At 69.9% G+C, this 55,246-nt stretch carries 56 protein-coding genes, 2 tRNA genes and 1 pseudogene (1 of these 59 cut by a window edge); 19 read left to right on the top strand and 40 right to left on the bottom strand.

The window, feature by feature from the left end; genetic code table 11:
- Positions 1-555, bottom strand: the 5' portion of a protein-coding gene (locus U2P90_RS00595; RefSeq protein WP_322473333.1) for an AAA family ATPase. Its footprint begins 345 nt before the window's first position; 555 of the gene's 900 nt are visible here — the first part of the coding sequence; its start codon is at positions 553-555; its stop codon lies off the left edge, out of view.
- Positions 556-776: 221 nt separating this feature from the next.
- Between U2P90_RS00595 and U2P90_RS00590 the strand changes: the two genes are divergently transcribed.
- Together U2P90_RS00590 and U2P90_RS00585 are read left to right on the top strand one after the other, a co-directional pair.
- Positions 777-1,103, top strand: coding sequence for a hypothetical protein (locus U2P90_RS00590; RefSeq protein WP_295816308.1), 327 nt, complete (start codon positions 777-779; stop codon positions 1,101-1,103).
- Positions 1,104-1,262: 159 nt separating this feature from the next.
- Complete coding sequence (locus tag U2P90_RS00585; protein WP_322473332.1) at positions 1,263-1,889, top strand: hypothetical protein; 627 nt, start codon at positions 1,263-1,265, stop codon at positions 1,887-1,889.
- Positions 1,890-1,918: 29 nt separating this feature from the next.
- On the opposite strand, the gene U2P90_RS00580 is transcribed toward U2P90_RS00585, so the two are convergent.
- A complete protein-coding gene (locus U2P90_RS00580) occupies positions 1,919-2,383 on the bottom strand; it encodes an SRPBCC family protein (protein ID WP_295816305.1) in 465 nt (154 codons plus the stop codon).
- Between the two features lie 283 nt (positions 2,384-2,666).
- Here U2P90_RS00580 and U2P90_RS00575 point away from each other — a divergent pair, with 283 nt between their 5' ends.
- The gene (locus tag U2P90_RS00575) at positions 2,667-3,296 is read left to right on the top strand and encodes a nucleotidyltransferase family protein (RefSeq protein ID WP_322473331.1); all 630 of its coding nucleotides are present in this window, start codon (positions 2,667-2,669) and stop codon (positions 3,294-3,296) included.
- A gap of 54 nt (positions 3,297-3,350) precedes the next feature.
- A complete protein-coding gene (locus U2P90_RS00570) occupies positions 3,351-5,120 on the top strand; it encodes a hypothetical protein (RefSeq protein WP_322473330.1) in 1,770 nt (589 codons plus the stop codon).
- Between the two features lie 156 nt (positions 5,121-5,276).
- On the opposite strand, the gene U2P90_RS00565 is transcribed toward U2P90_RS00570, so the two are convergent.
- On the bottom strand, positions 5,277-6,179 hold the full coding sequence (locus U2P90_RS00565) for a homocysteine S-methyltransferase family protein (RefSeq protein ID WP_322473329.1): 903 nt from the start codon (positions 6,177-6,179) through the stop codon (positions 5,277-5,279).
- Positions 6,180-6,507: 328 nt separating this feature from the next.
- Here U2P90_RS00565 and carA point away from each other — a divergent pair, with 328 nt between their 5' ends.
- The 5 genes from carA (at position 6,508) to U2P90_RS00540 (ending at position 12,307) form a co-directional block, all read left to right on the top strand.
- On the top strand, positions 6,508-7,692 hold the full coding sequence (gene carA / locus U2P90_RS00560; protein ID WP_295816298.1) for a glutamine-hydrolyzing carbamoyl-phosphate synthase small subunit: 1,185 nt from the start codon (positions 6,508-6,510) through the stop codon (positions 7,690-7,692).
- 66 nt (positions 7,693-7,758) lie between these two features.
- Positions 7,759-8,283 (top strand): hypothetical protein, encoded by a 525-nt coding sequence (locus U2P90_RS00555; protein WP_322473328.1) that lies wholly within the window; start codon positions 7,759-7,761, stop codon positions 8,281-8,283.
- A gap of 73 nt (positions 8,284-8,356) precedes the next feature.
- Complete coding sequence (gene ung / locus U2P90_RS00550; protein WP_322473327.1) at positions 8,357-10,645, top strand: uracil-DNA glycosylase; 2,289 nt, start codon at positions 8,357-8,359, stop codon at positions 10,643-10,645.
- A gap of 124 nt (positions 10,646-10,769) precedes the next feature.
- Positions 10,770-11,807 carry a DNA topoisomerase IB gene (locus U2P90_RS00545; protein ID WP_322473326.1) on the top strand — a complete coding sequence of 346 codons (1,038 nt, stop codon included), beginning with the start codon at positions 10,770-10,772 and terminating at the stop codon, positions 11,805-11,807.
- The gene (locus tag U2P90_RS00540; RefSeq protein ID WP_295816291.1) at positions 11,804-12,307 is read left to right on the top strand and encodes a DUF2716 domain-containing protein; all 504 of its coding nucleotides are present in this window, start codon (positions 11,804-11,806) and stop codon (positions 12,305-12,307) included. The genes U2P90_RS00545 and U2P90_RS00540 overlap by 4 nt, the downstream gene beginning before the upstream one ends.
- A gap of 7 nt (positions 12,308-12,314) precedes the next feature.
- Here the strand turns inward: U2P90_RS00540 and U2P90_RS00535 are convergent, their stop codons facing one another.
- From U2P90_RS00535 to U2P90_RS00485, 11 genes are all read right to left on the bottom strand, one after another.
- Positions 12,315-12,788 carry a GNAT family N-acetyltransferase gene (locus tag U2P90_RS00535; RefSeq protein WP_322473325.1) on the bottom strand — a complete coding sequence of 158 codons (474 nt, stop codon included), beginning with the start codon at positions 12,786-12,788 and terminating at the stop codon, positions 12,315-12,317.
- A gap of 110 nt (positions 12,789-12,898) precedes the next feature.
- A complete protein-coding gene (locus U2P90_RS00530) occupies positions 12,899-14,212 on the bottom strand; it encodes an ammonium transporter (RefSeq protein ID WP_322473324.1) in 1,314 nt (437 codons plus the stop codon).
- Positions 14,209-14,589 (bottom strand): P-II family nitrogen regulator, encoded by a 381-nt coding sequence (locus U2P90_RS00525; RefSeq protein ID WP_322473323.1) that lies wholly within the window; start codon positions 14,587-14,589, stop codon positions 14,209-14,211. Before U2P90_RS00525 ends, U2P90_RS00530 begins: the two co-directional genes overlap by 4 nt.
- Before the next feature lie 227 nt (positions 14,590-14,816).
- Positions 14,817-16,136 carry an ammonium transporter gene (locus tag U2P90_RS00520; protein WP_322473322.1) on the bottom strand — a complete coding sequence of 440 codons (1,320 nt, stop codon included), beginning with the start codon at positions 16,134-16,136 and terminating at the stop codon, positions 14,817-14,819.
- Between the two features lie 23 nt (positions 16,137-16,159).
- Positions 16,160-16,531, bottom strand: a complete 372-nt coding sequence (locus U2P90_RS00515; protein ID WP_322473321.1) for a P-II family nitrogen regulator — start codon at positions 16,529-16,531, stop codon at positions 16,160-16,162.
- Between the two features lie 298 nt (positions 16,532-16,829).
- Complete coding sequence (locus U2P90_RS00510) at positions 16,830-17,390, bottom strand: DUF4126 domain-containing protein (protein WP_322473320.1); 561 nt, start codon at positions 17,388-17,390, stop codon at positions 16,830-16,832.
- A 57-nt stretch (positions 17,391-17,447) separates the two neighbouring features.
- Positions 17,448-18,503, bottom strand: coding sequence for a M42 family metallopeptidase (locus U2P90_RS00505; RefSeq protein ID WP_322473319.1), 1,056 nt, complete (start codon positions 18,501-18,503; stop codon positions 17,448-17,450).
- Between the two features lie 5 nt (positions 18,504-18,508).
- Complete coding sequence (gene pth / locus U2P90_RS00500; protein WP_322473318.1) at positions 18,509-19,147, bottom strand: aminoacyl-tRNA hydrolase; 639 nt, start codon at positions 19,145-19,147, stop codon at positions 18,509-18,511.
- Positions 19,148-19,555 carry a hypothetical protein gene (locus U2P90_RS00495; protein WP_322473317.1) on the bottom strand — a complete coding sequence of 136 codons (408 nt, stop codon included), beginning with the start codon at positions 19,553-19,555 and terminating at the stop codon, positions 19,148-19,150.
- Between the two features lie 171 nt (positions 19,556-19,726).
- Positions 19,727-20,230, bottom strand: a complete 504-nt coding sequence (locus U2P90_RS00490) for a DUF427 domain-containing protein (RefSeq protein ID WP_322473316.1) — start codon at positions 20,228-20,230, stop codon at positions 19,727-19,729.
- A 63-nt stretch (positions 20,231-20,293) separates the two neighbouring features.
- Complete coding sequence (locus U2P90_RS00485; RefSeq protein ID WP_322473315.1) at positions 20,294-20,719, bottom strand: hypothetical protein; 426 nt, start codon at positions 20,717-20,719, stop codon at positions 20,294-20,296.
- 104 nt (positions 20,720-20,823) lie between these two features.
- Here U2P90_RS00485 and U2P90_RS00480 point away from each other — a divergent pair, with 104 nt between their 5' ends.
- Entirely contained in the window at positions 20,824-21,057 is a 234-nt protein-coding gene (locus U2P90_RS00480; RefSeq protein WP_322473314.1) for an indolepyruvate ferredoxin oxidoreductase subunit alpha, read from the top strand.
- A gap of 38 nt (positions 21,058-21,095) precedes the next feature.
- A complete protein-coding gene (locus tag U2P90_RS00475) occupies positions 21,096-21,902 on the top strand; it encodes a Crp/Fnr family transcriptional regulator (protein ID WP_380101603.1) in 807 nt (268 codons plus the stop codon).
- Here U2P90_RS00475 and U2P90_RS00470 read toward each other — a convergent pair.
- From U2P90_RS00470 to U2P90_RS00435, 8 genes and pseudogenes are all read right to left on the bottom strand, one after another.
- Positions 21,842-22,000, bottom strand: a pseudogene (locus U2P90_RS00470) (VOC family protein); the annotation flags it as partial. The gene U2P90_RS00475 and the pseudogene U2P90_RS00470 overlap by 61 nt on opposite strands.
- Before the next feature lie 90 nt (positions 22,001-22,090).
- Complete coding sequence (locus U2P90_RS00465; protein ID WP_322473312.1) at positions 22,091-23,002, bottom strand: aminoglycoside phosphotransferase family protein; 912 nt, start codon at positions 23,000-23,002, stop codon at positions 22,091-22,093.
- A gap of 165 nt (positions 23,003-23,167) precedes the next feature.
- The gene (locus U2P90_RS00460) at positions 23,168-24,256 is read right to left on the bottom strand and encodes a PP2C family protein-serine/threonine phosphatase (protein ID WP_295816268.1); all 1,089 of its coding nucleotides are present in this window, start codon (positions 24,254-24,256) and stop codon (positions 23,168-23,170) included.
- Positions 24,257-24,555: 299 nt separating this feature from the next.
- Positions 24,556-25,104: a DUF1684 domain-containing protein gene (locus U2P90_RS00455; RefSeq protein WP_295816351.1), complete on the bottom strand. Its 549-nt coding sequence runs from the start codon at positions 25,102-25,104 to the stop codon at positions 24,556-24,558.
- A complete protein-coding gene (locus tag U2P90_RS00450; RefSeq protein WP_295816267.1) occupies positions 25,098-25,301 on the bottom strand; it encodes an RNA-binding S4 domain-containing protein in 204 nt (67 codons plus the stop codon). Before U2P90_RS00450 ends, U2P90_RS00455 begins: the two co-directional genes overlap by 7 nt.
- A gap of 45 nt (positions 25,302-25,346) precedes the next feature.
- Positions 25,347-26,030 (bottom strand): hypothetical protein, encoded by a 684-nt coding sequence (locus tag U2P90_RS00445; protein ID WP_322473311.1) that lies wholly within the window; start codon positions 26,028-26,030, stop codon positions 25,347-25,349.
- A complete protein-coding gene (locus U2P90_RS00440) occupies positions 26,027-26,506 on the bottom strand; it encodes a hypothetical protein (RefSeq protein ID WP_322473310.1) in 480 nt (159 codons plus the stop codon). Before U2P90_RS00440 ends, U2P90_RS00445 begins: the two co-directional genes overlap by 4 nt.
- A complete protein-coding gene (locus U2P90_RS00435; RefSeq protein ID WP_322473309.1) occupies positions 26,503-27,450 on the bottom strand; it encodes an Ig domain-containing protein in 948 nt (315 codons plus the stop codon). Before U2P90_RS00435 ends, U2P90_RS00440 begins: the two co-directional genes overlap by 4 nt.
- Positions 27,451-27,570: 120 nt before the next feature.
- Here U2P90_RS00435 and U2P90_RS00430 point away from each other — a divergent pair, with 120 nt between their 5' ends.
- Positions 27,571-30,486 (top strand): insulinase family protein, encoded by a 2,916-nt coding sequence (locus U2P90_RS00430; RefSeq protein WP_322473308.1) that lies wholly within the window; start codon positions 27,571-27,573, stop codon positions 30,484-30,486.
- 105 nt (positions 30,487-30,591) lie between these two features.
- Here the strand turns inward: U2P90_RS00430 and U2P90_RS00425 are convergent, their stop codons facing one another.
- The 5 genes from U2P90_RS00425 to lon form a co-directional block, all read right to left on the bottom strand.
- The gene (locus tag U2P90_RS00425) at positions 30,592-31,590 is read right to left on the bottom strand and encodes an MBL fold metallo-hydrolase (protein WP_322473307.1); all 999 of its coding nucleotides are present in this window, start codon (positions 31,588-31,590) and stop codon (positions 30,592-30,594) included.
- A 351-nt stretch (positions 31,591-31,941) separates the two neighbouring features.
- Positions 31,942-32,016 (bottom strand) — tRNA-Asn (locus tag U2P90_RS00420).
- Positions 32,017-32,098: 82 nt separating this feature from the next.
- Positions 32,099-32,626, bottom strand: a complete 528-nt coding sequence (locus U2P90_RS00415) for a YqgE/AlgH family protein (protein ID WP_295822242.1) — start codon at positions 32,624-32,626, stop codon at positions 32,099-32,101.
- Positions 32,627-32,666: 40 nt separating this feature from the next.
- Complete coding sequence (locus U2P90_RS00410; RefSeq protein ID WP_322473306.1) at positions 32,667-33,092, bottom strand: hypothetical protein; 426 nt, start codon at positions 33,090-33,092, stop codon at positions 32,667-32,669.
- 116 nt (positions 33,093-33,208) lie between these two features.
- Entirely contained in the window at positions 33,209-35,665 is a 2,457-nt protein-coding gene (gene lon, locus U2P90_RS00405; protein WP_322473305.1) for an endopeptidase La, read from the bottom strand.
- Positions 35,666-35,935: 270 nt separating this feature from the next.
- On the opposite strand from lon, the gene U2P90_RS00400 reads away from it, so the two are divergent.
- Positions 35,936-37,018: an alpha/beta hydrolase gene (locus U2P90_RS00400; protein ID WP_322473304.1), complete on the top strand. Its 1,083-nt coding sequence runs from the start codon at positions 35,936-35,938 to the stop codon at positions 37,016-37,018.
- A gap of 74 nt (positions 37,019-37,092) precedes the next feature.
- Here the strand turns inward: U2P90_RS00400 and U2P90_RS00395 are convergent, their stop codons facing one another.
- The gene (locus U2P90_RS00395) at positions 37,093-38,319 is read right to left on the bottom strand and encodes a cytochrome P450 (RefSeq protein ID WP_322473303.1); all 1,227 of its coding nucleotides are present in this window, start codon (positions 38,317-38,319) and stop codon (positions 37,093-37,095) included.
- 62 nt (positions 38,320-38,381) lie between these two features.
- On the opposite strand from U2P90_RS00395, the gene U2P90_RS00390 reads away from it, so the two are divergent.
- Positions 38,382-39,029 (top strand): hypothetical protein, encoded by a 648-nt coding sequence (locus tag U2P90_RS00390; protein ID WP_322473302.1) that lies wholly within the window; start codon positions 38,382-38,384, stop codon positions 39,027-39,029.
- Between the two features lie 355 nt (positions 39,030-39,384).
- On the opposite strand, the gene hemW is transcribed toward U2P90_RS00390, so the two are convergent.
- Together hemW and U2P90_RS00380 are read right to left on the bottom strand one after the other, a co-directional pair.
- Positions 39,385-40,602, bottom strand: a complete 1,218-nt coding sequence (gene hemW, locus U2P90_RS00385) for a radical SAM family heme chaperone HemW (protein ID WP_322473301.1) — start codon at positions 40,600-40,602, stop codon at positions 39,385-39,387.
- A gap of 52 nt (positions 40,603-40,654) precedes the next feature.
- On the bottom strand, positions 40,655-41,143 hold the full coding sequence (locus tag U2P90_RS00380) for a hypothetical protein (protein WP_322473300.1): 489 nt from the start codon (positions 41,141-41,143) through the stop codon (positions 40,655-40,657).
- A 115-nt stretch (positions 41,144-41,258) separates the two neighbouring features.
- Between U2P90_RS00380 and U2P90_RS00375 the strand changes: the two genes are divergently transcribed.
- Positions 41,259-41,729 carry a hypothetical protein gene (locus U2P90_RS00375; protein ID WP_322473299.1) on the top strand — a complete coding sequence of 157 codons (471 nt, stop codon included), beginning with the start codon at positions 41,259-41,261 and terminating at the stop codon, positions 41,727-41,729.
- A 3-nt stretch (positions 41,730-41,732) separates the two neighbouring features.
- Here the strand turns inward: U2P90_RS00375 and U2P90_RS00370 are convergent, their stop codons facing one another.
- A complete protein-coding gene (locus tag U2P90_RS00370; protein ID WP_322473298.1) occupies positions 41,733-42,152 on the bottom strand; it encodes a bleomycin resistance protein in 420 nt (139 codons plus the stop codon).
- A gap of 253 nt (positions 42,153-42,405) precedes the next feature.
- Here U2P90_RS00370 and U2P90_RS00365 point away from each other — a divergent pair, with 253 nt between their 5' ends.
- On the top strand, positions 42,406-44,820 hold the full coding sequence (locus tag U2P90_RS00365) for an ATP-binding protein (RefSeq protein ID WP_322473297.1): 2,415 nt from the start codon (positions 42,406-42,408) through the stop codon (positions 44,818-44,820).
- A gap of 1 nt (position 44,821) precedes the next feature.
- Here U2P90_RS00365 and U2P90_RS00360 read toward each other — a convergent pair whose 3' ends face one another.
- The 6 genes from U2P90_RS00360 to U2P90_RS00335 form a co-directional block, all read right to left on the bottom strand.
- The gene (locus U2P90_RS00360; protein ID WP_322473296.1) at positions 44,822-45,286 is read right to left on the bottom strand and encodes a hypothetical protein; all 465 of its coding nucleotides are present in this window, start codon (positions 45,284-45,286) and stop codon (positions 44,822-44,824) included.
- A 116-nt stretch (positions 45,287-45,402) separates the two neighbouring features.
- Positions 45,403-46,521, bottom strand: coding sequence for a DNA cytosine methyltransferase (locus tag U2P90_RS00355; RefSeq protein ID WP_322473295.1), 1,119 nt, complete (start codon positions 46,519-46,521; stop codon positions 45,403-45,405).
- A 10-nt stretch (positions 46,522-46,531) separates the two neighbouring features.
- Positions 46,532-47,077, bottom strand: coding sequence for a hypothetical protein (locus tag U2P90_RS00350; RefSeq protein WP_295820273.1), 546 nt, complete (start codon positions 47,075-47,077; stop codon positions 46,532-46,534).
- A 51-nt stretch (positions 47,078-47,128) separates the two neighbouring features.
- Entirely contained in the window at positions 47,129-48,055 is a 927-nt protein-coding gene (locus tag U2P90_RS00345) for an AEC family transporter (RefSeq protein WP_322473294.1), read from the bottom strand.
- Between the two features lie 273 nt (positions 48,056-48,328).
- Positions 48,329-49,669 carry a BCS1 and AAA domain-containing protein gene (locus U2P90_RS00340; protein WP_322473293.1) on the bottom strand — a complete coding sequence of 447 codons (1,341 nt, stop codon included), beginning with the start codon at positions 49,667-49,669 and terminating at the stop codon, positions 48,329-48,331.
- Positions 49,670-49,959: 290 nt separating this feature from the next.
- Positions 49,960-50,742 (bottom strand): AIM24 family protein, encoded by a 783-nt coding sequence (locus tag U2P90_RS00335; protein ID WP_295820266.1) that lies wholly within the window; start codon positions 50,740-50,742, stop codon positions 49,960-49,962.
- Between the two features lie 84 nt (positions 50,743-50,826).
- Here U2P90_RS00335 and U2P90_RS00330 point away from each other — a divergent pair.
- Positions 50,827-50,903 (top strand) — tRNA-Pro (locus U2P90_RS00330).
- 483 nt (positions 50,904-51,386) lie between these two features.
- On the opposite strand, the gene U2P90_RS00325 is transcribed toward U2P90_RS00330, so the two are convergent.
- On the bottom strand, positions 51,387-51,653 hold the full coding sequence (locus tag U2P90_RS00325; RefSeq protein WP_295820263.1) for a hypothetical protein: 267 nt from the start codon (positions 51,651-51,653) through the stop codon (positions 51,387-51,389).
- A 150-nt stretch (positions 51,654-51,803) separates the two neighbouring features.
- On the opposite strand from U2P90_RS00325, the gene U2P90_RS00320 reads away from it, so the two are divergent.
- Positions 51,804-52,466: a GNAT family N-acetyltransferase gene (locus U2P90_RS00320; RefSeq protein ID WP_322473292.1), complete on the top strand. Its 663-nt coding sequence runs from the start codon at positions 51,804-51,806 to the stop codon at positions 52,464-52,466.
- Here the strand turns inward: U2P90_RS00320 and U2P90_RS00315 are convergent.
- Positions 52,414-53,403, bottom strand: coding sequence for a PIG-L deacetylase family protein (locus tag U2P90_RS00315; protein ID WP_322473291.1), 990 nt, complete (start codon positions 53,401-53,403; stop codon positions 52,414-52,416). The two genes, U2P90_RS00320 and U2P90_RS00315, sit on opposite strands and share 53 nt — an antisense overlap.
- A gap of 42 nt (positions 53,404-53,445) precedes the next feature.
- The gene (thrB, locus tag U2P90_RS00310; protein ID WP_295820257.1) at positions 53,446-54,351 is read right to left on the bottom strand and encodes a homoserine kinase; all 906 of its coding nucleotides are present in this window, start codon (positions 54,349-54,351) and stop codon (positions 53,446-53,448) included.
- A 426-nt stretch (positions 54,352-54,777) separates the two neighbouring features.
- Between thrB and U2P90_RS00305 the strand changes: the two genes are divergently transcribed.
- The gene (locus U2P90_RS00305) at positions 54,778-55,047 is read left to right on the top strand and encodes a GlsB/YeaQ/YmgE family stress response membrane protein (protein WP_295820254.1); all 270 of its coding nucleotides are present in this window, start codon (positions 54,778-54,780) and stop codon (positions 55,045-55,047) included.
- Positions 55,048-55,246 lie beyond the last annotated feature (199 nt).

Genomic DNA, 55,246 nt, shown 5'->3' with positions numbered 1-55,246 from the left:
GCGGCGCAGCGCGTCGCTCAGCTCGCGGGAGCGGTTGCTGGTCAGGATCACGTGCGGGCGGCTGCGGGCACTGAGAGTCCCCAGTTCCGGCACCGTGATCTGCCATTCGGCCAGCAGTTCCAGCAAGAAGGCCTCGAAGGCGTCGTCGGCGCGGTCGACCTCGTCGATCAGCAGCACCGGGGCACGCTCCTCGCGGATCGCCTGGAGGAGCGGCCGGGCCAGCAGGAACTTCTCGCCGTACAGCTCGTCGTCACCCACGCCCTGGCCGCCCAGTTCGGCGGCCCGCAGGTGCAGCAGCTGCCGGGCGTAGTTCCACTCGTACAGCGCGGCCTGTGCGTCCAGACCCTCGTAGCACTGCAGGCGGATCAGCTTCGTGCCCAGCGCCAGCGCCAGGGTCTTGGCAGCCTCGGTCTTGCCGACCCCGGCGGGGCCCTCCAGCAGCAGGGGCTTGTCCAGCGCCACGACCAGGCGCAGCGCGGTCGCCAGCGCCTCACCGGTCACGTACCCGCGTGCCCGGAACAGGGCCTGCAGGTCGGCGGGGGTGGGCACGCTCATGGCGTTGCCCGGTGCCGTGGTGTGGTGGGCAGGTGGGGGAACATACGCCCCCAGTATCCCGGCTGGAACCACCGGCTGGACGTTGTCTTACAAACCATCATTCTGGCCCTCCTGGCGGGCATGCGTGTGGTGATCGGGGCCATGGACGGCCGTCTCTTCATGTCCGCCGGGTCTGCCCCGCTGTGAGGCTCGCGTGAGACCCCGCCGCGTACGCTGCGCCCATGACCGTCCCCGTCCTTCTGTGCACGCTGATCGCGTTGATCTCCGGCCTTCATGCCGGTCGCAGCTTCTTCACGGCCCACGTGCGGGGCGGCAACCTGATGATCCCCGCCCTGGCCCACATGGCCGTGTCGGCCGCCCTGATGGTGCTCAGCGTGCTGCTGGACACCACTGCCAGCAACATGATGTGGATGGTCGTGGCGACCGCCAGCATGGCCGGTCTGGGGCTGGGCGCCCTGATGCCGGTGCGCCACGCTCCGGTGGCGGCAGCCCCGGTTCAGGTGGAGCCGGAGCTGGCCGCTCCCCTGCCCGCCGCCCACGCCGCCTGATCGGCGGAGTTCTGCAGCGCCGCCCGGCTGCTCTGGCCGGGCGGCGCTGTCCACGGACATGAGGACAGCCGCGCGGTGCCCTTCACTTCCGGTGGATGCATCCGCAGGGCCGCTTCGGGTATAAGGACGGCAGGGCACGTTCTGCCCGGAGGTCACCGCATGGCGCCCGAGAACAAGACGATCCGTACCCTTGGCACCCTGATCCGCGTCGGTCGGGCGCTGCGCGACCCCGAGCCGGCCACGCCTGATCCCGCGGCCCGCGTGGCGGGGCTGGGCGACGCGGCGCGCCGCCTGGGCAGCCGCGCCCTGGACAGCGCCCGCGTGCAGGAGCTGGGCACCCAGGTGCAGGAACTGCGGGCCAGTGCGGCGGCCCGCGCTGATCAGCGGCTGGAGGCCCTGATCAGTGACGCCCGTGCCCGGCGTGGTCAGACCCCCCCGGACGAGGTGGCCGCGCTGCTGGCCCGCCGCCGGCACGAACGCGAGGAGCAGCAGCAGCGGGTTCGCGCCCGTGCGGAGCTGCTGGCCCACGCGGGGACACCGGATGAACGCCGTGTCCTGACACGCGTGGCCGCCGCGACCCCCTGGGCCGGCGGCGAGGCCACCACGCTGCGCTACACGCAACTCCTCGACGACCTGGCGCCACAGGGCGGAGCGGTGGCCGAGATGGCCGTACACCGGGCCCTGTGGGGCCTCGCAGAGCGGCGTGTGCTGGCGGTGTCGCCGCACGGCGTGGTGACCGCCGTCCCCACCCTGACGGCGCAGCCGGACGCCCTGCCCGGCCGCTGACGCCACGGGAGCCCGGCGGCCCGTCACGCTCAGGCCAGGGTGCCGGACGACGCGCCGATGTTGGCGCTCATGTTCTCGAAGGTCTTCGAGATCAGCTTCTGCGCCTGGACGTCCAGCATCCGGCCGCCCACCGTGGCGACCGGGCCGCGCATGCTCGCCTCGCCGTCCCAGTCCAGCAGGGTCGTGCCGTCACCGTTGTCCACGACGTTCGCCCCGGCCGTGAGGTCCACGACGCTGCCCAGCCCGCCGCCCTGCACCTTCACGTTCACGCGTCCGGCCGCCTCGTCGGGCAGCACCTCGATCTTGAACTTGAATTTGCCGCGCACCATGCCCACACCCACCTGCACGGTCGCGTCCATGTGCGTCTGGTCATGCACGACCACTTCCTGCACGTCAGGCAGGCAACGGGCCACCCGCTCGGGATCCTGCACGAAGGCCCACACGACAGCAGGCGGGGCCTGCACCTTCTCCTGGCCGGAGTAATTCAGTTTCATACGGTCACCTCGGGAACGCTGGATTTCACGACGCCTTCATTGTAGGCCCGGTGGGGTTTGGGAAAGATTGGGCGGGCTCCCGGTGTCAGCGGTCGTGCCGTCCATCCGGGACGGCACCGAAGGGTGAACCGGGGTCGATCATGCCCCCTGGCTGACCTCGGCTCCCTCCGTGACGGCACCGTGGCGTGCCTGCGCGTCTCCGGCGATGACCGGGTGCCCGTGGCAGCGCTGGCAGCGGACGGCGCAGCGCTGCGGATCCGGGCCGACGTCCTACCATGCGGCCGTGACTTCCACCTCCCTTCCCGTGGCCGGCGTGCTGCTCGCGGCCGGCCTGAGCACCCGCATGGGACAGCCCAAACAGCTGGCCGACCTGCACGGCCGCCCGCTGTGTACCTACGCGGCCCGCGCGCTGGCAGATGCCGGCCATGACCACCTGCTGGCCGTCGTACCACCGGGAGAGGTGGGTGACCGCATCCGGGCGGCGCTGTCCGGACTGGGCTTCGCGTTCGTGGTGAATCCGGAGCCGGGGCGCGGGCTGGCCTCATCGTTCCGGGCGGCCGTGCACGCCCTGCCTCCGGGACTTGCGGGCGCGAACTTCGCACTGGCCGACATGCCGCTGGTCACGGCCGGAGTGCACCGGGCGCTGCTCGGGGCCTTCCGCGACTCCGGAGCGCCGGTCGTCCTGGCGGTGTACGGCGATGGGGACGGCGCGGTGCGGGCCCCGCCGCACGTGTTCCGTGCCGACCTGCTGGACGCCGTGAAGGCCACACCAGATGCGGATCACGGGCCGCGCAGCCTGATCGCGCTGCACCGTGCCCACGCCGTCACCGTGTCCGTCCCGGCCGGGCTGCTGCTGGATGTGGACACCCCGGACGCGCTGCTGGCCGCCCAGGTGGCGCTGCCTGCCGGATGAGCCCCCGGCAGATCTGTGCCCCTGAACGTAATGCCTGTCACTTAAGATGAGACGGTGAAACGTTCCCTGCTGCTCACCCTGGGCCTGGCCACCCTGTTGCCGGCGGCCCGCGCTGCCACGCTCACTGAACTGCTGCCGGCGGGGGCCCTGGTGACCCTGGAGACGCGCGACGCCTCCGGGGCCATCGGCCGCATGGCCGGGCTGCTGGGCCGCACCATGGACGCCACCGTCGGGCCGGACGACGATATGACGAAGACCCTGGACGGCGTTCAGGAACTCCTGAAGGGCTCCATCGGGCAGGAGGCCGCCGTGGGCGTGTTCACCGTCGGCCGCCCCGGACAGCCCTACACGCCCCACCTGCTGGCCGTGTCGCGGGTCGACGAGCTGTCCTCGGAGTTCTTCGGCAGCACCATGAAGGCCCGGCCCGGTGCGCGGGTGGGGGCCTACACCTTCGCGCGGCAGGGGCAGGTCTACGCGGGCATGGCGGGCGGGCTGGTCTACATCTCCACCGACAAATCCCTGCTGATGACCTACCTGGGCCGCCTGAGCGGCAAGGCCGCGCCCAGACTGCTGGATTCGGCGGCGTACACGGCGGCGCGGCGTCCGGTGGGGGCGCAGGAACTGTCGCTGTATCTGAACTTCTCGGCGACCGCGAAGGTCATCCGGGGGCACCTGGGCCGCTCCGGGCTGCCGCGCCTGTTCGCGCCGGTCGTGGACGCCATCGACACGCTGGGCCAGTACGCGGCAGGGTTCACCACCACCGCTACCGGTCTCACGGCCGCCTCGGCGCACGCGGCCAACGCGCAGGGCAAGGATCAGCCGCTGTACCGCCTGCTGACCCACAGCACCGATTTCCACGTGCAGGACATCATCCCCGCCAGTGCTGAGGCCGCGCAGGTGCGGGCGTGTGCGCCGGAATCCGGGGCCTACGCGGCCCGCTGGCTCAGCCGCGTGGATCTGTTCGAGCCGCTGGGCTTCCTGAGCGACTCGCAGCTCGCCAGCCATCTGGAGCGGGCCGGGCAGTACCTGGGAGACGAGTGCGCCCAGGTCACCCTGGCCGGCGGCTTCCGGGCCGGCCTCGACACCGCCAGTCCACAGGCCGGGCTGGCCCACAGCGTGACCTACCAGTCCGTGCGTGATCTGGACGCCGCGAAGAAGCATGTGCCCGAGTACGCCGCGAGCCTGAACGCTGCTATTGCCGGCCTGGGCGGTTCCCTGAAGCCCCTGCTGGAACTGAGCAGCTCCCCGCTGGCAAGATCGCTGCCCGGTGGCCTGACGGGCACGGGCGGGATGGATGGGGCCGCGCTGGACAGCGGCGTGAAGCAGCTGGAAGACCTGCTGGGCGGTCTGAAACTCGTCTACGCCTTCCGGGGCGACTACCTGATCACCGCGTGGAGCGACGAGGCCCTGCAGGCGGCGCTGGACGAGACGGCCGCGCCCCTGGCACAGGATGCAGCCTTCCAGGCGGCCGGTCTGGGTATGAGCGGCGCAGGCTGGCGGTATCAGCCGGATCTGCCGGAGATCAGTGCCGGGGAGTTCAGCGCGATTCTTGAGGACGCCGTCCAGCAGGCCGGCGGCCCCGCTGACCCGGATCAGGACGATCAGGACGCCGACCTGACCGAGGAGGAGCGGGCCATGCAGGCGGCCATTGCGAAGCTCGGGACGCGGAAGGCGGGCGACGCCACCACACCGGACGGCATGCTGGCCGGGGTCAGCGAGGCGATCACGGGGATCATCAACCGCTTCGACGGCATGACCGCTCAAAGCCGCGTCCAAGGCAACGTCATCCTGGGCAAGAGCAGCGTGACGTACCGCTGGGAGTGAACCGGACTTCGACCCCATCCCGCAGCAGTGCGGGTGGGGGACGATCAGGCTTGCAGAGTGCGCAGCCGTAGGAGCAGGAGACAGGGCAGACTTCGGGAAATGGGCGCCCCTGACCACAGCACAGAGCTGTCGCCGGGGGCGTGCAACGGACTGCGCTCAGGCGTGGTTCAGGCAGGCGCGGGCGACAGCGGTCACGTGCCTCAGGTCGGTGCCGCAGCACCCACCGAGCACCGTGAGCTGTGGCTGGGTCGCCAGGAGTGCGCGGTAGAGCTGCCCGAGTTCGGTGGGGTCGCCCGCGTCGAGTTCTGTCATGGCGTTCAGCTCCTCGTGGCTGCAGCGCGAGGCATTGGCGCGGATGCCACGGAGGCGCTGTGTCCACGCGGCCCCCTGATCCAGCACCGCCGCGAAGTGGTCGGGATGGGCGCAGTTGACCATGAAATACGCGGCGTGGCCGCCTGTGGCCGCGTCCACCGCCGTCACCGCGTCCATCAGGGTATCGCCCGTCGGCAGCCGGCCGTCCGTCTCCACGGTGAATGAAATCACCACGGGCACGTCAACCTGCCGGGCCGCGTGCACGATGCCGGTCGCCTCGGCCACGTTCGTCATGGTCAGGGCCGAGACCATGTCGGCCCCCGCCGACGCGAGCACGCGCACCTGGCGGGCATGGTAGTCGGTCGCCTCGGCGGCGCCCATGAGCTTGCCGGGCACGTAGCCGTCGCCGCGTGGCCCGATGCAGCCGCTGATCACGATCTGGGGAAGGTCGGCCGCATATTCGGCGCACAGACCGCGCATCAGGTCGATGGCGGCGACATTCAGCTGATCGAGCTCCGTCTGGTCGAGCCCCAGCGGTGCCGCCCAGTCGGGACTGGCCCGCCACGTGGGACTTTCAAGGATGAACCCTGTCCCGAGGTCGCGCGCCAGATCCAGGTAGGGGCGGTAATACTCCCCCAGCGCCGCCCGTCCCTCCGGCGTGCGCAGCAGCACGATCGCGGCGAAGCAGGGCAGGTCGATGCCCCGGTTGTACAGAAGGTCGGTCTCCAACCCGCCGTCGGTGAGCATGAAGCGTCCAGACTGAAGCAGCCGTCCTGTCATCTGATCCCCCCCGTAGAGTGACCCGGTCAACGCGACGATGTGCGCCGTCCAGCGTACCACCGCAGGCCCCCGTACCGACCTGCCACGCCGCAGGGAGACTGGAGACAGGACGTATAGCTATTCAACATCACGCATAACCATGCAGCCTGTGCCGGGCGGCTCGCCTGACCGGACGACCTCCCATTGTGCGGCCCGCACGTCGGCTATTGTGGGTGCCGGGAGGTCGCCCGAGTGGGCGGCCCCGCACATGCCATGAATGACGTCCCGTGAGGCGACAATGGTTGGAGGTGGTCTCATGATCAGGAAGGAACGCGCGATCCTGGCGCTGGAAGACGGCACGGTCTACCGGGGGTACGCCTTCGGGCACCGGGGCGAGACGGTCGGCGAGGTCGTGTTCAACACGTCCATGACCGGGTATCAGGAGATCATGACCGATCCCTCGTACAACGGGCAGATCGTGACCATCACGTACCCGCACGTCGGCAACTACGGCGTGGCGATCTACGACATGGAGAGCAACAAGCCGTATGTGCGCGGTTTCATCTCCCGCGAGTTCAGTGGGGACTACTCCAACCACCGTGCCCAGCAGTCGCTTGAGGCGTTCATGCAGCAGTACGGCGTGGTGAGCATCCAGGGCATCGACACCCGCGCCCTGGTGCGCCGCCTGCGCACGGGGGGCGTGGTCAAGGGCGTGATTGCCCACCGCTCGTACACGCACCCCACCGATCCCTACGGCGAATTCACGCCCGAAGAAGAACAGGTGTACGTCGTGCGTGCCCGTGACCATCAGGACATCGACGGGCACGACATGACCCGCGAGGTCACCACGCCGCTGCCGTATGCCTTCCCGACCCTGCGGCACGGCAAGCGCGTGGTGCTCATGGACTTCGGGATCAAGCACACCATCATCGAGCGGCTGGCCGAGGTCGGCATCGAACCTATCGTGGTGCCGGCGCACACCACCCCGGCGCAGATCATGGCGCTGCAACCGCACGGCCTGTTCCTCTCGAACGGCCCCGGCGACCCGGCCCCGCTGGAATACGCCCACAAGACCGCGTGGGAGATGATGGGCCTGCTGCCCACCTTCGGCATCTGCCTGGGTCACCAGATCCTGGGACTGGCCGCCGGCGGGAAGACCTTCAAGATGAAGTTCGGGCACCGGGGCGGCAACCAGCCGGTCAAGAACCTGCTGACCGGCAACGTCGAGATCACGTCCCAGAACCACGGGTACGCGGTGGACATCGACTCGATCCCCAACGACGCCTTCGTCGCCACGCACGTGAACCTGAACGACGGCACCCTGGAGGGCATGGCGCACAGCCGCTACCCGGTCTTCAGCGTGCAGTACCACCCCGAGGCCAGCCCCGGCCCCCACGACAGCCGCTACCTGTTCGACCGCTTCATCGAGGAGATCGACGCCTTCGACGGTGGCAACGGCTCCCCGGTGCAGAAGGCCGCGGCCGGACGTCTGGGCATCTGAGCTGCCGGAGTGCAGGGCGGCCCGGCGGATTTGCCCCGCCGGGCCGCCCTGCGCTACGTTCCGGACATGACCCGTGTCCTGCTGACGGCCCTGCTCCTGACCGCCACGCTGACCGGGCCGATGGCCAGCGCACAGCCGGCCCCTGCCCCGGCCGTGACCCAGAACGTGAAGTACACGGCCGTGCAGAAACTCGTGAAGATCGCCACCGTGAACGGCCGGCGCACCGAGACCCTGGTCGCCAGCCCCCTGACGGTCGTGCGGGGCGACGTGCTGGTCGAGGCCGTGAGTGTGCAGAACGTCGGCACCACGGCGCTGCCGCAGGTCACGGTCACCATGCCCATGCCCGGCGGCACGTCCTTCACAGGCATGGCAAGCCCTGGCACGGCCCGGATCACGCTCTCGTACAGCACCGACGGAGGCCGTAACTTCACGGCCACACCGCAGCGCATCAGCAGCGTCACCGAGAACGGCAAGACCGTCCTGAAGAAGGCGGCGGCGACCATGGCCGAGGTCACCAACGTGCGCTGGGTGATCCGCAACGTCGCCCGGAACGAGGTCGTGAACCTGAGCTACCGGGTCAAGGTGGACTGACGGCGTTCACGGTTTCTTGAGTGGGCGGGACTTCCCACCGTCCTGAGGGCAGGGCCGCGACACACTCGGGGCCGTGTCTGTCCAGCTGGTGTGGTTCAAGAAAGACCTGCGCGTGCGCGACCACGCCCCGCTGCATCATGCGGCGCGGCGGGGGCCGGTGCTGCCGGTGTACATCTACGAACCCGAACAGCTGACCCACGAGGAATTCGCCGGGCACCACCTGAGCTATTTGAACGATTGCCTGAACGAACTCAATCTGCGCCTTCGCGCCCTGGGGACGCCGCTGGTCATCCGGCACGGCGAGGCGGTGGCTGCGCTGGAGGAACTGCGCGAGGAATTCGGCGTCGCGGCCGTGTGGGCGCACGAGGAGACGGGCAATGGCGTGAGCTACGCGCGGGATCGCCGCGTGCGGGCGTGGGCACGGGCGCGGGGCCTGCCCCTGACCGAGCTGCCCCAGAACGGCGTGATCCGCCGCATGACGAACCGCGACGGCTGGGCCGCCACGTGGGAGGAACGCATGGCCGAACCGCAGACGCCGGTGCCGGAGCGGTTGTCCGGCGTCGGGGCGGAGTCCGGCGGTGTCCGCAGCCACGCGGAACTGGGCGTGCCGGCCAGCGACCGGCGAATCCCACCCGGCGGGCAGGCCGAGGCCCACGCCCTGCTGGACTCGTTCCTGACCGTGCGCGGCGTGAACTACATGCGTGAGATGAGCAGCCCCGTGACCGCCGAGGAGAGCTGCTCGCGCCTGAGTGCGCCGCTGGCGTTTGGCACCATCTCGCTGCGGGAGGTCGTCCACGCGACCCGGCAGCGGCTGGCCGAGGTGAAGGGCGACCCCCACGCCGATCCGCGCTGGGTGCGCTCGCTGCGGTCGTACGAGTCGAGATTGCACTGGCACTGCCATTTCATGCAGCGCCTGGAATCCGAGCCGCAGATGGAGTTCCGGAACCTGAACCGGGCGCTGGATGGCCTGCGCGAGCCGCACTGGAATCAGGAGCACTTCGACCGCTGGGCACACGGCCAGACGGGGTATCCCATGATCGATGCCTGCATGCGGATGCTGCGCGAGACCGGCTGGCTCAACTTCCGGATGCGGGCGCTGCTGGTCAGTTTCGCCACGCAGCACCTGTGGCTGCACTGGCGAGACCCCGGTCTGTTCCTGGCCCGCGAGTGGCTCGATAACGAACCCGGCATCCACTGGTCGCAGATGCAGATGCAGAGCAGTACGGTCGGCATCAACCGCGTCCGCATCTACTCGCCCACCCGGCAGGCCCGCGAGCAGGACAGCGGGGGAGAGTTCATCCGGCGCTGGCTGCCGGAACTCGCGGACGTGCCGGGCGACTTCCTCCACACGCCGTGGGAGTGGACGGGGGCCGGTCGCCTGGACTATCCGCCCCCGATCGTGAACGAGCAGGAGGCCGGACGGCTGGCCCGTGCCCGCATCTCGGCCGCCCGCGCGGCCCCAGCCTTCGAGGCCGAAGCGCGGCGGCTGTACGAGAAACACGGCAGCCGCAAGAAGGCCGACCGGCGGGCCGAAAGAAAAGCTCTGGGTTTGCCCGAGACCTCTGCCCGCCCGCTGCGGCAGACTTCAGCAGCACACCCTGCAGGGAAAAGGAGATCCCCCATGTCCGACCAGCCCGACCTCTTTGGCCTGACCCCAGAGCCCCCGAAGGCGATCCTGCCCGCCGGCCTGCCGGAAAGCTGGCAGCGGGCGCTGGAGCCGGAATTCGCCGCGCCGTACTTCCACGACCTCAAGGATTTTCTGGTGCAGGAACGCCGCGAGCAGACCATCTTCCCGCCAGCCGCCGACGTCTTCAACGCCCTGCGCTTCACGCCGCTAGAGGACGTAAGGGTGCTGATCCTGGGGCAGGATCCCTACCACCGCCCCGGTCAGGCACACGGCCTGAGCTTTTCCGTGCGCCCCGGCGTGACGGTGCCGCCCAGCCTGCGCAACATCTACAAGGAACTCGTGGCCGACATCCCCGGCTTCACGCCGCCACGCCACGGCTATCTGAAACCCTGGGCCGAGCAAGGCATCCTGCTTCTGAATGCCGTGCTGACCGTGCGCGAGGGGCAGGCGAACAGCCACGCGAACAAGGGCTGGGAGCACTTCACCGACGCCGTGATCCGCGCCGTGAACGACAGACCCGAACGGGTGGTGTTCGTGCTGTGGGGCGCGTATGCCCGCAAGAAAAAGAAACTCATCACCGGGCCGCAGCACGTGGTCATCGAGTCGGCCCACCCCAGCCCGCTCAGTGAGGCGAAGTTCTTCGGCTCCCGCCCCTTCAGTCAGGTGAATGCCGCGCTGGAAGAGGCTGGCCGGGGGGCGATTGACTGGCAGTTGCCGATGAAGGCGGAGGAATGAAAAGGAACTGTACGGAACGCCCCGCGTTCTGGCGAGCGGAGCGAGTGGCAGGAGAACGGTTCGGCGCAGGTGGAGGGGATGGTGGGTGCGCTTCCCACCGTCCCTGGAACCGGAGGCGAACCGTATGACCTCCCGCACCGAGATCCTGGCCGAGGAATACCTGCGCCGCGAGGGCAGCGACCCGAAGAAGTTCAAGTATTTCTGGCCCGACGGCACGCCGTACAGGGACAAGACCGGCATCGAGCGCATCGGCAAGCTGGCCGTGCCGCCCGCCTACGAGGGCGTCTACGTCTCGCCCGACGCCGACGCGGAACTCCAGGCCTTCGGACGCGACGCCGCCGGACGGCTCCAGTACCGCTACCACCCGGACTTCGTGCAGGCGGGTGCCCTGAAGAAATGGCAGCGCCTGACGCGCTTTGCCGGGGCACTGGGCACCCTCAAGACCGTCACGGGGGCTGACCTGCGGTCTGGCGGGCTGCCGCCCCGCAAGGTCGCGGCGCTGATGACAAGACTGCTGCACGTAGCCCGCTTCCGTGTGGGCAGCGACATCTACGAGAAGCAGCACAAGACCTATGGCCTGAGCACCCTGCGCCAGCGGCACGTGAAGGTCGAGGGCAGCACTGTGACCTTCCATTTCAAGGGCAAGCACGGAATCACGCAGCACAAGGCCACGACCGACCGCACGCTGGCAGGCAACATCGGCAAGCTGCTGGAGCTGCCTGGCCCGTGGCTGTTCCAGACTGTGGACGAGGGCGGAAGCCGCCGCCGCGTCCGCTCGGGCGAGCTGAACGCCTACCTGAAAGAGGTCATCGGCCCCTTCACCGCCAAGGATTTCCGCACGTGGGGCGGAACCCTCCTGGCCGCCGAATTTCTGGCCGAGACGGGTATCGCCGAGAACGAACGCGCGGCCCGGAAGGCGCTGGTCGAGTGCGTGAAGTACGTCGCCGCCGACCTGGGCAACACGCCCGCCGTCACGCGCAGTTCCTACATCTGCCCGGTCATCTTCGACCGCTATCTGGAGGGCAAGGTGCTCGACGACTACGAACCCCGGGCGGGCAGGGGAGAGGCCGACCTCGACGGCCTGAGCCGCAGCGAGGCGGCGCTGAAACGCCTGCTGGAGAGCGAGAAGACGTTGCGGGTACGGGGGAAGAAGGGGGCGTGAGCGGCTGGCGAAAACTGGAGGAACCTGAATACACCCACATCTGGGATTACGTGTACGACGGTCTGGGATTTCATCCCAGTACAGCATTCAGCCACTGGCCGGGATTTCGGGAGCCTACGCCCTCGGTGACGTTTAAGCTGTCCAGTCCGTCGGTGCCCGAAGAGGAAGAAGAGTTCTATGAAGTGATGTGGGAGGCACTGAAGAGCTGCTCTCCTCCGGGCAAGGAGATCTATTCACTGGATTGGCATCACGAGTGCTTTACTTACGATCCGCACGCCTTCCCCCCTCCGCCACAGGAGCTTCAGTTCACCAGGGGTCTGTACCCCAATGGGGACTACGGGATCACGCTCAGCCATGATCTGAACTGGGGCGTGCTCGGACATCCCTGGGAATTCACGATTTGTATCTTCGGACAGCCGCTTTTGAACGTCATCGAGAAGAACCCCCCCAAACTTTTTCGTCACATCATCCGCAGAGATGGTTGGGGCACGACGTCCTGAATACCGTTTAGCCCAGCTCCTTGCGCATGATCACGTTCGTCGTCTGGAAGCCCAGGCCTTCGTAGAGTGCCCGTGCGCCCGTGTTGTGGCCGAACACGTGCAGCTGGATGTTCGTGGCTCCGTGCGCGGCGGCGTCGTGCTCCAGCAGGGTGAAGGCCTGGGTGGCGTACCCGCGCCGCCGGTAGGGTTCGTAGACCTCGATCTCGTACACGAAGGCGCAGACGGTTCCGGCCCGCTGCTGGAGGGCGTACCACAGCACGCCCACGTCGGCCCCCTCCTGCGGATCGTGCAGGTGGTACAGGACGTTGTCGGGTGTATCCGGCCCCTGGGGCAGCAGTTGCCGGAATTCGCGTTCGCCGCGCTCCGGGGCCTCCTCGGGTGTCCACTCGCCGCTGGCGACCTTCTCGGCGGCGTACTGCGGGGCAGAGTGCGCGACGAAGCGCTCGAAGGCGGCAGCGTTCATGGGGCGGAGTTCGAGCATGTGGTCAGTGTAGGTATGCCGGTCTGGCGGGTCGATACGCACTGTGGCGCAGCACAGCACGAGGCCCGGTCAGCGCAGGGAGCGACCGGGCCTCGCTGGTTGTCTTGCGTTCAGTCGCCGCCGACGAAGACAGGCGCGGCCAGGGGGCTCTCGGCCTCCTGATAGCCCTCTTCCTGGTGGGCGGTCAGGTCGATGCCCTGGGTCTCCTGGCGCTCGGTCATGCGCAGGGGCGTGATCAGCGCCGTGAGTTTGAGCAGGGCGAAGGTGCCCACGCCGGCCAGGGCGGCGGCGGCCAGTACGCCGATGAGCTGCGTGCCGAGCTGACCGGCGTTCCCGGCGAGCAGACCGGTGCCGGCGGGGTTGATGGCGGGGCTGGCGAGCACCCCGGTGAGCAGCGTGCCGATCACGCCCGCCGTGCCGTGGCACGCGAAGACGTCCAGCGCGTCGTCGGGCAGCAGGCGGTGCTTGTTGGCGACCAGCACGTAGCTGACGCTGCTGGCGACCATGCCGATCACGATGGCAGCCAGTGGCGTGACGAAGCCGCACGCGGGCGTGATGGCGACCAGACCGACGACCGCGCCGGTCGCGGCCCCGACGGCGGTGGGGCGACCTCCCCGGCGGCTGTCCCACAGCATCCACGTGATCAGCGCGGCGGCGGCGGCGGTGTTGGTGTTCAGCAGGGCGTAGGCGGCGGTCTGGTTGGCGGCCAGGGCGCTGCCGGCGTTGAAGCCCAGCCACCCGAACCACAGCAGGCCGGTGCCCAGCAGCACGAAGGGCACGTTGTGCGGAATGCTGGCAAAGCGCGGGTAGCCCAGGCGTGGCCCGAGCACCACGGCCGCGACCAGACCGCTGACGCCGCTGGCGACCTCGACGACCGTGCCGCCCGCGAAGTCCAGCAGACCCAGCTTGAACAGCCAGCCGTCCGGACTCCAGACCCAGTGGGCCAGCGGCGCGTACACGACCAGCACCCACAGCCCCCCGAACAGCAGGAAGGCCGGGAAGCGCATCCGCTCGACCACGCTGCCGCTCACCACGGCCAGGGTGATGACCGCGAACAGGATCTGGAAGATGGCGAACAGTGGCGTGGGAATGCTGCCGGTGACGGTGCCGGCCATGTTCCCCAGGCCCAGCTGCGACAGCCCGCCGATCACGGCGTTGCCCCCCGGCCCGAACGCGAGGCTGTACCCGATGGCGACCCACGCGATCGAGGCCACTCCCATGGCCGCCACGCTCATCATCATGGTGTTCAGCACGGATCCGGCCCGCACCAGACCGCCGTAGAACAGGGCGAGGCCCGGTGTCATCAGCAGCACCAGGGCGGCGCACAGCAGCACGAAGGCCGTGTCGGCCCCGTTGACCTCGGGGGCGGTGCCCTGGGCCACGGCGGTGCTGCTCGTCAGCAGCGCGATCAGCACGCGGCTCATGGCGTGCCGTCCGGGCTGAGTCTGGTCTCGGTGACGGGGGTCAGGGCAGCGGTGTCCTGTTCGCCGGTGCGGATCCGGATGACCCGTTCCAGCGGCTGGACGAAGATCTTGCCGTCGCCGACCTCGCCGGTGCGGGCCCCGCGCACGATCGCGTCGATGGCGGCCTGCACGAAGGGCTCGCTGACGGCCATGCGCACCTCGATCTTGTCATGGAACTCGACCATGACGCGGGTACCCCGGTAGTGCTCGACGACTTCCTGTTCCCCGCCGTGGCCGCTGACCCGCGACAGGGTGATCCCGCTGATCCCAGCGCGGAACAGCGCTTCTTTCACCTGCTGGATCCGTTCCGGCCGAATCACTGCTGTGATGAGTTTCATGACCGTACCTTAACGAACTGTCAAGGCCAAACTGGAGATTTGTCCAGAATCTGCCAGACAACCTGCACAGTCATGACGGTCTGAGCGGTGCAGATGGAGAAGAACACGCCGTATGTCGTGTGCCCGACAGACGAACATCCTGCCCCCGGGGATGCGGTCGGGGGCAGGTGGACGTGGAGGTTCTGGAGTTCAGGTGATGCAGGGCCAGGCCGGATGCAGGCGCAGCCTCAATCGCCGCCGACGAAGACGGGGGCGCCGAGGCCGGTCTCGCTGTCGGAGTAGCCCTGCTCGCTGTGGGCGCTGACGTCGATGCCCACGATTTCCTGGTTGGCCGGGACGCGCAGCGGCATGACCAGCCCCACCAGCTTGAGCAGGATGAACGTGCCCAGGCCCGTGAAGGCGACGCTCGCGAGCACACCGGCCAGCTGGATGAGCATCTGCTCGCCCCAGGGCTTGCCACTGCCGGTGGTGAAGGCCAGGGCGCCGGTCAGCAGGGCCCCCACGATGCCGGCCACGCCGTGGCAAGCGAAGACGTCCAGCGAGTCGTCGGCCTTCATGCGGGACTTGAACTGCACGGCGGCGAAGCTCGCGGCCGCACCCAGCGCGCCGACCAGCACGGAGGCCAGCGGCGTGACGAAGGCGCAGGCGGGCGTGATGGCGACCAGACCGACGACCAGACCGGTGGCCGCGCCGACGGCGGTAGGCTTGCCGGTGCGCAGGCTCTCCAGGCCCAGCCACGTGAGCATGGCGGCGGCGGGGGCGACCAGGGTGGTCATGAACGCCAGCGCGGCGGTCTGGTTGGCAGCCAGGGCACTGCCGGCATTGAAGCCCATCCAGCCGAACCACAGCAGGCCCGCACCCAGCAGCACGAAGGGCACGTTGTGGGGGATGTGCGCGGTCTTGGGGAAGCCGATCCGTGCCCCCAGGACACTCGCGGCGACCAGGCCCGATACCCCGGCGGCGATATGGATCACGGTGCCGCCCGCAAAGTCCAGCGCTCCCAGCTTGAACAGCCAGCCGTCCGCGTTCCAGACCCAGTGGGCCAGCGGGGCGTAGATCAGCAGGCTCCACAGTCCACCGAACAGCACGAAGGCCCCGAAGCGCATGCGCTCGATGACCGCGCCGCTGATCAGGGCCAGCGCGATGATCGCGAACATCGCCTGGAAGGCCGCGAACACGTAGCTGGGGATGGTGCCGCTGAGCTGTCCGCTCAGGCCGTTGAAGCCGGCGTTGGCGAGGCCGCCGAAGAAGGGGTTTCCACCGCTGCTGAACGCGATCGAGTAGCCGCCGAGCATCCACAGCACGCCGACCAGGCCGATCGACACGACGCTCATCATCATGGTGTTCAGGACGCTCTGGGTACGGCTCAGGCCGCCGTAGAAGAAGGCCAGCCCTGGCGTCATGAGCAGCACCAGCGCGGACGCGACGATCATCCACGCGGTGTCGCCGGTGTCAAGCGTGGGCGCCTCGGTCTGCGCGAACGCCGCGCCGCCGAGCATGAGGGCCAGGGGAAGGAGGGGACGGGCACGGGACATCAGGGAGGTCATCAGGTCACTGCTCCTTTGTGCCCTCAGGCGGGCGTGAGTTTCTTCTCGGTGACGGGGGTCAGGGCGGCGGCGTCCTGTTCGCCGGTGCGGATCCGGATGACCCGTTCCAGCGGCTGGACGAAGATCTTGCCGTCGCCGACCTCGCCGGTGCGGGCCCCGCGCACGATCGCGTCGATGGCGGCCTGCACGAAGGGCTCGCTGACGGCCATGCGCACCTCGACCTTGTCATGGAACTCGACCATGACGCGGGTACCCCGGTAGTGCTCGACGACTTCCTGTTCCCCGCCGTGGCCGCTGACCCGCGACAGGGTGATTCCGCTGATCCCGGCCTGGAAGAGTGCTTCCTTGACGTGCTGCACACGTTCGGGCCTGATGACTGCCGTGACGAGTTTCATGGCGTCTCCTTCGTTGCGCTCAATTTGCAGTGGTCGCATCCCTGCATACTCCGAGCTTAGGGGCAGATGAACGCGATGTCAAAATTCTGATGACCATCTGGCTAGATTGGCCAGAACAGATTGCAGAATCTTGAGCCTCTGATGCGATCCGTTGCAGAAAAAGTGGTCGTCGTGCCACAGGTGGTGTGGCGGATGGATACCGGCGCGGGGACGGAAGCGGGAGCGGTGCACCGTGGCTCCGCTCCCGCTTCTGTCGGCCGACTGACCGCCGTGTGGCCCCTGTCCTGCGGAGTGCTGCCTACAGGGCCGGGCGGCGGCCGCCCCGGCGCGACCACAGGCGGTAGCCCCCGACCGCCACGGCCGCCAGCACCGCCACCGCGAGGATCGGTGCGAACACGGCCAGCACGCTGAGCAGCAGACTCGTCCCGTCCTCGGCGGCGCTGACCACCGGGTTGCCCAGGCCGCCGGTCGTGGCGGTCGCCACCGGCCGCACCGCCGTGCGGGTGGCATGGACGCCGCCCGCCACGATCACGCCCAGCGCCATGCTGAGCGCCGGGGGCACGTCGGCCACGCCGGTCTGGGCGGCAAAGAGCACTGCGCCCGCCGCCGTGTTCACCACGCCGCCCAGCAGGTGCAGCGCGTGATCCACGCCGGGAATCTTGTCGCCCACGAAGTCCAGGGCACCCAGCACCCCGATGCCGACCAGCACCCACGGATTCATGAGCAGATCGAACGGCGCGGCCAGATTCATCACGCCGGCGCGGGACAGCAGGCCCACCAGCAGCAGCGGGATATAGGCGTTCAGGCCCGCCGCACCCGACAGGCCCAGCGACGACAGCAGACCGGAGAGAAGTTCCATACGTCCCTCAATACGACCCCTGGCCCGGCGGCGTTGCGCCCCCACCCCGTCCGGGGGTCAGCGCAGGTACGCGCACAGCAGGTCGACGCCCGCCCGCAGGTCGTCCACGTGCACCGATTCCACGATGGTATGGATGTAGCGGGTCGGCAGGCTCAGGGTCACGGTGGGCACGCCCTCGCGCGAGCGCTGGATGGCCGCGCCGTCCGTACCGCCCTGTGCGAGCACTTCCAGCTGCGACGGAATGCCCTGGCGCTCGGCCAGATCCGCGAACTCGTCCACCAGCCAGCGGGTCGAGATCATGCTGGAGTCGAACACCTTGATGCCGATCCCGCTGCCCACGCGGGTCACGGCCTCGTCTGGTTTCGTGCCGGGCGTGTCCACGGCCAGGGTCACGTCCAGCCCGATCCCGATGGTCGGCTGCGCGCCGTAGGCGGCGACCCCGGCCCCGCGCAGGCCGACCTCCTCCTGTACCGAGAAGACCGCGATCAGCTCGTGGCGCAGCTTGTGGCCCCGCAGCAGCCGCAGCACCTCCAGCAGCATGAACACCGAGGCGCGGTCGTCCATGGCCTTGCCGCACACCAGATTCCCGACCTGCCGCGCGGCCTGATCCAGCGTGACCATGTCACCCACCCGCACGCGGCGGCGAACCTCGTCGGCGCTCAGGCCCAGGTCGATCACAAAGTCCCGCACCTCAGGAATCTGCTTGCGCTCCTCCGGCGTGGCGATGTGTACGGGCCGTCCGCCCGGCGACAGGATGCCCGGCATCGAGCCGCCGCGCGTGTGGATGGTCACGTTGCGCGCAAACAGGTTGCGGGTGTCGAAGCCCCCCAGCGCCTGCACGCGCACGAAGCCGTGGTCGTCGATGAAACGCACCAGAAAGCCGATCTCGTCCATGTGGGCGCTGATCATGACCCGTTCGGCCGTCTCGCCCTTCTTGGCCTTGCGGGCCGCCCGGCGCGCGATCACGTTGCCCAGCGCGTCCACGCGCACCTCGTCGGCCAGTCCGTCCAGTTCCCGCAGCACGTAGTCCCGCACGCCGTCTTCCTGGCCGGGCACGCCGGGCAGGTCGGAGAGGTGCATCAGGACGTCCAGTCTCAGGTCAGTTGTGGGCACGCCGGTCAGGATAGGGGCGTGGGCACGTCGCCGGCGCCTTGCTGTTCCGCTGACGGAGACGGGGCGGGCGCGGGCCGCAGATCCGTGCCGTTGAACTGGAGCTGAACATCGGCCAGTCCGGCCGTGGCCCACACCCCCACGGCGTCGGCCCCCAGCCGCACGAGCTCGGCCAGCGTGGCGGCTTCCTCGGGCCGCCAGCGGCTCAGCACCCAGTCGCTGACCTCCCAGCCCGCCGGGGGCCGCGAGATCCCGATCTTCAACCGCGCGAAAGCGTCGTGCCCCAGCAGCCGGATGATGTCTCGCACGCCGTTCTGCCCGCCGTGTCGCCCGCCCATGCGCACCTTCAGGAGTCCGAAGGGACTGTCCAGATCGTCCTGCACGGCCAGCAGATCCGTGCCCTCCAGCTTGTAGAACGTCACCAGCGGCGCGACCGCCCTGCCGGACGTGTTCATGAAGGTCTGCGGCTTGACCAGCACGACCTTTTCCGTGCCCAGGCGCACCTCGGTCAGCAGGGCGTCTTTGCCCTCCTTGCGCCACTCGGCCCCGGCGCGGCGGGCCACCTCGTCGACCACCAGCCAGCCGACGTTGTGCCGGGTCTGCGCGTACTGCGTGCCCGGATTGCCCAGGCCCACCACCACCTTCACCTAGGCCTCCAGATGGTCGGCCAGGATCGTCCGCCACGCCGCCTCGGTCTCGCGCACGCGGGCGTCCTCGTGGGCACGGCCATACCCGGCGCGGAAGTCGGCGAAGCGCGTGTCGGCGTCGGCGAACAGCAGACCCAGGGCGCCGCGCACGTCGGCCACGTGGCGGTCGGTCAGGGTCGTGTCCTTGGCGTCCAGTACCTCGTCCAGGGTCGCCATGATGCCCGACAGGGGCCGCAGCCACTGGAACGCCGGATCACTCATGACCAGCGAGTACAGGGCGAAGGGGCCGCCCACCGGGCCGTGCAGGAACTCGTATTCCCCCTTGGCAAAATCCAGCAGCGCCGAGTGGAAGTGCCGCAGCGCCGGCACCAGGGCCGTGAGTTTCGAGCGGATCGCGGCGTCAGTCATACGGGTAGGGTAGCAAGGGCCGGCGGCGTCACGGGCTAACCCCTCCGCTCCGGCGGGGCACCTCCCCTGGGGGGGAGGCAAGGAAAAAGCCCAACCCCACGCACTCCTTGACTCCTCCCCAGGGGAGCTGGCACCGAAGGGGACTGAGGGGTTCACGCAGCACCACCGCTCCTACCATCCCATCGTGCCCGGATCGCCCTTGAACGGCCCGACCACCTCGGGCGTGATCCAGCCGCCGTAGAAGCCGCCGGGCTGGGGCGTGACCCGCTCGCCGCCCACGAAACAGGCATCCATGCGGCCCGCGTACACCGCGACGTACCCGGCCATGTCGCGGAAGGCGGGCGTCGGGCGTTCGTAGCTCCAGCCGGCAGCCTCGGCAGTTTTCCCGCCGGCTGACAGCGTCCAGTACGTCGCCGGCCCCTTCCACTCGCACACGCTGTGGCCGGGGGCGGGGCTCAGGACACCCGGTGCGAAGGCGTCTTTCGGCAGGTAGTACGTGGGCGGGTGGCTGGTCTCCAGCACGCGGAAGGCCCCGGTCGTGTCGGCCACGGTCACGCCGCCCAGCACGATCTCGATGCGCCTGTCGACGCGCTCCAGCCGGGGTGGGCGCGGGTAGTCCCACACGCTCTCCTGGCCGGGGCCGGGCGGGGTGGGGGTCGGTCGGGAACGGAACATGGCCCAGTGTCGGGTCAGGGCCGCGCCGCCGCCGTGCGTCCGGCTACGGTCAGCCCCGCCCGCTCAGCCCCGCCGCCTGGGCCACGCGCCGGTGCTCCACAGTGCCCACAACACCAGCACCGGCTGGAAGAACAGCCGCACGAGGCGCTTCTGGTCGGTGTCCAGCCCGAAGGCGCTCTGATGCGACAGGTACTGCGAGATGTTGCCGGGGAAGATCGCCACGTAGAACGCCGCCAGCACCCAGCCCACCGTGCGCCGCTCGCGCGGCAGGGCCAGCAGCGCCGCGCCCAGGCCGATCTCGACCACGCCGGACGCCAGCACCACGAAGTCCTTGTTCAGCGGCAGCCACACCGGCACCTGTGCCTGGAAGTCGTCTCTGGCGACAGTCAGGTGCGACGTGCCCGCGAGCACCATCGCGCTGCCCAGCAACACGCGCGCGGCAGTCTGGGCCGGAGTGGTCGGGGGATCGGCCATCGGTGCGTGGGTCATGGCTGGATGGTAGGAGCCGGCGGCCCGGCTCACGTGTGCTGTCCCTGTGGGACGCCTTGACCAAAGTCATGGCCGTCCTGACCCGGCGGGAGCACGCTGGGAGCATGGCTTATGTGATCACCACCGGCTGCGCGGGCGTGAAGGATGCCGCCTGCACCGAAGTCTGTCCTGTCGAATGCATCCACGATGCCGGCGACCAGTTCGTGATCGACCCAGGCGAGTGCATCAACTGCGGCCTGTGTGCCGTGACCTGCCCGGTGAACGCCATCTTCCAGGACACGGACGTACCCGCTGAACATGCCGCGTCCATCGCCCGGAACCGGGACGTCTTCCTCTGACGGCCGTCCAGTCGGCACCGGCGTGGCAGCATGACCCCATGCCCGCTCCGGACGCCCTGGCCCTGCTGGCCCTGACCCCCCTGTTTCAGGACGCCGGTCTGGACACGCTGGAGGGCCTGGCCCGCCACGCCCGGTTCGCCACGTTCGAGCGGGGTGACGGTGTCTTCCGTGCCGGGGATCCGGCGGATGTCCTGTACATCGTCGCGGTGGGCAGTGTGCGTGTATTCCGTACCCAGCGCGGTGGGCGGGAATTCACGCTGGGCGTGGATGGCCCCCGGCACGTGCTCGAACTGGCCAGCGTGCTCGGCGGTGACCACCGTCATGCGGCCCACGCCCAGGCCCTCGTCACCCCCACCACCGTCCTGACCCTGCCCGCCGACCGGCTGCGTCACGCCATCCTGCACACACCGGCGCTGGCTGGGGCGGTGATCGCGCATCTGGCCCGGCGCGACGCCGAGCATCACCGCCGCCTGGACGCCCTGGTCTTCCGTGACGTGGGTGCCCGGCTGGCGGCGTACCTGCTGGAACAGCCGACTCCACACGCCCTGCCGACCAACAGCGAACTGGCCGCACTGCTGGGCACTGTCCCCGAGATCATCAGCCGGAAACTGGGCGAGTTCTACCGCCTGGGCTGGATCGACCTGCACCGCCGCTGCGTGACGGTCGTGACCCTGCCGAACTCCAGCGGCTCGCGGGCGACGGATAGGGTCTACCCGCCCTTCTCGACCACGCAGAAGGTGTTGCCGTCCGGATCGGCCAGTACGACGTCATCGGCGTCCGGTTCGTGGCGCCACTCGGGCCGCGTGGCCCCCAGGGCGAGCAGCCGCTCGATCTCGGCCGGCTGATCCGTGGCGTACAGGTCGAGGTGATGCCGCCGCGCGCGGGGCGACGTGATGAGCTTGATGGCGAGCGGCACGCCCTCCTCCTGCACGGGCACCAGCACCGCCCGGTCGTCACCGGGGTGTTCTCGCGGGGCGGTCGTCCAGGGCAGCGCACCAGAAGGCCACGGTACGGAGCACGCCCCACATGACCCTCAGCATGGAGCAGTGCCCTCGTCCAGCACGGCCTGGATGGTGCGGCGGCAGACGGCGGCGAGTTCGGGGTTGCTGTACAGATAGCACGGCAGGGCGATCACACTGACACTCAGCGCCCAGCCGCGCCCGCGTGCCCACTGGGCCTCGTCCACGTCCAGTGCGGCGCGGAGGGTCGCGCGGGCCGGGGCGTCCAGCAGGTTCCACGCCGGCTGCAGATCGACCGCCGGATCGCCCAGCGTCAGGCCGCCCCAGTCGATCACGGCGCTCAGGCGTCCACGGTGCGCCAGCAGGTTACCGGGTTTCAGGTCGCCGTGGATCCAGACCGGAGTGCCATCCCACGCGGGCGCGGCCAGGGCCGCCTCCCATGCGGCCAGCACCGGCGCGGGGTCGAGCAGGGCCGCGCTGTCCGCGATGGCCCCTCGGGTGTCCGCGTCGCGGCCCTGCAGTGTGCCGTTCCGGGAACCCTGCGGCGCGTTCCCCTGCGGGCGCGGCACGGAGCGCAGCGCGGCCACAAAGGCCGCGAGGTCTCGGGCCAGCTCGTGCCCGTCACGCACGGTGTCCAGCCCTGCCTCGACTCCATCCAGCCACGGATACACCGCCCACGGGAACGGGAACCCCTCGCCCGGCACGCCCACGAACAGCGGCCGGGGCACGTCCAGTGGCAGGAGCGGGGCCAGCCGGGGCAGCCACGCCGCCTCCTTGGCCACGTCGCCCGCGGCCCAGGTGCGTCGGGGCAGGCGCACCACGAGGCCCCGCCCCACGCGGTACACGGCGTTGTCGGTGCCGGAATGCTGCAGCTGCGTCACAGGCGCTCCGCTCCACCGGGGGCACTGCGCCGCGATCAGCCGGGTCACCAGGGCGGTGTCGGTCGCCGCCTCGTCCACATGCCTCCGGATCGGAACATCGGTCATCGCCTGCCACCGTACCCGCTCTGCACGGCCGGCGCATACGCCAGAGGGCAGAGGGCCGGGCCTCCTGCCTGTGACGCCGGCCTCCGCGTCAGCCCGCGCGACGCGGCGTCGATCCCTCACCGGCCGGTCGGGCGGAATCGTGACGGTAGACCGGTGCGCGGCCGTTCAGTGCCGGGAATCCGGTGCGGGGTGATCCCGGCCGGTCAGCGTGCCGGGCGGCGACGCAGTGGCCGGACGATCCGGAGACGCGGTGGGGCGGCTGAGGACGGTGCCGGAGCGGCGGGCCATCCACAGGCGCTGGCCGATCAGGACACACACCAGCAGGGTCGTGCCGGTGAGTCCCAGCAGCACGCGGCGTTCGGGAATCAGCATGACGCCCAGCAGCGTGAAGTACGCGATCATCAGGAGCAGGTAGGTGATCAGGCTGTTGCCCCGCTGGGCGCTGAGCAGCACGTCCACGTAGGTGGGGCCATCCTCCATGCGCTGCGGCAGCGGATACGCCGGCAGCCGGACGTCACGGTGCACGTCGACCACCACGGCCGTGATGTTGTCGGGGCCACCGGCGTCGTTCGCCGCGTTCACCAGGGCCCGCGCCGTGTCGTCCGGATCGGTCGAGCGCCCCAGCAGCTCCAGCAGCTGGTGGTCGAGCACCACGCCGCTCAGCCCGTCACTGCACAGCAGCAGGCGGTCGCCGGCCTGCGCGGGAAAGCCGAACAGTTCCAGCCGGACGCGTTCCTCGCCGCCCAGGGCATTGCTGACCACGCTGCGCCACTGGTGGTCGCGGGCCTCCTGTTCGGTCATGTGCCCCAGGCGCACCTGTTCGGCCACCCACGAGTGGTCCTCGGTCAGGCGGTACAGATCGCCGCGCCGCAGCAGATACGCCCGTGAATCCCCCACGTGTGCGACCGTGACGGCTCCCCGGTCGATCAGGGCGACCAGCAGGGTCGTGCCCATGCCCACGTACTCCCCGACGGCGTGCCGCAGCACGGCCATGTTCGCGGCCTGCACGGCCTCGGCCAGCCGCACCGGAGGAGAGCTGCGGGCATCCAGATAATGCTGGCTCAGGGCGTCCAGGGCCAGATTGGCCGCGAGTTCGCCGGCCGCGTGGCCGCCCATGCCGTCTGCTACTGCGTACAGTCCGCCACGCGGCAGGTCGAGGGCCAGGGCAGCATCCTGGTTGACCCCTCCCTGCCGCTGACGACCCACATCTGTCAGGAGACCTGACGACATGGCAGGCGTCGCGGAAGCGCGCATGAAGCCAATATAAGTCACCGTTTCTTACATCTCTCCACAATCATTCACGTCTGCGACGGCGCACGGGCGCCGATACCGGTCGGGCCGCAGGGTGAACTGGACATGAGGAACCCGGCCACCGCAATTGAACGTCCGTTCATTTGCGTGTACGACGGTGCCCATGGGGTGCTGAACCCTGGGCGGTGTCATGCGGCGCCGGGCGGTGCCACGCCGCCGGCGGCACCCGCAGGTTGTCTGGACGCCTCTGGAGGCCGGGAGGACGACCGCTGGCCAGACGGCCCGGGCCCGCCGCACGCGGATTACGGCCGACCGGCGTCCGGCAGGCGCTCGCCCGCTGGGATGGCGTCCGGCACGCGGTTGCCGGGGGGCGGCAGCGGGCACGTCCAGCCCTCGCCATAGGCGCAGTACGGGTGATACGCCATGTTGAAGTCCACGTCCACCCACACCTCGCCGTCCTCGCGGGTCAGGGGTGCGTCCAGATAACGGCCCGCACCGTAGGTCTGCGTGCCGCTGGTCGCGTCCCGGAAGGGCAGGAACACCCGCGCCGGCTGCTCCTCGCCCAGGGGCGCGAACACCGTCAGGGTGCGCTCGCCGCCGGGCAGGGCCACGGTGACGGTGCCCAGGGCGCTCATGCTGCGCGGCTCCCCGGTGTTCGTGTCCAGCGTGAACGGGGCGGCGGCGTCCGGTGCGGTGTGGAGCGGCACCCGGAACGCCCACGCTTCGTCCGGCGGGTAGTACGTCAGGCCCGTGAAGGACTCGGTGCTGACCGGGCCGCGTCCGGCCGCGAAATGCGCGTCCTTGCGCCGGCGGAAGTCCAGCACCGCCTCGCTGTACGCGCTGCTCACCAGTCGACCGTGAGGCGCTGTCCGGCGTACTCCACGAGGTCGCCCCGCCGCAGCTTGCGCCGCCGCCGCGTCTCGACCTCGCCGTTCAGCCGCACCTCGCCGCCCTGCACCCGGAACTTCGCCTCACCGCCGGTCTGCACCAGTCCGGTCAGTTTCAGGAAGTCCTGGAGGTCGATGGTGTCCTGATCGGCGCGGGTCATGCGGCCAGGGTAGCAGGGCTGTGGGCCGGGTTCCGTGACCCGGGCTCAGGGTGTCGAGGCCGGCGGCGGGGTGGGCGTGGTGGCCGGTGGCGTCGTCGCCGGTGCCGTTGGGGCCGTGGCCGGCGCAGCTGGCGTGGTGGGCGCCGTCGTGGCGGGCGTGGTCGGCGCGGTGGCCGGGGCCTTCTCGGGCACGTTCAGCGTGTACTGCGTGCTGAACAGCTTCAGATCGGCGTCGTCGACCCGCTGATCCTGGTTCAGGTCGCCGGGTACTGCGCCGGTCTTGCCGTAGTTGCCCATCAGGATCGCCAGGTCAGCCAGGGTGATCTTGCCATCGCCGTTCAGGTCGGCCCCGCTCAGGCGGGCGCGGGCGGCGGCCGGTGTCCACGCACTCAGGCCCAGTTCGCGGGTCAGTTCGGCCTTCACGGCGTCCACCAGCGGCAGCGGCCCCTGCGGATTGAATTCGATGCGCCGCTCGCCGCCCACCGTGACGATCCTGGCCGCGACATCCGGGTTGAAGGGCGCGGCGCTGGCCCCGCTGCCCCCCAGCAGCAGCAGTGGGCCGGCGCTGGTGTCCAGCGTGACCGGCAGTTCCTTGCTGCTCAGGGCCGCCAGCGCGTCCCGGACGGCCTTCGTGAGCACGTCGCCCTGTGGGCGCAGCTTCACCGATGCGGCTTGCGCGGTTCCCAGCAGGGCGGCGGCGAGCAGCAGCCCCGTCAGCGCCCGCTTCACTTCGCCTCCCGCGACGCGCGGATCGCGTCGCGCAGGGCCGCCAGATCGGTGATGTCCTTGCCGGCGCTGTCCTTCGCGCCGCTGACCTTGCCGGCGCTCACCGGATACAGGCCCTGGTTGAAGCCCACGATGGGGCTGTCCAGCCGCCGGTCGTACAGCAGCGCGATGACCTCCTGGCTGGCCGTCAGGGTGGGCAGGTCGGCCACGCCCTGCATGACGTACAGCGCCGGTCTGCCCTGGTACTGCGGCAGGCGGCCGGCGTCCCCGGCCAGCGTCTCCGCGACCGTCAGGGGATAGACCTGATACGCCACGCCGCCCTCGGTCACGGTCACCGCCGTGCCCAGGGTGGCCCGCACGACCACGTCGGCCTTCTTCGCCTGCTGCGCCAGCGTCAGGGGTGGGGCGGTGGTCGCGCCGGCGACCGGCAGCAGAGCCAGGGTCACCCCGGCCACCACGGCACGCAGGACGCCCCTCACGGCTGGTCTCCGTCTTCTTCGGGCGGCGTGGGATCCGGCGGATTCATGGGCGGCGGCGTTCCCGAATCGGTGCCGGGCGCGTCGGCGGGCGTCTCGGCAGGAGCCGCGTCGGTGGTATCCGGATCCGTCGGGGTCGGCGTCGTGGTGGGGGTGGTCTCGGCGGGCGCAGGCGCGGTGGTGGGGGACGTGCCCTCGGCGGGGGTGGTCGCCGGCGCGGCGTTCGGCACGCCCACCACGGCTCCATCGGCCCCACGGGCCTCGACGGTCATGCTGCCGGCGCTGAAGGTCACGGCCTTGGCCGGTTTGACCGTGACCAGCGCGACGCGCGTGCCGGTGCGCGGCACCTTGCGGAACCCCATGTCGAGCAGCAGCGTCGTGCCCTGCTGACGCCAGAACAGCAGACCGCCCGGATCGGCGTTCTGGATGCGCGTGACCTGCACGCCTGCCGGCAGGGTCCACGACACGTGGGCGGCCCGTGCCCCGCGCGGCGCGGTGATGGTCAGCGGAATGCGGGTCTCGCCGCGCACCTCGCCGCTGGGCAGGGTGGGGGTGATCGCCAGGGGCGGCAGTTCCTGCACGTTCAGGGTGTACTCGCCGGCCTTGCTGCTCAGCGTGGAGTCCGTGACCTCCAGCGTGAAGGTGTACGTGCCGGTCTTGGTGGGCTGGCCCGACAGGGTGCGCTGCGAGGCGTCCAGCTTCACGCCGGGCGGCAGGCTGCCCGACGCGAGGCGCAGCGAGTACGGCCCCACGCCGCCCGCCACGGCCAGCGTCGCCGTGTAGGGCTCGTTCACGTAGATGGGCGGCAGGCCGCTGGCGCTGTCTGCAAAGTACAGCGCGTCCTTGCCGCTGGTCGCGGCACCGGTCGTCTGCTGACCGCAGGAGGCCAGCGCCGTGCCCAGCAGCAGGGCCAGCGCGGCGCGGCGCAGGGAGGTCAGGGGAACCATGTCCCGCAGTGTACGCGGCGCGGCGTGCGCTCCCCATGAGGAGGGCATGTGGTGTCCACAGCGCCCCTGACTGCGCGCCCACGCACGCTTGACGCCGGGTGGCTGCACTAGACTTCCAGGATGACTGCCACCACCTCTGCCGCCCTGCCCCGCGTGGGCGACCGTCTGGGCCGGTACACCGTGCAGCGCGTGGAATCCCTGCCCGAGATGCAGGGCACGCTGATCCTGCTCGCGCACGACCTCGGGGCCCGGCACGCGCACGTCGTGCGGGACGACGACAACAGCGCCTTTGGCGTCACCTTCCCGACGGTGCCCCGCGACTCCACCGGCGTGGCCCACATCCTGGAACACATCGTCCTGATGGGCAGCCAGAAGTACCCCGTGAGCGATCCCTTCTTCGCCATGCTGCCCCGGTCGCTGAACACCTTCATGAACGCCATGACCAGCAACGACTGGACGACCTACCCCTTCTCCACCCGCAACGAGCAGGACTACTTCAACCTGCTCTCGGTGTATCTGGACGCCACCTTCTTCCCGCTGATGCGCTACGAGTCCTTCCGGCAGGACGGGCACCGCTTCGAGTTCGAGACGCCGGATGATCCCACCAGCCCACTGAAACTCCAGGGCGTCGTCTACAACGAGATGAAGGGGGCCATGGCCGCCCCCGGCGCCGTCATGTGGCGGGCGTTCGGCAAGGCGCTGTACCCCGACCTGACCTATGCGAACAACTCCGGCGGCAGCCCCCAGGACATCCCCAACCTGAGCTACGAGGGCCTGCGGGCCTTCCACGCGGCGCACTACCACCCCAGCAACGCCTTTTTCTACACCTACGGGCGACTGCCCCTGGAACGCATCCTGGCCGAGATCGAATCGCACGTCCTGACGCACTTCACGCGGCAGGAGCTGGACGTGAGCATCCCGGATCAGGCGGCCTTCGCCGAGCCGCGCCGCGAGACCGTCACGTACCCCGGTTCGGACACCGAGCGCGGGGCGCAGGTCAGCGTGGCGTGGAAGCTGGGCCACACCAGCGATCCGGACGCGAACCTGCGCTGGAGTGTGCTGAGCGACGTGCTGCTGGGCAACCCGGCCGCGCCCCTGACGCGCCCCCTGATCGAGTCCGGCCTGGGCGCGGGGCTGGCGGATCTCAGCGGCTACCGCGACTCCTTCCGCGAGGGGGCCTTCGCCGCCGGCCTCAAGGGGCTGCCCGCCGGAAAGGCCCCGGAGGTCGAGGCGCTGGTGCTCTCCACCCTGCGCGAGATCGCCACGCAGGGCATCGATCCCCAGCTCATCGAGAGCAGCCTGCACCAGTTCGAGATCTCGCAGAAGGAGGTCAGCAACGCCGGCTATCCCTACGGCCTGCAGGTGATGTTCCGACTGCTGGGGCCGTGGCTGTACGGCGGCGACCCGGTCACGGGCCTGCGCCTGGAGACCGAGCTGACCCACCTGCGGGACGATCTGGCGCGGGGCCGCGTGTTCGAGCCGATGATCGAGCGGCAGCTGCTGGACAACCCCCACCGCGTCACGCTGGAACTCGCGCCCGATCCCCAGTTGGCCGAGCGCACCGAGGCCGACGAACAGGCCCTGGTCACGCGCCTGAGCGCCGACTTCACCGACGAGGATCGTACTCGCATCGTCGCGGAGAGCCTGCGCCTGAAAGAACTCCAGGGGCAGGAGAAGCCGGCCGACGTGCTGCCCACCCTGGCCCTGTCGGACGTGCCTCCCCGCGTGCCCCGCGTGGCCTACACGGTCGAGTCTCAGGGCCGCGCCACGGTCGCCCGCGTGCCCCAGCCGACCGGCGGCCTGACCTACGTGGACGTGCAGGTCAGGTTGCCCGATGTCCCGGCCGACCTGCTCGATACCCTGCCGCTGTACGCCTTCGCCGTGACGCGCGGCGGCGCGGCCGGGGATGACTACGCCGTCCTTGCCCGCCGGATCGAGGCCGTGACGGGTGGGATCGGCGCCAGCGTGGGGGTCGGCACCCGCCCGGACGACCTGTCGGCGCTGCGCCTGAGCCTGACCTTTTCCGGCAAGGCGCTGGCCCGCAACGCGCCCGCGCTGGTGGACGTCCTGCGCGACGTGATCGCCACGCCGCTGTTCACCCGTGACCGCCTGGAACAGCTGCTCCGGCAGCGGCTCGCCGGCCTCAAGGCCAGCATCCTCCAGGGTGGCAACGCCTACGCCGAGCGCCTCGCCGCCGCGCAGGTGAGCCCGGCCGGGGTCATCACCGAGCACTTCAGCGGTCTCTCGGCGCTGGCGTCGCTGAAGACCATCGTGGAAGACGGCGGCCTGGACGACCTGCTCGTGCGCCTGCACCGCCTCCACACCCTGCTCCTGACCGGTACGCCCGTGCTGTGCGTGACCGCCACCGAGGGCGATCTTGGCCTCGACCTCACGCCCGTCACGGCGGCCTTCGTCGGGGACGCGCCGGTGGGCGCGCCGCGCCCGGACACGGCCCCCCGGCGCCCGCAGGCCCGCACCACGGACTCGCCGGTCGCGTTCAACGCGGTGGCGTTCCGCACGGTGCCCTACACGCATGCCGACAGCCCGGCGCTGCTGGTGCTGTCGCGCCTGCTGCGCAGCGGCTACCTGCTCAAGGAGATCCGCGAGAAGGGCGGGGCCTACGGCGGCGGCGCGGGCTTCGACACCCGCGAGGGCGTGTTCACCATGAGTTCCTACCGCGATCCCAACGTGCGGCGCACCTTCGAGGTCTTCCGCGACGCCCGCCAGTTCCTGAACACCGAACTGGGCCAGCAGGAACTCACCGAGGCCATCCTGTCGGCCAGCAAGCTCCTCGATCCGCTGACCAGCCCCGATACCATCGGCCGGATGCGCTTCTTCGGCGATCAGGCCGGCTACACCCCCGAGGTGCAGGAGGCGTACAAGGCCCGCCTGCTCGCGGTCACGCTGGACGACCTGCGGCGCGTCATGGACACCTACCTGACACCGCAGCACGCCGCCTACGCCCTGGTCGCCGGGCAGGATCCCAACGAGGACGTGCGCGACCTGAACTTGGCATTCGACGTCCAGGCGATCTGAAGGTCACAGAGGAGCGGCAGGCCAGGGGAATTCCGGCCTGCCGCTTCTCCGTTGTGAACGAGGGGGCGGGCCATGACGGCTGCGCCCCCTCCTCCGTGCCCTGGATCAGCTCCAGTTCCACACGGCCGGCTCGTACTCGTACGATCCCGGCGCGGCGCGGCGCAGGTGCCCGATGGCGTGGAAGGGGAAGTGGTAGCCCGTGACCCACAGCTTCTCGTCCACCGCACGCGCGAAGATCGTCTGGCGGGTCTGCGCGGCCTGGGCTCCGTCGGTGTCGAAGCCCACGTAGGCCCCCTGGTACTTCAGCGACAGCAGAAAGTGCCCGGCGGCGTCCCCGAACACCATGAAGCCCTGTGACCCGCTCTGCCCGATCACGCTCAGGTGGTTGGCGGTGTGGCCGGGGGTCGCCACGCTGGTCAGCCCGGCGGTGATCTCCTGGCCCGGCTGGATCAGCGTGAACTTGTCCTTCTGGGCGATCAGGTTGTTCTTGACGGCGTCGTTCGGGTTGGCCTGGGTCGTCCAGAACTGGAACTCGGCCGCGCCCATCACGTGCCGGGCGTTCCGGAAGGTGAGCTGCCCGTTCGTGGTCAGCCCGCCGATGTGGTCGCCGTGCCCGTGCGTGATGAACACCGTCTCGATCTGCTCCGGCCGGATGCCGGCGCGGGCCAGGTTGGCGACGAGCTGCCCGCCCGTGCCGCCACGCCCCGTGTCGATCAGTGTGAGCTTGCCGCCGCTCTCGACCACGACCGGGTTGAAGTGGTTCACCGTGTTCGTCGCGGGCACGCTGTACTCCGCCAGCGCCCCGGCGAACTCGGCCTGTCGGTCGGGATTGGCCCCCCACGTGGGCAGCAGGGCCGCCAGCGGCGCGGTGCCGTCGCTCACGACCGTCACGGTCGCGTCCCCGATCTTCTGGCGGTAGAACCCGTTGCCGTTCATGGCCATGCCCGCCCCCGGGGCCTGGGACGGCGAGGCCGGGGTCGCCGGCGTGGCCTGGGCGTGGGCCAGTGGAGCGGCGGCGGTGACCAGACCGGCCGCGCCCAGCAGGCGCAGGGCGTCACGTCGGGCGAGGGGAGTGGGGCGTCCGGTGTCGTTGGGGTCGGTCATGGGGCCTCCTAGAAGTGTGGAACCGTTCCATGTTAAGTGGATGACCCCGCGTCTTCCTGCAACATTCCTTGCCGTTCCGTTCATCACGCGCGGTAGGGGCTGGCCCCCATCCAGCTGCAGGGGAGTGGCGACACCGGAGCCCCCTCACCGAGCTGCCGCCACGATGCTCTGTGCTGGACAGCCCCGCCGGGCGGTGGGATCCAGGGGTGGGCAAGGGAGGACGCCGCGGGCGCACCCGCCCTGCCTGCCGTCACGAGCGTGACGGCTCACAGGCCAACGGACGACCGGGAACGGTGCTGCCGGGGATGGCCCCAAAACAACACCAGCCTCCGCGGGGGAGGCTGGGATGCTTGGCTCGGCAGGCTGGGGTCGAACCAGCGACCATTCGATTAACAGTCGAACGCTCTGCCACTGAGCTACTGCCGATCATGGTGGCCCGCCGTTTTCAGGCGCAGGAGGGAGAGTAGCATGCAGCCCCGGCGCGTGCAAGACCTGTACAGCGCCGCGCCTACGCCTGGGCCCCGCCCGGCATGATCGTTCCCGGCGTGACCCCCAGCCGCCGCAGCGCCTCGGCCCACTGCTGCTCGGGCGGCACGTCCCACAGCAGATCCGGCGTGTCCTGCTCGACCCACACCCACGCCCCCTCCCGCGATTCCTCGGTCAGCTGTCCGGCGCCCCAGCCGGCGTAGCCCAGCACCAGGCGGTACTCCTGCCCACCGTCGATCACGGCCCGCAGCACGTCCAGGCTGGAGCTCACCATCAGACCGTCCACCACGCGGATCTCGCCGTCCAGGCCCAGGGGTTCGCGGTACAGGCACCAGCCCAGTGTCGGATCGACCGGGCCGCCCAGCCAGCCGGGCTGATCCTGTGCCGGGGCCTCGGCCATCAGCTCCGAGACCGTCTGGGGCAGCGGCGCGTTCACGATCAGGCCCATGGCCCCGCCCGTGTCGTGCTCCAGCAGCAGGATCACGGAGCCCCCGAACACCCCGCCGTGCAGGTGAGGGCTGGCGACTAAGAACGTAACAGGCCCGCTCATGTGCACAGGATAGCGGGGCAGGAGTGGGGACAGGGCTTAATCAACTCGGTGTTGATAATTCAACCCGTGTATACGTCTCAAAGATCAGGTTGTAATCGCCTCCTATTTTGAAGCACCGCGTACGCTCATCATCCATCGTCAGCTGCTCCATGCTTTCAACATGCATACCCCATGTATTATTTCCGTTTATTTCTTTGAATATCAAATTATTCGTTCTAGATTCATATCTTGCAGCCCCTGAATTCTTGGTTTTATTTTTTAGGTCGTGAGATGACCATTCAAATCTATCATTTCCTGTCGCCTTGAGGTCTAATGTATTCTCGCGGTAGTCTGTCAGCGAGCTATTACATTCCCAGTTGCCCTGGAGCTTCTCGCTGGTTGTTGCACACCCTGAGAAGATAGTGCACAGGCACCCTAAGCCGAGATGTAACCAACAATTAGGTTTCCTTCCCTGCTGACTGAGCATCGTGCCTCCCAAATTTTGTGGTGCCTCCGAGGATGCTGTCGTGTGTCCACCGTATAGCACCTTGCACCAAAAAAACCCCCACCTCTGAGGCGGGGGTCACGGGAGCCGGTCGAGCCTTACGCGCTTGCGCCGGTGCCGCGCCGACCGGTGCGCCGCTTGGCCGGGGGGGCGGGCACGACCGCGCTGCCGTCACGCGGAGTCTCCAGGGCCTTGATGCCGCCGACCAGGGCCACGTTCAGCACCTCGTCCACGGTCTCGCAGGGGTGGAAGGTCATGCTGGCCCGCAGGTGCGCGGGGATATCGCGGATATCGCCCTCGTTGGCCTTGGGCAGGATGATGTGCTTGATCCCGGCGCGGCGGGCTCCCAGCACCTTTTCCTTCAGGCCGCCGATGGGCAGGTAGCGGCCGGTCAGGGTCATCTCGCCGGTCATGGCGACGTCGTGGCGGGCAGGAATGCCGCTCAGGGCGCTGATCAGGCTGGTGACCATCGCGCCGCCGGCGCTGGGGCCTTCCTTGGGGATTGCGCCAGCCGGGACATGCACGTGGATCTCGCTGTCGTCGACGCGGGATTTATCGATGTGGAAGCGCTCGGCGTTCGCCTTGATGTACGTCAGGGCGGCGCGGGCCGATTCCTTCATCACGTCGCCCAGCTGTCCGGTGAGCACCAGGCCCTTGCCGGGGCTGATCGAGGTCTCGACGAACAGGATGTCCCCGCCCACCGGCGTGTAGAACATGCCGGTCGAGACGCCGACCATATCTTCCTTGTTCTCGGTCTCGGGGCTGTGGCGCGACTGGCCCAGGTAGCGGTCGAGTTCCTTGTCGGTGACCTTCACGCGCTTGACCTCGCCGGTGGCGATGCGTCGGGCGACCTTGCGGGCCACCGTGCCGATCTCGCGTTCCAGGTTGCGCACGCCGGCTTCGCGGGTGTAGTGGCTGATCAGCTTCTCCAGCGTGGCGTCGGTGAACGTGATCTGGTTGGGCTTCAGGCCGTTGGCGGTGAGCTGGCGGGGCATCAGGTAGCGCTTGGCGATCTCCAGCTTCTCCTGCTCGATGTAGGAGTTGAACTCGATGACCTCCATGCGGTCCATCAGCGCCGGGGGGATCTGCTCGGGGTAGTTCGCCGTGGCGATGAACATGACTTCCGACAGGTCGAAGGCCACGCCCATGTAGTGGTCGGTGAAGTTCTGGTTCTGCGCCGGGTCGAGGACTTCCAGCAGCGCCGCGCTGGGGTCGCCCTGGTAGCTGGAACCCAGCTTGTCGACCTCGTCGAGCAGGATGACCGGGTTCTTCGTGCCGGCGGTGCGCAGGCCCTGGATCAGGCGGCCGGGCATGGCGCCGATGTACGTGCGGCGGTGGCCCCGGATGTCCGACTCGTCGCGGGCGCCGCCCAGGGCGATGCGCACGTACTTGCGGCCCAGCGCCTTGGCGATGCTCTGCGCGATGCTGGTCTTGCCCACGCCGGGAGGGCCGGTGAAGACCAGGATCGGCCCCTTGTTGACTTCCTCGGCGCTCAGTTCACCGCGCTCGGCGCGTTCCTTGCGCAGGCGGCGCACGGCCAGGAACTCCAGCACGCGATCCTTCACCTTGTCCAGCCCGTAGTGGTCATCATCGAGCACCTGGGCAGCCTCGGCCACGTCCAGGCGATCCTCGCTGCGGGTGTTCCAGGGCAGCTCGGTGATCCACGTCAGGTACGTGCGGATCACGCTGGCCTCGGCCGCGTCGGGGTGCATGCGGGCCAGGCGGTTGACCTCGCGGTCGACCTCCTTGCGGATCTCGGGTTTGAGATCCAGGGCCTCGATCTTGGCGCGGAACTGCTCGGCCTCGTCGCCGTCCTCGCCGTCCTCACCGCCCTGGAGCTCCTTCTGGATGACCTTCATCTGCTCGCGCAGGTAGTACTCGCGCTGGTTCTTGTCGATCTCTTCCTTGACCTGGGCGCGGATCTTGGCCTGCACGGCCTGCACTTCCTGCTCGGTGTCGAGCAGCGTGAGCAGCTTGCGGATGCGCGCCGTGACGTTCGCGGCCTCCAGCAGCGCCTGCTTGTCCTCCAGCTTGAAGTCCAGATTGAAGGCGATGTGGTCGGCCATCTCGCCGATCTCGTCCTTGCCGTTGATGGTCTGTACGGCCTCGGCGTTCAGCTTGCCACCCGAGGCGATCAGCTCGAACTTTTCCTTGAGTTCCCGGCTCAGCGCCTGGAGTTCCACGGCCTTGTCGGGCGTGGCGGGCAGGGGCTGGATGTCGGCGCGCAAGAAGTCGCCCCGGGTGTAGTTGCTCGCCTTCACGCGGGCCACGGCCGACACGAGCATCTGCACGGTGCCGTCCGGGTTCTTACGCACACGCAGCACGTTGCACGCGGTGCCGATGTCGTAGAGATCCGCGCCCTGGGGGTCGTCGATATCCTTGTCACGCTGCGAGACGATCAGGATGACCTTCTCGCCGGCCAGCGCCGCCTCGATGGCCCCGATGGAGAGGGAGCGGCTGGCGTCGATGTGCTGCACCATCGTGGGGTAGATCACGCTGCCACGCACCGGGCAGACGGGGACATTCTTGGGGAGGGTGACATTCTCGGTGGGCATCGCGTAACTCCTTTCGCCCAGATGGAGCTCTGGTCGGGTTTCCGGTGCGGCGTTCCGCTTTACATAGCCAAGCGCTTTACCGGAGAACTTGAGTGCGAGTATATCAAGTTTAGTAGAGTGAGGCAAGCAAGCCTGCGCCCTCTGCCAAACGGCCTACAACCCGTTGATCACGCTGAAAGTCTACGCCCCGGCACCTGACAGCAACCTCACCGAACCTGACGGGTCATTCACCGAACCACGCGCCGGACCCGCCCCGCGATACTGCACCCCATGGCCCGCGTGCACTTCCGCATTTCCTACCGTCCGCCGCCCCCCGCGCCCGGCCCCGTGTTCCTCACCGGCCAGCACCGCGGCTGGAGCGACGACCCCACCGGCTGGGCCTTCGACGACGCCGGCACCCTGGACGCCGAACTCCCCGACGGCCAGCTCCTGATGGTCAAGGTGCGCCACGTGGCCCCGGACGGCACCGTCACCGAGGAGGGCGACGCGTGGGGCGGCCGCGCCCCCGCCCACACCGCCGTCGTGCGCGGCGACACCGAGGTCGTGCTGGACGTCGCCGGGTGGCAGGACGGGCGACAGGGCCGGGAACGCCCCGCCCGCAGCGTGCCCCCCACGGCCGAGTTCACGCTGCCCGCCCCGTGGGGGGAGCAGCCCGTGCGCGTGTGGGCACCCGCGGGCGCGACCGGCCCCCTGCCGCTGCTGGTGCTGCACGACGGCCACAACGTCTTCGACGAGGCCCCCAGCTTCGCCGGCGAGACCTGGGACGCCGGCCGCGCCGCGCAGGCCCTCGCCGACGCCGGGCACCCCGTCCGGGTCGCCGCGCTGCCCGTGGGGGGCGAGCGCAGCTGCCGCTACGTGCCGTTCCCCTTCGAGCTGAACGACTTCCACAGCGGCGCAGACGACTACTGCGACTGGCTGCTCGGCACCCTGCGCCCCGCGCTCGCCGCCCGCTGGGGCGACACGACCCCCGCGCAGACCGCTTTGGCCGGCTCCTCCTTCGGCGGCCTGATCACCCTGTACGCCGGCCTGCGAGACCCCGGCGCGTGGGGCACCCTGGGCGTCCTGAGCCCCGCCATCTGGCCCGCCGACTTCCAGTTGCTCCGCTGGATGGAACCCCGCACCGCCCCCGCCACCCGCATGTGGCTCGACATGGGCGACCACGAGGGCAGCACCGTGCAGGAGGCTGCCGAGATCGTGCACCTCACCCACAACCTCGCCGCTCGACTGCGCCCCAGGGTGCAGGACGTGCACGTCACCATCGGGGAGGGCCACTGGCACGACGAGGCCGCGTGGCGGGCAAGGTTGCCGGAGTTTCTATGGTGGTGGGTGGGGGTGGAGCGTCAGAACGGCTAAGAGTCTGAACGTCTGAACGAGGGGCCACGCAGCCCCCGGCATTCAGACGTTCAGACCCTCGGACATCCAGACGTTCACTCCAGCGCCACGTCCAGCCGCTGAACGCCGCGCAGCACGGGGTTGGGCTTGAAGGGCGGGTGCGGGTTGGTCACGGTCAGGTGGGGGAAGCGCGTGGCGAGGGCCGCGAAGGTCTCGGCGATCTCCAGCCGGGCGAGGCTCGCGCCCAGGCAGTAGTGCGGGCCGGCCGCGAAGGCCAGATGCCGCGCCGCGTTCGGGCGCTCCCAGTCGATGCGGCCGGGGTCGGGGAACACGGCCGGGTCGCGGTTGGCCGCGCCCAGCATGAGCTGCGCGAAGGTGCCGGCCGGCAGGGTCACGTCGCCTGCGGGCACGTCCGCGCCCAGCGTCCGCCCGTCGAACTGCACCGGCGACACCACGCGCAGCAGCTCGTCCGCGACGTTCGGGTGCCGGGGGTTCGCCACCAGGGCTGTCCACGCGTCCGGCTGCCGCGACAGTTCCAGCAGGCCGCCGGGAATGAGGTTGCTGGTCGTCTCGTGCCCGGCGGTCAGGAGCAGCACCGCGTTCGACAGCAGTTCGTCGCCGCTCAGGCGCTCGCCGCCGTCCTCGGCCGCGGCCAGGGCCGAGAGGAGGCCAGGCTGCGGGGTCGCGCGCAGGTCGTCCGCGAGATCCTTGAAGAACGTGCGCATCTCGCGGGCGTCCGCGTCGATGCGGGCCATGAGTTCCGGCGACCCCTCCGCGCCCGCCAGCAGGTCGGCCACACTGCCCGACCAGCGCACGAACCGCGCCTCGTCCTCGCCGCGCAGGCCCAGCATCCCCATGATCACGCGCGCCGGCAGGGGATTGGACAGCTCCGCCACCACGTCCCCACCCCCGCGCGTCGCGAGGCCGTCCAGCAGTTCCCCCAGCAGCGAGCGCACGAGTTCCCGCTGCTCCTCCACCACCCGCGGCGTGAAGGCCGCGCTCACCAGTCCCCGCAGCCGCTGGTGGCTCAGGCCGTTGTGGAACAGCATCATCGACTGCAGCAGCCGTACCCCGTCCGACGCCCCGCCCTGCGCCTGGATGCCGTTCCCGCTGATCGCGCCCGGCGAGCGCAGCACCGCCGAACACGCCGCGTGCCCCGTCACGAACACCGCCGGCCAGTCCGGGAAGGCGGGATCCAGCGCCCCGCCCACCCCCAGCGCCCGCACGCGCTCGTACGCCGGGTACGGATCGGGCAGCGAGTCCGGATGCCACAGCGCATGCACGGCAGCCTGCGCGTCGGTCGGCGGAGCCTGGAGGGTCATGCCCCAGCGTGCCCCCCCACCTACTCCACGCTCAAGGCGCGGCGTCGAGTAGCGTGGTCACCATGCCCGGCCCCTGGCAGCGCGTCACCGACCCCACCGGCGTGAAGCTGTTCATGGACAGCGCCACGCTCACCACCCTCGAACACCTCATGCTCGCCGAACACAGCGTCGCCCAGCTCGCCCGCACCCTGGGATCTCCCCTGAACGCCGTCCACCACCGCGTCCGCCGCCTCGTCGCCGCCGGCCTTGCCCACGAGACCCGCACCGAACCGCGCCACGGCCGCCCCATCCGCCACTACCGCGCCACCTCCAGCGCGTACCTCGTCCCCTACGACGCCACCCCCCTCACCACCGTCGAAGACCTCATCGGCCTCCACGAGACCGGTTTCGCCCGCCACTTCCTCAGCGCCGTCGTCCACGCCGGACGCAGCCTCGTCGTCAACGAACGCGACATCGGCCTGCGCGTCTACCGCGACGGCGACGCGGTCAGGGTCGACATCACCCCCCGCGCCGGCGAATTCACCCTCGACGAATTCCTGCACCCCGACTCGCCCGTCCTGCTGCTCAACTGGGGCGAACTGCACCTGACCCGCCAGGACGCCAAGGCCATGCAACTCGAACTGCACGCCCTGCACGCCCGGTACGCGGGGCGGCAGGGGCCGGAGCGGTACCTGTTCCGGCTGGGGCTCACGCGGGATGTGGGGGAATGAGGGGTGTCTGCGGCGCGGCCCCACCCCCCAGCCCCCTACCCCAGAGGGGCAGGGGGAGCGGCGCTGCGCTGGGCAAAGTGCGCGGTGGGCCGCGCCGCTGGTCGATTGTGCCGGCCTGTGGACGCGGCGTATTTGCCCCTTGCGTTCATGCTGTCAGCGCCCGCGCGCTGCGCGCACGATGGCATTCGGTCAGGGGCAGGGTGGGGTGCCTCGTCTTTTTCCCTCTCCCCTTGTGGGAGAGGGAGGGAGGCGCGTAGCGCCGGAAGGGTGGGGGGGCCACCCGGCAACCGCCGCCGAATCAGGTTCCGTGACCGTTGGGATGCGGAGGAGTCGAGGACTTCCATTCGGCGCGCGTTCAACCCCCGTCCGCCGTGTCCTCCTCCAGAAAATCCGTCACGACGCGGTTGAGCACCCACCAGCCCTCGGGCGTGGCGCGCAGGCGGTCGCCGTCCAGGGTCAGGAGGCCGCGGGTCACGTTGGCGTCGATGGGGGCGGCGTAGCGGGCGCGCACGTCCACGCCGCTGCGCCGGGTCACGTCGGCGAGGTCGATGCCGTCCCGCAGGCGCAGGCCCATGAACAGCGCGTCCGTGACGAACTCGTGCCCGTCGATGGGATCGTCCTCACCTGCCGCGCCTGCCAGCCACTCGTGCAGGTGCGGGTTGGTGCGCCGGGTGGTCAGGATGCCGTCTGACCCGCTCGGCGTCTGGTCTTCGCCGGGCCGGGCGGCCGGCCCGTTGCCGCTGTCCCCGCGCGCGCGCCGTTGGACGGGGTAGTGCCCCGCGGCCCCCGGCCCCAGTCCCAGGTATGTCCGCCCGTGCCAGTACGCGAGGTTGTGCCGGGATTCCTGGCCGGGGAGGGCGTAGTTGCTGATCTCGTAGCGCGTGAAGCCGCGCGCGGTGAGGAGCTCCTCGGTGCGTTCGAAGCCGCGCCGCTCGTCGTCCTCCTCGACGGTCACGCCGCGCCGCGCGAACTCCGTGCCGGGTTCGATGGTCAGGGTGTACGCGCTCACGTGCCCCACGCCCAGTTCGGTCAGGCCGTGGATGTCGCGGTCGAGCGGCTGGCCCGGCACGGCGGTGATCAGGTCGCCGCTCACGCGGAAGCCCGTGCCCACCAGGGTGCCCACGGCGTCGCGGGCCTGCCGGGCGTCGTGCTGGCGGCCCAGGAATTTCAGGGTGGCGTCGTCGAGGCTCTGCACGCCCACGCTGGCGCGGTCAAGGCCCAGGTCACGCCACAGCGCCGCGCGTTCCGTGCTGACGGTGCCGGGGTTCACCTCCAGCGTGTTCTCCACGCGGCCCCAGCCCAAGTGACGCTGCACGCTGCCTACCAGCGCCGACAGTTCCGAGTCGCGCAGGAAGCTGGGCGTGCCGCCGCCCAGGTACACGGTGTCCAGTTCCACGTCGTAGCTGTCGGCGAGCCGCGCGGCCTCCTCGTCCAGCTTCGCCAGGTACGCCTCGACCAGCCCGGCGCGGCGTGTCAGCACGTGGAAATCGCAGTACGGGCAGATGCTCGGGCAGAACGGCACGTGCACGTACAGGTGCCGCACGGTGGGATCAGGAGTCGGGGCCGGGCTCACGGGCGGAAGTCTACGCGCCGCGCGGGCCGGGAAATGCGAGGGCGTCGCGCCGTCAGCGTCCGTGCGGCGTGCGATCCATCCACGCATCCAGCGCGGCGCGGACGCCGTCCGGCCCGCTCACGACGACCGGCACGCCCAGGGACGCGACCGCGGAGGCCGCCGCGCACTCGCCCGCGCCTGCGCCCGCGTCGTCCGCGCCCGTCCACGCGGGGTACTCGCCGCCCTCGGCGTACTCGATGCCGCCCGCGTCGTCCACCATGCGCGCCGGCACGCTTATGGCCGGGCCGGACGACAGCGCCCGCTCCGCGACGACCAGCACGCCGCGCGGGTCGGCCTCGCGCAGCGCGGCGAGGAGGGGCGTGAGGCCGTCGTGCACGACGAGCAGCACGCGGCCCTTGCCGTCCAGCGCGTCCAGCTGCGCGGCGAGGGCACCGGCGAGGTGCGGCGGGGCGGCCACCGCCCACGCATGCCCGCCGGCGCGCCCCTCGAAGTCCGCGCACGCGCTGCCGTAGACGTCCGACCATGTCCGGGTGTGCTGCATTGCGGTCAGCATACCCACCCGGCCGCGCGCCGCCCGTTCACTGCATGGCGGACACCCGCGCACGGCAGCGCCGCCCACACCGCCCCCCTGCCGGATGCGGCACACTCGGGGCACGATGGCCGACCCCGAGACGACCGCCCTGGACGCCCTGCGTGACGAGGCGCAGACCACCAGCACGCCCGACGTGCGTGCCCACCTGGGCCGCATGCAGGGCGAACACGCCGCCCTGCTCGCCACCGGCCCGTGGAAGGCCGGCGCGGAGGACACCCTCAGGAGCGCCATCGGCATGGAACGCAAGGCGCAGATGGAGATGCGCATCGGCCTGGGCGCGGACGCCGACGCCCTGCCCATCCGGACGACGAAGGCGCTGGCCGACATGACCCTGGACGACCTCCTGGCCGAGGCGCACGAGACCCGCGTCATGACCCTGCGCGTCCTCGATCTGCTGCTGGACACCGCCACACGCCGCCCCGTGCGCGCTTGGACGCTGGGCGAGGAGGTGCCGCCCGAGGTGTACATCCTGAGCCTGCGGGGCCGCCTGGAGCGGCTCGGGCAGGGGGTGGCGGGGCAGCGGCTTCAGGGCTGACCGTCAGTCCGTGAAGCGCAGCAGGTACCCGTCCGGATCCTGCACGAGCACCTGCCGCTGAGTGTGCGGGGTGTCGCCCTCCATGTACGTGGCGGTGCTCAGCGGTGCGAACAGCGGGTAGCCCTCGGCCAGCAGGCGCGCGTGCAGGGCGTCCAGATCCGGGTGCACGATCTGGAAGTTGATGCCGCGCCCGCAGGGGCGCTCCAGCGGCCCCGTCAGCCACGCCTTGTCGGGGTTCGCCTGTTCCAGCATCCACTGCACGCGGCCCAGGCTCAGGTACGCGAAACCGGGCCGCGTGTAGTGCAGCGTGAAGCCGAACACACGGGTGTACACGTCGAGGCTGTGCGTCAGGTCGCCTGCCATCAGCTCCGGCACCAGCGGAGCCCACTCGGTCACGGGCACGTGGGAGACGTTCTCGGTCATGCCTGCACGCTATCCGGCGGCACCTGCCCGGTGATCGGCGCTGTGGCCTATGCCCCGCGCCGGTGCGGTTTTGGAATCCTCACCCGTTGCCGGCCCGTGCGTCCGCCGTTGCAGCGGCTCCCGTATTTGACGCGCCACTGGGCCTTCGCCTGTCGGATGCACCGGTAGGGTGGGATTCGCATTGAGGATAGTTTGTACACGGGAACTGACACGGGTCTGTCAGGACGTCTGAACGGCGCTTTATGCTGACCGTATGCCCGATCAACCCATGCCTGATTACGAGAAGCTCGGCGCGTTCTACCTGGGAAAGGTCGTCGATCCGGCCACGAATCAGCCCACGGATGACCTGCTGCTGTACGACAGCACCGACCTGACCACGCACGCCGTGATCATCGGCATGACCGGGAGCGGCAAGACGGGACTGGGCCTGGATCTCATCGAGGAGGCGCTGATGGACGGCGTGCCCGTGCTGGCCGTCGATCCGAAGGGCGACCTGGGAAACCTCCTGCTGACCTTCCCGGAGCTCGCGCCCGGCGACTTCCGCCCGTGGGTCGATGAAGCCGAGGCCGCGCGCGCTGGCGTGTCGGCGGACGACCTCGCGGCGCAGAAGTCGGAGCTGTGGCGCAGGGGACTGGCGGACTGGGGGCAGAGCGGCGAGCGCATCCGGGCGCTGCGGGAGAAGGCGGATTTCGCGGTGTACACGCCGGGCGGCAGCGCGGGCCTGCCGGTCAGCGTTCTCAAGGGCTTCGACGCGCCGCCGCCGGAGATCATGGACGACGCCGACGCCCTGCGCGAGCGCGTGCAGGGCACCGTGACCGGCCTGCTGGGCCTGCTGGGCATCGACGCCGACCCGATGCGCTCGCGGGAACACGTGCTGCTGTCGAACCTGCTGGGCCACGCGTGGGGACAGGGGCAGTCGCTGGACATGGGCGGCCTGATCGCGGGCATCCAGGCCCCGCCGTTCGCGCAGGTGGGCGTGATGCCCGTGGATTCCTTCTACCCGCCCAAAGACCGGTTCGAGCTGGCGATGAGCCTGAACAACCTGCTGGCGTCGCCGGGCTTCCAGGCGTGGACGCAGGGCGAGCCGCTGGACGTGGGCCGCTTCCTGTTCACGCCACAGGGCAAACCGCGCGTGTCGGTCATGAGCATCGCGCACCTCGGCGACGCCGAGCGCATGTTCTTCGTGTCCATGCTCCTGAACGCCGTGCTGGCATGGATGCGCACGCAGTCCGGCACGAGCAGCCTGCGCGCCCTGCTGTACATGGACGAGATCGCCGGGTACTTCCCCCCGAACGGCAACCCGCCGAGCAAGCCGCCCATGCTGACCCTGCTGAAGCAGGCCCGCGCGTTCGGGCTGGGCATCACGCTCTCCACGCAGAACCCCGTGGATCTGGACTACAAGGGCCTGAGCAACACCGGCACGTGGATGATCGGCCGCCTCCAGACCGAGAACGACAAGGCCCGCGTGCTGGAGGCCCTGCAGGGCGCGACCAGCGGCCCGGACGCCCTGAGCCGCGACCAGCTCGACGCCCTGCTCTCGGGCCTGGGCAAGCGCGTGTTCCTGATGCACAACGTCCACGAGTCCCGCCCCGTGCTGTTCACGACAAGGTGGACGATGAGCTACCTCGCCGGGCCGATCACCGGCACGCAGATCAAGCGGCTGATGGGGGAGAGGAAGGCCTCTGCGCCCGCCGTCGGCACCGCGACCCCGGCAGTTCCCAGCGCGTCGGCGTCCGCGTCCGGCAAGCCGGTGGTTCCGCCCGGCATCACCGAGGTCTTCGTGCCCACGTCCCACCCGGACGTGCAGTACCACGCGCAACTCCTGGCGGTCACGCAGGTGCGGTATGCGTCCACCAAGTACCGTCTGGACGTGGCGGGCGTGCTGCCCCTCGTGGCCGACGTGACGGACGGCCCCATTCCCGTGAACTGGGACGAGGCGACCGAGCTGCGCGTCGACCCGAACGCGCTGGAGCGGGAGGGCGCGGCGGGCGCGACGTACTCGGACGTGCCGGCCGCGCTGCTGAACGCGAAGAACCACGCGAAGTGGGCGAAGGAGGCCGCGAAGTACGTGGCGGGCAGCAGGCCCCTCACGCTGTGGCAGGAGCCGGGCAGTGGCCTGATCAGCGCGCCCGGCGAGACCGAGGGCGACTTCCGCGCGCGGGCCAGCCTCGCCGGGCGGGAGGCCCGGGACGCCGCCGTGCAGAAGCTGCGCGCCAAGTACGCCAGCAAGGTCGCCACGCTCCAGGATCGGCTGGCGCGGGCACAGCTGAAGGTGCAGCAGCAGCAGGCGCAGGCGCAGCAGGCCCAGCTCCAGACGGCCATGAGCGTCGGCGCGGGCGTCCTGGGCGCGTTGTTCGGCGGGGGTCGCAGAACCACGGCCATCCGCAGCGGCGTGTCTGGCGTCGGCCGCAGCATGCGCGAGGGCCAGGACGTCCAGGCCGCCCAGACCGAGATGATGCAGGTCTCCCAGCAGCTCCAGGATCTGCAGAATCAGGTGCAGGCCGAGGTGGACGCCCTGACCCTGACTGCCAGCAGCGACCTCGTGAAGCTCGACGTGAAGGCCAGGAGCACCGACGTGACCGTGCCCCTGGTGGCCCTCGCGTGGCTGCCGTACACCCGCGCTGCGAACGGTATGCTCACCCCCGCGTGGGACGGGGCGGAGGGGTAAGTCACCGGTATCGCAGGGCGACCTCGGGAGGATTGATCATCTCCACGGACTGATCCGTCCACCGGTGACCGCCGGCCACGAAGAGCCCCACCAGCACGTCAGTGCCAGTAAACGCACGCCGCCTCACGTCGGCGAGGATACTGACGATGAGCGGGACGAGTCGCTCCGCATCCACGTCGAACGTGTCGTACCCGTCACGCCAGCCTTCGAGGAGCAGCGCATCGACCTCCTTGAAGGCGTCCTGGGCTATCCCATGGAATACCCAGTCGGCCGGCGACCACTGGAACGGCAGCGACGGCCAGCGGCTTTTCGTTTCAGCTGTCGGCCCAAGGTAATTCAGCGCTCCCGACGTGTACAGTCCGAATACGGCCAGCTCACGCAGATCGACCTCTCGCGCAAGGATGCCGAGACACTCCTGGAGGGCTCCTGCCAGAGCGTCCGCAAGCACTTCGTATCGAATGGGCACAGGTCAGTGTAAGCAATAAAAATGCGCCCTTTCGGGCGCTCGTAGGAAGAAAGATAGCGCGGTATGCGCCGGGTGTCAAGGTATGCACGCGGATGCCCGGCGAGACGGGGCGCGGTTCAGCCCACCGCCGCCCTGCGGCCCACGTGCACACCCCGTACCGTCTCCATCAGAGCCGTGCCGATTGCCTGCCCCAGGCCCACTGGCACGGCGTTGCCGATCTGGCGGTACTGGTCGCTCACGCTGCCGCAGAAGACCCAGTCGTCCGGGAAGCCCTGGAGCCGCGCGGCCTCGCGGACGCTGATGGGCCGGTGCAGGGTGGGGTGGCACATGTCCGTGGCCTTCTGCGCCGGGCTGGTGGTGACGGTGGGGGAGGGCCGATCCCAGCTCAGGCGGCGGTAGAAGCCGACCTTGCCGCCGCCCGACGTATACGCGCCGCCCATCGCGGCGGGAATCAGCTCAGCAGGAAGGCTGCGCCAGTTGCCGCCCTCGGGTACCACGCGCAGATACTGGAGCCGGGCTTCGGAGTAGGGCTGGAACTGCGGCTCCGGGTCGTCCAGCCCGGCCAGCGCGTCCCGCAGCGTGCGCCAGCGGGGCAGGCCACCAGCTCCGGTCTCGGAGTGCGTCGGCACCGGCAGACTCAGCGCCTCGTGGTCGCGGCTGCCCAGGATGACCACGCGCTGCCGCATCTGCGGCACGCCGTGGTCGGCGGCGTTCAGCAGGCCGTACGTGAAGCTGTACCCGATCCGTTCGAATTCGTCCAGGATGACCCGGAAGGCCGAGCCGCGCTCCTCGTCCGGAGTCAGTGGCGTGCCGTCCCGCGCCGAGATCGGGCGGTGGCGCAGCGTGGCCGACAGCAGACCGCGCACGTTCTCCATGACAAAAAAGCGGGGCTGTATGCCCTCCACCATCCGCAGGAAGTCGCGGAACAGGCTGCCACGGGGATCGTTCAGCGCCTCACGCCGCCCGGCGGTCGAGAACGGCTGGCACGGCGGCCCGCCGCTGACCAGCATGACCTCGCCGCGGTTCAGACCGGTGGCGGCCAGCAGGTCGGCCGCGTCCAGCGTGGTGATGTCGGCCGCGATGAAGGGCGGGATCGGACGGTCGGCCGTGTTCGCTGCCAGGGTGGCGCGGGCCGTCCGGTCGATCTCGACGGCCGCGAGCGTGCGGAAGCCGGCGGTCTCCAGCCCCAGATCCAGGCCACCCGCGCCGGAGAACAGAGAAATATGTGACGTCACTGCGACCAGTCTACGTGGGCACGGGCAACAGCCCCAGCAGCGTCAGGTCGTCCAGTGCGAGCAGGTAACTGCCCTTCGCGTTGCCCTGCGTGTCGTTCACGCGCCGCTGGTAGGCATGCTGTACAGCGTCCCGGTCGACGATGGCGCGGATCCCGGGCACATCTGCCCACCACACGCCATGCAGGGGCGGCACGCGGTAGGTCTGGCCCCGGATGGTCATCTGCGTCTGTGTCCAGCACACGTGAAACACCACGCGGGCCTGCGGGTAGCGCTCCTCGTAGCGTTTCAGATCCTTCAGATTGAAGGTCACGGTGCGCCCCGGATCCTTCCCGTACCGCCGGGCCGAGAAGAACGGCGTGTTCTGCGTCTTCAGGTCGGTCAGGACATGCACGCCAGGGCTGGTCTCCCACAGCAGGTCGATGGCGTACTTGTCACGTGCCTTTGCCGGATTCACGCACATGCTCACGCCCAGGTGGGGCGCGGTGTCGGTCACGAACGCGGCCTCCTGCTCGCAGCCCAGCGCGAACCAGTGCGCCCGGTCTTCGGTATCGTGCATGACCAGAGTGTGGCAGATGCACATTGATGGTGGGCCGCAGGTCAGCTGCGCTCAGGGGTGCAGCGGTGCCCCGGTCAGCGTGGGCAGCAGCGTCACCACACCTGCGATCGTCACCACCGACAGCAGCGTGCTCAGCGTGGCGACCCCGGCGACCGTCTCGACGTCCGCGTCGTATTCGCGGGCGATCAGCAGGGCATTCACTGCCGTGGGCATGCTGGCCGACAGCACCAGCACGGCCAGATTCTGTGCGTCCAGCCCCAGCACCCGGCCCACGCCCAGCGCGATCACGGGGCCGCCGATCAGCCGCGCTCCGCTGGCGAGCCACAGCCTCGCATTCACGCGGGGGCGACCGGCCGCCCCCAGATGCAGCCCCAGCGCGAGCAGCACCATGGGCAGCGTGGCCTGGGCCAGCAGCGACACGCCCCGCGTCAGACCCTCGGGCAGCGGCACGTGCAGCAGCCGCAGCGCCACGCCCAGCACGGTCGCCCAGATGGCGGGCAGGCGCAGGATGTCTTTCACGGCGTCCAGCGCACTCATGCCGCCCCGGCCCAGGCTGTAGACCGCCGGCCCGACCGCGTACATCCCTACAAACGACGCCAGGAACAGCACCGTGGCCCGCTCGAAGCCCGCCTGTCCGAACGCGAACAGCGCGATGGGCAGCCCCATGTTCCCGCTGTTCCAGATGCCCACACTGGCGCTGTAGCTGCGCTGCGTCAGCCCCGGCCGTCCCAGGCCGCACAGCCAGCCCAGCCCCAGGCACGCCAGCAGCGTGACCGCGTAGGCCACGCCCAGGTGCAGCGCTTCGCCCACCTGTACGGGTGTTTTCAGCAGTACGTCCAGCACCAGCGCCGGCGACAGCAGGTACAGCGTGATCCGCGAGATCGTGCCCTGATCGATGGGAAACCGCGACGAGAGCAGCGCCCCCAGACCGGCCACCAGGATGACGGGGAACAACACGCTGCTGAGGGCCTGGAACATCTGGGGGCATGAAAGCATGGGAGAACGCCGCGCAGGTCGGCGTGTCTGTCCAGCGGGGACGAAAGAACCATCTTGAGAGCGGTTCAGGACGAAGCACCCCACCCTGCCCTGACCGAATGCCACCTTCCGTGGCCCCATCCGCTCAGGGGCGGCCCTTCGCTCCTCTGATTCCATGAACGTAGGCTGACCCGCTCACACTGTCCCCTGCGGGGAGAGGGGGTTGGGGAGCCCGCCGTAGGCGCCCACCTTCCGGTATCTCTTTGAATCTGCCCTTCACCCCGCCAGCAGCCGCAACCGCGTGGGGCATCCGTGCCCGACCAGCTCCCCCCAGTCCCGCCGCACTGCCTCCGCATCGGCCCGGCGCTCCAGCAGGTATTCCTGCACGCGGGCCATGCTCAGCAGCCCGTCCGGCACGCCGTGCAGCAGCAGGGCGATGTCGGCGTCCGTCCACGTGGGCCAGAAGCGGCGCAGCATCCCGCCGACCTGGGCACGGGTGGCGTTGCCGATCAATACATGCCGGTCGGCGCGGCCGGGGCGGATCAGCGCGGCGTCCAGGCCCGCCAGATCGTTGGTGGTCATGAAGGCCACGCGGCCTTCGCCAGCTGCGACGCCGTCCAGCGCGTTCAGCAGGCCGTTGAAGGAGAGCTTCACGGTGGGGGCACGGGGTTCGCGGCCCACGAACACGGCGTCGATGTCCTCCAGCAGCAGCAGGGCGCGGCGGGGCAGGTTGGTCAGCAGGCTGGTCAGGCGGTCGTCGCTCAGATCCGGCGTGGCAAGGTTCAGCACGCACACGTTCAGGCCGAAGGCGCCGGCCAGCGCGGCGACCAGACTGCTCTTGCCGTTGCCGGGCGGGCCGTGCAGCAGGTAGCCGCGCCGGTACGGGATGCCCATGCCCGCGTACCATTCCCGGTCGGCGAAGAACGCGCTCAGGTCGGCGTGCAGGCCGCCCACGAGGTCGCCGTCGTAGATCAGGGTGTCCAGGGAGCGGGCCGCGCGGCGCTCGGCGAGCGTCCAGCCCTGGTACTCGGGAACGTGGATCTCCACGCGGCCGTCGGCCTTCCCGGCGGTGAACTCGTACGCGCCGCGCAGCACCTGCGGGATCACATGGCGCGAGCTGCTCAGCATCTGCAACGTCAGGCTGTGGGTGAAGCCGCCCAGCAGCCGCTCGTTCTGCCCCTGCCGCTGCGTGCGCAGGGGACGCGCCAGGATCCAGTGGCCCTGCACGCGCACCAGCACCTGCCCGCTCAGCGGCACCAGCCGGACGTTGACCTCGTCGCCGTCGCGGTCGATGCCCAGGGTCAGGTTCTGGCCGCCCATCTGTTCGTTGAAGCGCGTGACCACCCCCAGGTGCCGCAGGCGGTGCCCGACCGGCTGCGCGGCGAGCCACGCGGCCAGCCACGGAAACGCGGCGTCGTCGCCCTGTACGTCCAGCGTGATGGTGTATCGGCCCAGCAGCCAGTGCCAGAGCTGGCCCGGCAGGCTGCGGGCGAACACCGCCAGCGCGCTCAGCGCGGCGATCATCACGCCGCCCTGCGCGAACTGGTTGGTCGCCAGGGTCTGCGTGACGGCCGCGTGCAGGTCTCGCCACAGGGTGTGGATGTCGGGGATGTCCATGGGTGGTCGTCCGGTCGTCGTGGGGCGGCGGCCTCCCCGGATCGCCGGGAGGCACAGAGCGTGGCCGCGCAGGGGCAAGGGAAGCCGGCCAGCAGGCAGGCGGGAACATCCTCAGCGTAAGCAGAAACGAAAGAGCCCGCCTGCGCCGGATGGCAGAGGCGGGCCTACGTGCCCTGGCGGGGCTGGGGGTCATCCGGACTCCGACCACATCCCGTTGAAAACGGGATTCAATCCGACCGGGCTCGCAGAGCTGCGCAGCAGGGGGAAAAGGAAATCGGACGGAATCCGTATCAGCCGGTCACGCCGCCCACGTGCAGGGGCAGGGTGGGAGCCAGCCACACGCGGCCCGTGCCCCGGAAGGCCTGCACGAAGCCCTCGCCAGTCTTGCCGCTGCCCAGCAGGCCACGGGCGCTGCGCTCGACGGTGAAGGTCAGGCCGTCCGTGTACGCCACGACCAGATTGCCGTCGACCTTCAGGGAGTCATTCTGGAGTTCCAGGATCTGGAATTCCTCGGGCGGCACGGGGCTCTGCAGGGCAAAGATGCCGCTGCCGGTCAGCTTGGGCTGTACGCGGCCCTCGCCGCTGCCGACCATCTGTGCGAAGCCCTGGTTCACGTGGCGGCTCACGGCGATGTCTCCCGTGCAGGCGACGAACGCGCCGTCGTCCACGATCACGGACTCGCCGCGCAGTTCGCCCAGCAGCAGGTGCAGGCGGGTCGGTTCGGTGTAGATCACGCCGGATCCCCGGAACGCCGTCTTGTACATGCCCTCGCCGGTCGCGGCGGCAGTGACCGCGCCGCGCAGGAAGCCGCCCAGGCCGCCCCCGCCACCGGCGGCAGACACGGCCTGCATCTCCAGATCGCCCCGCAGGTACTGCAGTGCACCGGACTCCAGCGTGGCAGTGCCGCCGTTCACGTGCACCGCGAGCTGCCGCCAGCGGGCCGGCCGGGCAAGCATCTGCGGGAAGCCCTGCAGCGGCCCCTCCATGGGCGCGGCACTGTACTCCAGCACATCCAGCCGGGCGCTGCCGGCGCTGAGGGTACGTTCGGTGGTGGCTGTCCAGGTGAATTCCATGCCCCGGTGTACGGCACCGGTCGCCTCCCGGTTCCCACACTTGACCGCGCCCGCCGCGGCGTCTATAGTCCTGTGGCTGGATAGCGAGGCGTAGCGCAGCCTGGTAGCGCACTACCTTGGGGTGGTAGGGGTCGCAAGTTCAAATCTTGTCGCCTCGACCAGCACACTCCCTCTGAGAAGAGGGGGTTTTTTGTTGTCCTGCCGCGCCGCCGACCACAGATGTCAGCAGGGGCAGGCACCGCTGGCGACCCAATGGGGCCGGATCATCGAGGCCGTCGCCGGACGTCTGGAAGTGGGCTGCGGTGCCCGCCCGCTGCCACGACAACACCCCCAGGGCGGGGGTGGAGGGAGCAGTATTGGTTGCACGGCTCGCCAGGCTCTTCCGGGAACAGCCATTGAACAGGTGCAACGCGGTGAGTGTGCAGCGGCATCATGGCCGGTTCTGTAGGGACGGGATCAATGTGAGCGGCCCGTCAGGCCCGGTCTAAGGTGGCCTGAGGGTCAGGTGATGGCTCCCCGGCACGCGTACTCCCCACCGGCGCCAGTTCCCCACCGCGCAACCGACGGCCGGCACGCGGAGGGCCTGGCGAGCCGTGGCCACATCGGTATCCGGCCAGGTCGGCGGGGACGCGGTATGTGGCCTGCTACGCCCCGACCAGGGGGTAGGCAGGCCGGGCAGGCAGCCGGGGCCGTTCCGGTGGTGCCAGGAGCTGCACGGCATCGAGCAGCGCACGTGAGGACGCCAAGCGGGGATCGGCATGTTCGCCGGTCGCCAGCAGCACCCCGTGTCGCCAGATCTGGACGATGTGCACCTTGCGGCCGTCCGGGGGCCGCTGCTCCGTGCGTCGCCGCTCGCACCCCTGACCTGCCAGATACCGCCACACCGCGTCCGCTGCCGGGAAATCGTCCATGCCTCCCACCGTACGCCGGACTGCCGGCACTCCCCGAATAGCTGGCCTTGAGCACAGATTGATCCCCCATTCGTCCAGCGGGGGGACGCCTCCCCCCGACGGCCACGACGACTGGCGTCGTCCGGGTGTGCCGGTCTCTACACTGCACGGGTGCCTGCTGCCCTCATGATCCGTCCGGTGTGTCCCCGGGACTGGGCAGACGTGGCCCGCGTCGCGTATCTCACGGGGTTCTTCGGACAGTCCGCGCGGGTCTATTTCCCGGATCAGGCGCTGTTCGGTGCCCTGTGGATCGGGCCATATGTCCAGGGAACCGGGGCCGGCAGCTTCGTGGCCGAGCGTGCGGGCGAGGTCGTCGGGTATGTGCTGGGAGCGCCGGAGCATGACCGCTACCGGCAGGCCCTGAGCCGGGTGGTCGCGCGGCAGGTGATCCGACGGAGGCCCACCAGCGCGACGCTGCGGAGCCTGCGTTACCTGTGGCGCGCGGCGCTCTACCCCTCCCCCCACGCCGACTGGCGGGCGTTCCCGGCGCATCTGCATCTGAACCTGCTGCCGGCCGCCCGTGGTGCGGGCGCGGGCCGGCGGCTGCTGGAGGCTCACCTGAGTGTGCTCGGCGGTCTGGGCGTGCCGGGCGTGCAGCTCTCCACCACCACCGAGAACGTCGCGGCCCTGGGGCTGTACCGACGGCTGGGGTTCGAGGTGCTGGAGACAAGGATCACGCCGCTGTGGACGCCATGGCTCGGCCACCCGGCCACGCACGTCCTCATGGGGCTGCGGGCTCCGGGGCGGGATCGGGATCCGGTGCGTCGGGACTGAGCAGCTCGTTGCGCCGCACGAAGGCCTCCATGAACCGCCCCAGGACGCGGGTCTGCGTCCGGTACACGGCCACGGCGTCCCGCTTGCGGGCGACCTCGGCGGGGGTCAGGTCGGCGCGTTCCCACGCCAGCGTCCGGCCACGCGGCGGAATGGTCAGCGGCAGCGTCTCGTGCCGGCCCTTGGGCACCGGCCATTCGATGCCCCCATGCACGATCCAGAACCGCAGACGATCCTCCTGACGGCGCTGGGCCATCAGCCGGATGCTCAGGAGGGCCAGGGTGTGGTGATCGGTGTGGAAGTCCTGCGGTGCAGGGGCCAGCACCACGTCTGGCCTCACGGTGTCGAGCACCCGGTTCAGGTCGGCGTCCAGCGCCTGCCCGGTGTACGGCGCGCCGGGGGTCAGGGCGCCGGCGACATACACCGCCGACGCGTCCGTGCGGGGCGCCGTATACGGCCGGACGACATTGCTGGTGGTCAGGCGCGCGAGGCCCCGATCGGGGTAGCCCAGCACGACGGTGTGGTCGCGGGGCACGCCGAGCACCTGGGCCGCCGCCCTCGCTTCCAGCACGCGCGTGGCCCCGAGGTCTCGCATGTTCTGGGCGCGGGGCCGCAGCACCCGTTCGGTCAGCGCCGCGTCGAACTCGAAGCCGTCCCCGGCGGTCACCCAGGTGATCCACACCTCCGCGCCGGCAGCGCGGGCCTGCTGGATCATGCCGGCGCAGCACAGCGTCTCGTCGTCCGGGTGGGGCGACAGCACCAGGACGCGCTGCCCGGCGTGAAACCCGTCCAGGGCCGGCAGGGCCCGAACCCGGTCTGCACTGCCGTCGAACGGACGGATCGGGAGCGGCACATTGATCCACGCGGCCAGCCCCGCCCCGGCAATCAGCAGCGCGGGCCACCACGGCCGGCGGCCCAGCTTCGGGCGCCGGCGCGTCACCGGAACCGGCCCGGCGGGGCGCCGGCCGCGGTCATGCCAGACCTAGGCGTGTTCGGTCACCGTGCCGGCCGCGTCGATGGGCAGATCGAGCACGCGTCCGGTCAGGCCGTTTCTCGTCATGACACCGTGCAGGTAGGTGTGCAGGCGACCGGTGTCCTCGCGCGTGTCGTGGAAGCACAGCACGGTGGGACCGGCGCCGCTCAGGGCTGCCCCCAGCGCTCCATGCCGGTGGGCGTCGTCCAGGATGTCGCTCAGGCCTGGCACCAGCGGTGCGCGCCACACCTGATGGATGTAGTCCTGCATGGCGTGCCGCAGCAGATCCAGCCGGCCCACACTCAGGGCGGCGGCCAGCAGCGCCGCGTGCGACAGGGCGTGGACGGCGTCGGCGCGGCTGTACTCGCGGGGCAGCACGGCGCGGGCCTTGCTGGTGCTCAGCTCGAAGTCCGGCACCAGGACGGTCACGCCCAGGTGCGCAGGGGGATCGAGCCGGATGTAGTGGGTGCCCAGCTTGTCCAGCGTGGCGACCACGATGCCCCCGAACAGCGCCGGCGCCACGTTGTCGGGATGGCCCTCCTCGCGCGCGGCGACATCCAGCACCGCCTCGCCGTCCAGCGGGCGGCCCAGCAGCTCGTTGCCGGCGACGATCCCGGCCACCAGGGCGGCGGCGCTGGAACCCAGCCCACGCGCCAGCGGCACCTCGGTCTCGATCTCCACCCGCGCGGGCGGCAGGGGTCGCCCGGCGCGTTTGGCGGCCAGCAGCATCGCCCGGTACACGTAGTTGCTCTCGTCGGCGGGCGTACCGTCCAGCGCCTCGCCCAGCGGGACGACCTCCGTGCTGTCCTGGCGCGTCACGCGCACGGTCGTGTACAGCGGCACGCTCAGGCCCAGCGAGTCGAAGCCCGGCCCGAGGTTGGCGCTGCTCGCCGGCGCCCGGACGGTGAAGGTCACAGGTCACTCCACAGCCGGGCGACGCCGGATCGCCCGGATGCCGTGTTATGGAAAGAACGCCGCCCACGTGGGCGGACAGACGCTCGGGGCGCGATGCTGGTGCCAGGCATGCAGACTCCTTGATGCCCCCGGAGGGACGCTGCCGGTCATGGTACGCGACCGGGCAGGGCGATCTGGGCGACGACCTCAAGACAACCTGCCGTCCGGCCACAGGGTGCTCCCGGAACCGCCCATCTCCGTCAGGAATGAGAACCGAACGGCACAGTTCCAGGCCTGAGGTTCAGGTCGGGTTGACGGGACATCCATCCCGCCTTCTGTCCATCTTGAGAATGTGGGGCGTTCTACATTAGACGTCTGGACGCAGTTTCATGCTGCCCACACAACGAGTCTGTTCGTTGACCCCATGTACGTCCAGGAGGAACACACATGAGTTGGATCATCCTTATTTTGGTCGGTGCGCTGTGCGGTTGGCTGGCGAGCCTCATCATGAAGACCGACGCCCAGCAGGGTGCGGTCGCCAATATCCTGATCGGTATCGTCGGTGCAGTCCTTGCGCAGTTCATCTTCGCCAACCTGCTGGGTATCGGCGGCGCGGCGGCGGCCGGCAACGGCTTCAGCTTCTGGAGCATCATCTGGGGCGTGGTCGGCAGTGTCGTCCTGATCGCCATCCTCAAGGCGCTGCGCGTTCTGCGCTGAGCGACCGTCTCCGGCAGCCGGGTGTCCTCAGGGGCATCCGGCTGTTCTGTGTCTGGGCTGCCATGCCGCCCTACCACCAGCCACGACGGTGTGCTACAGTCGGAAGGCTTGTCTGATCCCGTCCGGCGAGTGGCCGTCCAGAATGGACGCTCCGCTTCTCCCGGCCAGAACCACAGGATCCAGACTGAAGAAGGAGTAA

The organism is Deinococcus sp. AB2017081 (assembly GCF_034440735.1).
Classification (GTDB): Bacteria; Deinococcota; Deinococci; order Deinococcales; family Deinococcaceae; genus Deinococcus; species Deinococcus rufus.
The sequence above is the reverse complement of the archived record's forward strand: the minus strand, read 5'-3'. Positions and strand labels throughout refer to the sequence as shown.

Coding starts and splice junctions, on each gene's coding strand:
- U2P90_RS00345 (WP_322473294.1), bottom strand. CDS start 48,055: ATGTTCCAGGCCCTCAGCAGCGTGTTGTTCCCCGTCATCCTGGTGGCC.
- U2P90_RS00495 (WP_322473317.1), bottom strand. CDS start 19,555: ATGACTGACGCCGCGATCCGCTCGAAACTCACGGCCCTGGTGCCGGCG.
- U2P90_RS00525 (WP_322473323.1), bottom strand. CDS start 14,589: ATGAAACTCATCACAGCAGTGATTCGGCCGGAACGGATCCAGCAGGTG.
- U2P90_RS00435 (WP_322473309.1), bottom strand. CDS start 27,450: ATGGTTCCCCTGACCTCCCTGCGCCGCGCCGCGCTGGCCCTGCTGCTG.
- U2P90_RS00535 (WP_322473325.1), bottom strand. CDS start 12,788: ATGCTCGAACTCCGCCCCATGAACGCTGCCGCCTTCGAGCGCTTCGTC.
- U2P90_RS00530 (WP_322473324.1), bottom strand. CDS start 14,212: ATGAGCCGCGTGCTGATCGCGCTGCTGACGAGCAGCACCGCCGTGGCC.
- U2P90_RS00465 (WP_322473312.1), bottom strand. CDS start 23,002: ATGACCGATGTTCCGATCCGGAGGCATGTGGACGAGGCGGCGACCGAC.
- U2P90_RS00565 (WP_322473329.1), bottom strand. CDS start 6,179: ATGCTCACCGACGGCGGGTTGGAGACCGACCTTCTGTACAACCGGGGC.
- U2P90_RS00375 (WP_322473299.1), top strand. CDS start 41,259: ATGGCCGACCCCGAGACGACCGCCCTGGACGCCCTGCGTGACGAGGCG.
- U2P90_RS00480 (WP_322473314.1), top strand. CDS start 20,824: ATGGCTTATGTGATCACCACCGGCTGCGCGGGCGTGAAGGATGCCGCC.
- U2P90_RS00545 (WP_322473326.1), top strand. CDS start 10,770: ATGACCTCCCGCACCGAGATCCTGGCCGAGGAATACCTGCGCCGCGAG.
- U2P90_RS00510 (WP_322473320.1), bottom strand. CDS start 17,390: ATGGAACTTCTCTCCGGTCTGCTGTCGTCGCTGGGCCTGTCGGGTGCG.
- U2P90_RS00590 (WP_295816308.1), top strand. CDS start 777: ATGACCGTCCCCGTCCTTCTGTGCACGCTGATCGCGTTGATCTCCGGC.
- U2P90_RS00430 (WP_322473308.1), top strand. CDS start 27,571: ATGACTGCCACCACCTCTGCCGCCCTGCCCCGCGTGGGCGACCGTCTG.
- U2P90_RS00350 (WP_295820273.1), bottom strand. CDS start 47,077: ATGCACGATACCGAAGACCGGGCGCACTGGTTCGCGCTGGGCTGCGAG.
- U2P90_RS00365 (WP_322473297.1), top strand. CDS start 42,406: ATGCCCGATCAACCCATGCCTGATTACGAGAAGCTCGGCGCGTTCTAC.
- U2P90_RS00305 (WP_295820254.1), top strand. CDS start 54,778: ATGAGTTGGATCATCCTTATTTTGGTCGGTGCGCTGTGCGGTTGGCTG.
- U2P90_RS00415 (WP_295822242.1), bottom strand. CDS start 32,626: ATGAGCGGGCCTGTTACGTTCTTAGTCGCCAGCCCTCACCTGCACGGC.
- carA (WP_295816298.1), top strand. CDS start 6,508: ATGATCAGGAAGGAACGCGCGATCCTGGCGCTGGAAGACGGCACGGTC.
- U2P90_RS00395 (WP_322473303.1), bottom strand. CDS start 38,319: ATGACCCTCCAGGCTCCGCCGACCGACGCGCAGGCTGCCGTGCATGCG.
- U2P90_RS00475 (WP_380101603.1), top strand. CDS start 21,096: ATGCCCGCTCCGGACGCCCTGGCCCTGCTGGCCCTGACCCCCCTGTTT.
- U2P90_RS00585 (WP_322473332.1), top strand. CDS start 1,263: ATGGCGCCCGAGAACAAGACGATCCGTACCCTTGGCACCCTGATCCGC.
- U2P90_RS00390 (WP_322473302.1), top strand. CDS start 38,382: ATGCCCGGCCCCTGGCAGCGCGTCACCGACCCCACCGGCGTGAAGCTG.
- U2P90_RS00380 (WP_322473300.1), bottom strand. CDS start 41,143: ATGCAGCACACCCGGACATGGTCGGACGTCTACGGCAGCGCGTGCGCG.
- U2P90_RS00485 (WP_322473315.1), bottom strand. CDS start 20,719: ATGACCCACGCACCGATGGCCGATCCCCCGACCACTCCGGCCCAGACT.
- U2P90_RS00325 (WP_295820263.1), bottom strand. CDS start 51,653: ATGGACGATTTCCCGGCAGCGGACGCGGTGTGGCGGTATCTGGCAGGT.
- U2P90_RS00425 (WP_322473307.1), bottom strand. CDS start 31,590: ATGACCGACCCCAACGACACCGGACGCCCCACTCCCCTCGCCCGACGT.
- U2P90_RS00520 (WP_322473322.1), bottom strand. CDS start 16,136: ATGACCTCCCTGATGTCCCGTGCCCGTCCCCTCCTTCCCCTGGCCCTC.
- U2P90_RS00460 (WP_295816268.1), bottom strand. CDS start 24,256: ATGCGCGCTTCCGCGACGCCTGCCATGTCGTCAGGTCTCCTGACAGAT.
- U2P90_RS00370 (WP_322473298.1), bottom strand. CDS start 42,152: ATGACCGAGAACGTCTCCCACGTGCCCGTGACCGAGTGGGCTCCGCTG.
- U2P90_RS00410 (WP_322473306.1), bottom strand. CDS start 33,092: ATGCTCAGTCAGCAGGGAAGGAAACCTAATTGTTGGTTACATCTCGGC.
- U2P90_RS00580 (WP_295816305.1), bottom strand. CDS start 2,383: ATGAAACTGAATTACTCCGGCCAGGAGAAGGTGCAGGCCCCGCCTGCT.
- U2P90_RS00335 (WP_295820266.1), bottom strand. CDS start 50,742: ATGGAATTCACCTGGACAGCCACCACCGAACGTACCCTCAGCGCCGGC.
- U2P90_RS00490 (WP_322473316.1), bottom strand. CDS start 20,230: ATGTTCCGTTCCCGACCGACCCCCACCCCGCCCGGCCCCGGCCAGGAG.
- U2P90_RS00515 (WP_322473321.1), bottom strand. CDS start 16,531: ATGAAACTCGTCACGGCAGTCATCAGGCCCGAACGTGTGCAGCACGTC.
- lon (WP_322473305.1), bottom strand. CDS start 35,665: ATGCCCACCGAGAATGTCACCCTCCCCAAGAATGTCCCCGTCTGCCCG.
- U2P90_RS00555 (WP_322473328.1), top strand. CDS start 7,759: ATGACCCGTGTCCTGCTGACGGCCCTGCTCCTGACCGCCACGCTGACC.
- U2P90_RS00340 (WP_322473293.1), bottom strand. CDS start 49,669: ATGGACATCCCCGACATCCACACCCTGTGGCGAGACCTGCACGCGGCC.
- U2P90_RS00400 (WP_322473304.1), top strand. CDS start 35,936: ATGGCCCGCGTGCACTTCCGCATTTCCTACCGTCCGCCGCCCCCCGCG.
- U2P90_RS00450 (WP_295816267.1), bottom strand. CDS start 25,301: ATGACCCGCGCCGATCAGGACACCATCGACCTCCAGGACTTCCTGAAA.